Origin of the sequence: Palleronia pelagia (genome assembly GCF_900110115.1) — a bacterium.
Lineage (GTDB): Bacteria > Pseudomonadota > Alphaproteobacteria > Rhodobacterales > Rhodobacteraceae > Palleronia > Palleronia pelagia.
On sequence record NZ_FOCM01000012.1, the window covers coordinates 1 to 51145 of the forward strand.

Below are 51145 nucleotides of genomic sequence, written 5' to 3' on the forward strand. Positions count from 1 at the left end.
CTTCCGGTGACCGTGGCGATAGCCTTTTGCCGGGCCGTCCCCACGACGGTAGCGAAGCCGGCCGAGGAAGCTGGCCAGCTCCTCTTCGAACACGGCTTCGATGGTCGCGCGCACGTTGGCTCGAAGCCGCTCTTCGATCAGATCGAACCCGGCCTCTTCGGCCAGTAGCGCAAAGCTCGCGGTGTCGGTAATCTGGTTCATGGCGTGATCTCCCTGGCGGTTGCCGCCGCCGGTTGGGTGGGTGTCAGTTCACCCGGAGATTACGCCGCCCTCGAATTTCCACCACCTCCGCGACACGACCCCAGCATCTGGCCTCCGCCGGTGCAGGCCGACCCGTCGACGCGAACGGGTTTCCCCAAGGTCCCTGGACCCCCGACCTTCTCGCAGAAGCCATTTCACAGATAGACGCGAACCAATCCGGGATCGAGTTGCGCACGGTGCAGCTCTGGTTTCAGGAAAATGCGAAAGGGATCAGCTGCGCCAATATCCGTTGGCTTGCGAGAATATTCGGTTGCGACGACCCGAAGGCGACGAGCGACTGGCAGACCGTGCTGAGTGTTGCGAGATCACGTTTGACGGCCCTCAGACGGCACCGGCAGGTTTCGGCAGACTCTGACGCTTCAAAGTCGCATGACTCGAAGCACGCGGCGGCCAGCGGGATCGAAAATAGCCTTACGGTCCATCGGGAAGACCGACAGATCAATACGGAGTCGCACAACGGATTTCGCCTGGCACAGACGTGCGAGGCAATCTTCGGACGCCGATCCTTCCTGGACCTACCAGCATCGGTCTTCGCGGGCGCCGTCGTGCTGGGATATGCGTCCTACTTTCTGGGAATTCATAGCGTTACATACACCCGCGAAGACGGTCTGACCAAACAGGTCGGATTTCTTTGGGCTCCCAACTGGACCCTTCTCTTCATGGTCTTCATGCCGCTCTTCTTTGTCTTCGCGGTGGATCTCTTAGCATTCTGGAAGACCAAAGGCCGTTCAATGCTCTTGGCTCTAAACGGCAACGAATTAGAAGACTCGGGCTGGAGCCGCAAAGTCGGAGCGTCGACATTCACATTCTGGACACTTCTCCTCGTTTGTCTGGGCGTCGTCGGCGTTCTACAATGGGTAAGCCTCCGATTGGTACCATTAATAACTATTGATAGTGATAGGGCAACAGACTGGGGTTCTTTGGCGACCACTCGTCCCGATGCCATATCTGTTCCGCAAGCAGCAGCTTTCACTGGTGTCGCGTACCTATATATGTGCCTATCAATGTATCTTCTCTTTGTCGGCCTGATTTTCCTCTATACACTCGCGCAGGATTTTACTGACTTAATTTCCTCATTGGGATCGAAGCGGAGCGCAAGTACTCAGCGAGAGATTGCAGCGATTGTTGAAGGAGTGTTTCAGGGAATTTTTCGTTGTACGGCTTTGGTATTAATGATCGCTATCTTTATGAAACTCCAGAGCTTTTACGTGAAAATAAGTTCCGAGAATATTATAGACTGGCTGATTCAGGACACGAGATCGGTTTTCTTCTCAGACAAGATAAGTGGCGAACGGTATGACAGTACTACAACGCATTACAGCAGCCTTCTCGTCGCACTTGCGGCCTGCGTGGTGTTTCTCAAGGCCCATTATGCTCTGGGTCGTTTTAGCGGATCTAGAAAACAGCTGCGCAAGATGGCGGTGGTCGTAGTTCTGCTTACTACTGGATATCTTTCGATCGGTGCCTTTTCGGGTTTCTCAGCCTTGTTGGGTGTAACTGTATTGCTCTCGATATATGGACTTTTCAATCCTGCTTTCAGCATGCGCCAAACACGCGAGATAGAGGATCGCCGCAATGTATCATAGATTGCTAGATCGGTGGGATGAGCATCGGGTGCAGCGCGGAAATGCGCTGAAGCACAGGAGTGATTTCGCGCTTGACGCGGAACTAGCATGTCCAGGCGCGAGGAAAGTGAGGAGTATAAGGGAATTTTGCGCTCTTGCCGCCATGACTGCGGAGGACCCAACCTTTTTCGACGAACCGGACACGCAGAATTTGGGCGTTAAGTGGAAAGATGGATGGATTGAATTCCCGTCGTCGGTTTCAACTGACACCGAAGAGAACAACGTCGTCTCGGCGAAGGTAACGAAGACTCGAATAAACGAGCACGCGCTTTTGATCTTCCATCATTGGAATGCGGGAGCGCGTTACCGTCAACTTTCAAAATATCTCGCACGGCAAGGAATCACAGTCGTCGAGATCGCCATGCCGTATCACTTTGAACGAAGGCGTCATGGGTCCCTGCATGCGGATTACATGCTCAGCTCAAATCTCGGCCGTACCATCCAGTCCATGCGACAGGCTGTCTTAGACGGTAGAAAGCTCATACGGATTCTGGAAAGCGAAGGATATAAGAGTTTCTCGGTTCTTGGCCTTAGTCTTGGATCTTGGACTGCCGGCCTGGTAGCTGCCCACGAACAGACCGTCGGAAAGGCTGCGCTTGTCCTGACAGCCGGAAGCCTCCCGGACATGGTATGGACCGGTCGCGCCACTCAACACATTCGCGCCAGTCTTGAGAATAAGATCGAACTAGCCGACCTACGACGGGCTTGGGCTCCGATCAGTCTTGCAGCCTGGACACGAAGATTAGCGAGACCGGATCTTGATCTACTCTTGGTGGTGGCGAAAAGGGACACGGTCGTGATACCAGCGCTATCGAAGAAGTTTATAGCAAAGCTGGAGGCCGGAGGAGCAAAGCCGAACGTATTGGAACTCAACTGTGGTCATTACTCACTGTCACTGCCCCCACACATTATCTGGACTGGCTTATCTATTTCGCGTTTTTTGAGTAAGGGCCACTAACCTGTAAAGCGATACGGAACGGGAAGTATACCCAATAGCTCACCTTTTCCAATTTTGAAGGTGAAGGGTTTGACGACAATGAGGCATCACCATCCCTGTCTCGGTAGCCTCGTCGAAGCGAACCTTGGTGTTTTGGTAACGAAGATCGAGACTGGGTCCTCACCGGACAACGCTACACAGCGGACAAGTGGCCGTCTTGATGCCAGCAGTTTCTGCCGCAGTGCCGCTGCCGTGATCAGCGCAACCTGATGTATCAGCTTCAAGCTTCGTCTTTGGCACGGGCCTGCATTCTTTTTCAACCTGTAAGATTGACGATCGGGATCAGCAGGCCAAGCAGTATGGGTTGATGGATCAGGTAGATCGTCAGGCTGTGTCGGCCGAGCCATGCCAAAGATCGCGCCGTGTGTCCGTGCAACGGGCGAGCGTATCGGACCAAGTTTCGCGCGAAAGCGATCCGGGTTCCTGCGATGCCGAACAGCGTCAATCCGATCCACGGGAAAAAGGGAACGAAGTCGTTGCTGGGCGGTGGAGAGGCCGCGAAGCCGGTCCAGGCCAGCCATCGCGGATCGAAGGTTTCCGATGTCCAGAGAAAGCCCAACGCATAGGTCGCGAAGCCAAGCCCCACGATGACGGATGTGGAGAGCCGTGAAACGAGAACGCCGACCACGCTCGCGACCGCGATCGCGTGCAGGATGCCGAAATAGACGAAGTTCTGCGGGAAGATCACGCGTGTTACGACGCTGATGATCACCGCGGCCACAATCAGAACGACGAGACGTCGTAAGAATGCCTGTCGCCGGAAACCGCCCGCTGTTGCGAGCACGAGACTTACACCCACCAGGATCATGAACGTTCCCGCGAGCAAGCGACCGAACAGCAACCAGAGTGGGTGAACGGAGATCCCCGGAGGAATGACACCGAGGAAGGCGAGGTCCCAAACCAGGTGAAAGAGCACGACACCCGCAATCGCGATCCCTCGAACGACATCGACGATGTCGAGACGCGGGATGCTGGTCTTCGGGTCGAGGATTTCCGATGCGGGCAATTCTTGCATGAACAGCTCTAACTTCCACGCACCCATTCGATTGCCGCTCCCATCTGGGCCGGGTCGAAGCTGTGCATCTCGGCTCGGGTCAGGGCGTCGGCCAGTTTCGCGCCCCATTCCATCAAGACGCCTTCGCCAACGATGGCGACGCGGCTGAAGTCGTTCGCATGGGCGGTGTCGATCTTCAGGTCTTCCAGCATCGCAGACGGGCCGTCGTAGCCGTCGAAATCGGTCAGATCGAGAACGAGACCGGGTTTGCCTGGCCTTTCGAGCCGCTCGTGCAGAAGCCCGTGCATTCTCTCCAGGTCGCTTTCGCTGAGCTTACCCCGGCAGGCGATGCCGATGACATTGATGTCCGCCGTCTTGATCTCCGTAAACATGGAATTCTCCTATTTGTCGGACTTGCCGTGACCGTAGAGGTCGGCGTTCTCGTGCGAGCGATTTTCATGCTCGAATTCGAGGCTTGAATGCCCGATGCCGAATTCCTCTTTGAGGCGGTGTTTGATCGCGGCCTTGATGTCTTCGATCCGGTCCCAGCCCCCATCGGTCAGCACCACATGGCAGTCGAGCGCAGCTTCATGTTCCTGCATCTGCCAGAGATGGACGTGGTGGACATCAGCCACGCCATCCACGTCGCGCATCGCATCAATGACCGCCGCGTTGTCCATGTCCGGCGGGCTGCCCAGCATCAGCGTGCGGATCGGGCCACCGATCTCGGTAACGGCGAGATAGAGGATATAGAGCGCGATACCGATCGTGATTGCGGGATCGACCCACCACATGTCGTAGAGCAGGATGAGTGTCCCGGCCACGATGACGGCAACCGAGGCCAGTGCGTCCGACAAGTTGTGCAGAAACAGCGCGCGGATGTTCACGCTGCCCTTCTGCATCGAGTAGGTGAGAACCGCTGTCAGGGTATCAACAACCAATGCCACTCCACCGAGGATCACCACGGTCCAGGCACCGACCTCCGGCGGGTCGATGATCCGCATTCCTCCTTCATAGATGAGATAGAAACCGATGAGGATCAACGTTGTGTAGTTGATAAGCGCGGCGACGATCTCGACCCGGCCGTAGCCGAAGGTCATGCGTTCATCCGCCGGACGCCGCGCGATCTTTCGTGCCACGAAGGCGATGACCAACGACGCCATATCCGAAAAGTTGTGCAACGCGTCGGCGATCAGGGCGAGGCTACCGGACAGGATGCCGCCTACGATCTGCGCGACCGTCAGAATACCGTTGGCCCAGATCGCTATGGAGACGCGGCGGTCGCCGGACTGAGGGTCAAGATGGGCATGGCTGTGGTCGTGCGGCACGAAAGGGCTCCTCGAATCATTCGAAGAGGGATGTAGGGGCTACAGCTACTGTAGGTTCAAGTCCTTTGATCACGTGCCACGCGGCGCCGCCAAAATGACCGTCGCGCCGATCAGGCAAATTGCGGTTCCGGCTAGGTCCCACCTGTCCGGTCGCTGTCCCTCTGCTAGCAACATCCACAGAACGGATGCAGCAATATAAACCCCGCCGTAGGCTGCGAAGGCGCGTCCCGCGACGACGGTTTCGACCTGTGCAAGCAGCCAACCGAAAATTGCAAGCGATAGGATTCCGGGCACCAGCCAGAGCGACGTAGCCCCAAGACGCCACCACGCCCAGATCGCAAAGCAACCGACAATCTCGGCCGATGCGGCCAGGGGATACGCAACAGTTGCGTGCACGTCAGTCGCCGGTTCCCTCGCGAGTCTTCTGACCGACGGGATCGTCGTGGACAGCCTCGTGATGCTCTCCATGCGCATCCTTCAATATCTCAATCCCGCCCCAGGCGGCCACGACAGCGACGGCGACACCGACCGCCAGATCGGGCCAGTTGCTCCCTAGCCAAGCGACGAGCGTACCGGCGATGATAATACCGGCATTTGCCAGAAAGTCGTTCATGGTAAAAATGTTGGCGGCGCGCACGTTGACATCCGGATCGGAGATCCGGCGCAAGAGAACGACGCAGACGAGGTTCACAGCGGCAGCGATCAGCGCCATCACGATCATCACAGGGCCCAGCGGTTCCGATCCTTCGAGGTATCGGCGACCGGCGTCGAACAGAATACCGATGGCGAACAGAATCAGCACACTTCCCGAAACGGTCGCTGCGATCCGCTTCCATCTGGCCGACCGGGACAGCGCGAACAGGCTCAAGGCATAGACGAACGCGTCGGATGTGTTGTCGAGGCCGTTGGCGATCAGCGACGTGGAGTCGCCGAACGCGCCGGTCATGAAGAAGGCCACAGCAATCGCGGCATTCAGCAAGAGCACGATCCACAGGATACGACGTTGACGCGCGTCTTTCGGCTGGATGCTTTCGCTCAACGCGTGTCTCCCTGGCGGCGACGTCCAAACGGATCGACGAACTCATTGTTCCCGTACGGGAGGGCCTAAGCACCGATCTCGTCGTGATCGGTCAGGCACTCCGAATGGTCCCGCAGGACCTCAAGCACCCGACAATCGGCCGTTTGTCCGCCAGCGCATTCGCGCACCATGCGTTTCAACTCGGTGCGCAAGGCCTCGAGACGCGCGATGCGCTGCTCAACCTGACGAAGCTGCCGACGCGCGATTGCGGCAGCGTTCTCGCAGGACCGGTCGGGTTCATCGCTGAGGTCGAGAAGCTCCCTGATAGCTTCGAGCGTGAAGCCCAGCTGACGCGCGTGGCGCACGAAAGCCAACCGGTCGAGTTCGTCCTCCCCGTAGCGACGCTGACCGCCCGCCGTTCGTCCCGGCTCGGGCATCAAGCCGATCTGTTCATAGTAGCGGATCGTCTGGACCTTGGTCCCGGTCTTCTTGGCGAGATTACCAATCGTCAGCATGTCCAACCCCCTCAAAGCTACAGTTTTGGTAGATTTCGAATAGTGGACAGGCAAGCGTTCTTCGCTCCAATCACAGATTTGCGACGAGACGACTTATGCGATGGAAATGGCTTGAACCTCTAGCAGCTGGAGGAGGTATCTCCCGCGTTGACAACGTCCCAGAGAACCCGAGCCGCGTTGAGAATGACGTTTTTGCAGCAATCCCTTTTGACGCTGATAGGTATAGTTGCGCTTGTTTTTCTGTGGCTCCTGCTTCGGGTGGATTACCGCTCAGACACTGCGCGGAAGACCGGAAATGCGATCCAAGCCGAGTTCGAACTTTCGGATCACACCGGAATGGTCCGGACGCAAGATGATTTTGCGGGGCGATGAATGCTGATCTTCTTCGGCTTCACCTATTGCCCGGACGTCTGCCCGACCACGCTGGCGGATATCTCGGACTGGTTGGACGCACTGGGCGGCGATGCCCGACGGCTTGATGTCGTGTTCATCACGGTCGATCCCGACCGCGAGACGGTCGAGATCATGGCGGAATATGTCGACTACTTTCATCCCGCAATCGAGGGATCGACCGGCACCGACGACCAGATCGCCCCTGGGGTTGAAGGTTTCCGCGCAAACTATGAGAAAGTACCGACAGAAGGCGGTGACCACACGTTGAACCACACGGCGAGCGTGTTCTTGTTCGACGTCGAGGGCTGGTTCGTCACGACCATCAACTATCACGAACCGCGGGAATTCGCGGTGCCGAAAATCCGGCGCACGATGAAAAAAGAAACGGAAGAGGCGACATGAAGATCAGATATCTGGCGACAGGACTGTTCGCGGCGGGCGGCATCGCAACGGGCGGCATTCTTCTATTCGACAAACTGGGAAAGGAGCCTGTTCCGCCCTCCCTTCGCAATGCCGCCACCTGGATACCGGAGCCTATGCCTTTGCCCACTTTCTCCAACTCGGACGCAAACGATTTGGATATGGGTAAAAAAGAGGTAGCGCCGACTTTCACTTCTCCAGCTCCTCTTGCCTCCGCGATCGCCGAGACTTCCGCGCCAGTCATCGAGCCGCTTCTGGAGGTCTGGTCGCGCGAAATCGCCTCTGGCGAAACGCTCGATACCGTTCTGGCGGAAGCTGGCCTCGTAGCTTCAGAGCGAGCCGAAATCGCCCTGGCGCTTGCAGCGGAATACGATCTGCGTCGGCTGCGTCCGGGACATGGACTTACTGTCGAGACAGGGCATGACGGGCATTTGCAGCGGGTGGTGCTGGATGTCGACGACGGCGTTCGGATCGAAACCGTCTTCGGTGCGGATGTCGCGACCCGTGTTCTTTCCCCCGAATCCGAGCTGCTGATCCGCGCGGCAGAAACGCGCATCGAGAGCTCCCTCTTCGCGGCGCTCGCTGACGCCGGTATCCCCGCGCGCTTCGCAGTCGATCTGGCGCAAATGCTGGGCGGCACTGTGGACTTTCGGCGTGACCTGTCGGGCGGCGAAATCATGCGCTTGATGTGGCGCGAGGAACGTGTCGAAGGCGGGGTGATCGGGCAACCCGAACTGGATTTTGCTGTGCTCGACCTCGGCGATACGCAATTCGAGATTGTCTGGCCCGAAGACGGCACCGGCCGGGCCACGATCTATCGGGACGGCGAGATGATGCGCGTCTTTGCCCAGCCCGTCGAAGGTGCGCGTCTCAGTTCTGTCTTTGGTCGCCGTGCGCATCCGGTCTATGGCGATACCCGCATGCATACCGGGGTGGACTTCGCCGCGCCGCGCGGCACGCCGATTTCGGCGACCGCGCCCGGACGTATCAGCTTCATCGGGCGACGCGGCGGCTACGGGCGGGTTGTTGAAATCTCGCACGGCTCCGAGACCATGACTCGCTACGCGCATCTCAGCGCGGTTCCAGACGGGCTGGCGGTGGGCGATCGCGTCGCGGCGGGCGATACGATCGGCCGCGTCGGTGCAACCGGTACGGCGACTGGTCCCAACCTCCACTACGAGGTGCGCGTCAATGGGCGGCCGACCGATCCTCTTTCCGACGACCGTCTCGCCGAAGCCGTAGAACACGAAGAGCGGAACGACGATGCGATCATGCGTCTTGGCGCGGCGCGGACTTTGCTTGACGAGCACCTCGCCGGTCTTCTTCCGACGAATCCAAACGAAAGACTCTGACCAATGAAACGATCGATTATGGCCCTGTCATGCGCCCTTGCACTCTTTCCGTTTGCGAAGGTCTCCGCAGAGCAATCGCAGATCGACGTCTACAAGACCAACAGCTGCGGCTGCTGTGTCGCCTGGATGAACCATCTCGACGAAAACGGCTTCGAGACGACCGGGCACGACATGTTCGGTGGAACTCTTGTCCGCTTCAAGCTCGACAACGGCGTTCCTCAGCGGATGGTGTCCTGCCATATGGGCCTGATCGATGGCTACGTGATCGAAGGCCATGTCCCGGCTGCGGACATATCCAGATTGCTTGAGGAACGCCCGGAGGCCGTGGGCCTCGCCGTGCCAAAGATGCCGCTGGGATCTCCGGGCATGGATCAAGGCAGTCGCCGCGATGCCTACGATGTCTTTCTGATCTATGAAGATGGTTCGACAGAGGTTTTTGCCAGCTATCCCGGCAACTGACCAAGGACTAAAGGGAATCCGATTTGGAATCACTGTCTCCGATAGCGCTCGGCTTCTTCGGAAGCCTCGCGGCCGGTTCGCTGACCGCAATCGGCGCAGTACCGGTGCTGTTCGGTCGTATCCCGTCGCGAGCCACGAGGGACCTGTCGCTCGGCTTTGCAGCCGGCGTCATGCTGGCAGCGTCGTTCTTCTCGCTGATCATTCCGGCCCTGGACGCAGCCGAAGGTCAGTTCGAGAACGGTGCCGTGCCAGCCGCCATCGTCTGTGTCGCGATCCTCTTCGGCATGGGCGCCGTCGCTCTGTTGAACGAGAAGCTGCCGCACGAGCACTTCTCGACGGGCCGCGAAGGGCCGGACGCGATCGCCCTGCGGCGTGTGTGGCTGTTCATCTTCGCGATCACGATCCACAACTTCCCCGAAGGCCTCGCCGTCGGGGTCGGCTTCGGTGCCAACGGTCTTTCCGGCGGCCTGCCGCTCGCGCTCGGGATCGGCCTACAGAACGCGCCCGAAGGGCTCGCGGTGGCGGTTTCGCTGCTGGGCGAAGGCTATTCGAAGTGGCGCGCCTGGGGCATCGCTGCTCTGACCGGTATGATCGAGCCTGTCGGCGGGCTTATCGGTGCCGGCATCATCAGCCTGTCGCAACCGCTTTTGCCCTGGGGTCTCGCCTTCGCGGCCGGTGCGATGCTGTACGTCATTAGCCACGAGATCATTCCCGAAACCCACCGGAGCGGAAACCAGAACCGCGCGACGCTTGGCCTGTCGGTCGGGCTGGTTCTCATGCTGTTCCTCGACGTTTGGCTCGGATGAGATCATGACGAATATGAACAGCCCGCGCGCCCTGGGGCTGACCATCGCGACTGCTGCCATCATCGCCGATCAGGCAACGAAGGCAGTTGTCGTCGCGAATGCCGGTGCCTTGGGCACCGGAATCGCCGTTGGCCCAGGCTTCAATCTCGTCTTCGGGCGCAACGACGGCGTGACCTTCGGTATGCTTGGCGGTGTGCCATGGTGGGGCCTCGCGCTTCTCGCACTTGGTATCTGCCTCTGGCTGACCGTCATGTTGTATCGCTCGGACAGCCGGATCGAGGCATTGGCCTATGGGGTGATCATCGGCGGCGCGCTTGGAAACGTCATCGACCGCGTGCGCTTCGGCGGGGTCACTGACTTCCTGGATTTCTACGTAGGGCGGCTGCACTGGCCCGCCTTCAACCTGGCGGATGTCTTTGTGGTCTGCGGCGTCGGGCTGCTGCTTCTGGCATCTGTCCTCGAGCGACGCAAAGACAACTCGAGGGTTGGTCAGGAGTAAATGTCGATAGGCGTTCCATTCCGCACCATGGAGTAGATTTCCTCGATCTGCCGATCCGTCACCGAAATGCAGCCCGCCGTCCAGTCGCGCTTGTCGACCGGATCGATACCGGGACGTGGCCCACCGTGAATGAAGATGTCGCCCCCGGGCGATCTGCCTTCAGCGGCGGCGAAGTCCCGGTCCTGCGCGTTCGGATAGGAGATACCAATCGACAGGTGGAATCGGCTGTCGGGATTGCGCCGGTCGATGACATACGATCCCTCAGGCGTCCGTCCGTCTCCTTCGAACTGCTTGTGACCGATCGGTGCGAAACCCAGTCCGATGGGATAAGTGCGCAGCGCCCCTTCGGCGCCATCGAGAACGAGCAACCGCCTTCCCTTGAAGAGCCGCAGGCGCGTGACTTGTGGGCCATCATAGCTGCGGAACTTGGTCGCACAGGCCGACAGAAGCGTGGCCACAGCGCCAAGCAGCGCAATCCGTCTCGTGAGTCTGATATACTGCATCGATGGATGCCCCGTTTTCGAGGTTCTCTACTTCGTCGGATAAGCCACAAGAATGCGCCCGGATCAATGCCCGTGCGCCAGCGCGCCCTGTGCCATGCGTTCACCCACCGGCTCGCCACCCTCGGGCGGTGACTTGCGCCCGGCGGCGTTCAGCAGACGCAGAGCGTTGGCGACCACCAGCAGCGACACGCCGACATCAGCCGCGATGGCCCCCCACATCGACGCCAGTCCGAAGGCGGTGGCCACGACGAACGCGGCCTTCGTTGCCAGAGAGATGCCGATGTTCTGATGAATGATCGACATGGTGCGGCGCGAATGGCCGATCAACCACGGAACACGGGCGATGTCGTCGGTCATCAGGGCAATGTCGGCCGTCTCTATGGCCGCGTCGGATCCGACCGCCCCCATGGCGATGCCGTAATGCGCCCGCGCCATCGCCGGGGCGTCGTTTACCCCGTCACCGATCATCGCGACCATGTCGTGCCTGGCGACCAGTTCCCCGATGGCCGTGACCTTGTCTTCCGGCAGAAGCTCGGCGCGGACCTCGTCAATCCCGACTTCGGCTGCAACGGCCCGCGCGGTGCGCGCATTGTCGCCCGTCAGCATGACGATGGTGTTCACGCCCTGCGCGTGCAGTGCGGCGATGACGCCCTTGGCCTCCGGCCTGATCCGGTCACGCAATTCCAGAACGCCGACGACTCCGGCATCGTCGCCGACCGCCACGAGCGTGGATCCGCCCGCTTCGATTCGGTTCCGAAGGTCACCGGGGATCGCGTCGCCGAAACCCTTTTCCTCGGCGAAGCGGTCCGAACCCAGCCAGATCGACCGCCCATTGACCTGCCCTTCCAGGCCCCGGCCGGGCACCGTGCGCGTCTCGTCCGCCGCGGTGACGGTCAGTCCGTCCTTTGTGGCACGGTCCAGGATGGCGCGGGCCAGCGGGTGCGAAGAACGCGCCTCCAGCGCGGTGGCAATGGAAAGCAGTTCGGCTTTGCTGGCATTTCCAAGCGGATGGATACCCGCCACCTCCGGCTCGCCCATCGTGATCGTGCCGGTCTTGTCCATCGCCAGCGCCGTCGTCCGTCCCGGTGCCTCGACATAGGCGCCGCCCTTGATCAGAACCCCTGCCCGCGCGGACGCGGTCAGCGACGCGACGATCGATACGGGTGTCGAGATCACCAGCGCGCAGGGGCAGGCAATGACCAGAAGCACCAGCGCATTGTAGAACCAGAAGTCCCAGGCACCGCCAAGAACGAGCGGTGGCAGCAGCGCGATTGCGACCGCCAAGAGCATGACGACAGGCGTGTAGACGCGCGCGAACTTCGCCACCCATTGCTCCACCGGCGCGCGGCGGGCATGGGCGTCGCCGACCATGCGGATGATCTTTGCCAATACCGTATCGGAGGCGAGTTTCGTCGCGCGCACTGTCAGCGTGCCTTCGCCGTTGATCGTGCCCGCATAAACCTCGTCGCCGGGCTCCTTTGCGACCAGCGCGCTTTCGCCGGTGATGGGGGCCTGATCGACCGCGCCGGCACCGTCCGTCACCTCGCCGTCGAGCGCGATGCGGTCACCGCCGCGCACGATGAAACTGTCCCCCACGGCGACTTCCGCCGCCGGAACATCCGCCTCGCTGCCGTCCGCCCGGATCAGCCGTGCCGTGGGCGGCGCCAAATCCAGAAGCGCCGAGACCGCATTGCGCGCCCGCCCGACACTCCAGCTTTCAAGATAGAGCGAGAGCGAGAAGAAGAAGGCCACCGTCGCCGCCTCGAAGAACTCGCCCAGGCCGATTGCGCCCGCGACGGCCACGACCATCAGCAGGTTCATGTCCGGCGAAAGCCGCCGCGCCGAGGACCACGCCTTGGGCGCGACCAGCCAGACACCGAACAGGATCGCGATCCCGAACAGCCCTGCCTCGGTCAGGGGCATCGGGGCATCGCCATGGCCCGAGAATATGCCGACTGCGCCGCCCAGCCCGGTCTCGATCAGGTGCCAAAAGAAGCCAGCGGCCCAGAAGCCGCCGCTGAGCATCGTGAACCATCTTTGACGCGCAAGATGGGCGGCCTGGTCTTCCGAAGCCGTTTCAGCATCCCAAAGACGAGCAGTCATTCCGGTGCTTGCCACCAGTTCCGCGACCCGATCGTCCGTGACGGGTCGGGCGCTGTCCAGAACGGTCATGCGCCCGTTGATGACGTCGAAGGCCAGATGTTCCTTTCCGCCGATCTCGGGTCCGATGGCACGGCTGAGAATCCCGATCTCTTCCGCGCAATCGAGACCGGACACCTGGAAACTGCGTCCTTCCACCGGTGTCGTCGCGGTTGTCGGTATCTCTTTGTCATCGTGAGCATGGCCGCAGCAACTACTAGCCTCTTGCCGACGTGCGGTGACGTGATCGTGAACAGGAGGATCGGAAGGCATTGGCGGACCTGCAAACTTGCGAATTCAGACATGGAGATAGCTCCTACAGCAGCTAGAGCTTCAAGGCCCAATCTCGTTTTTGCGTTGTTCATCGAACAGGGGAATGAAAAAGCTTGTCGCCGAAACGGGAAACGATGGGAAAATGGCCATGCGCGTCAGACTGATAGGCTTTGTGGTGGCAACGCTCGCCCTTGGTGGGTGCTCGACGCTTGACGGCACAGCCCGGGAGACGCGTCAGCAAGAGGCCGTTCAGGCCCAACTAGCTGCCTTGGCGGCACCGGATCAGGATGTTGCAACGGCGCGGCTGAGACCCGAAGACGGGTGCTACTGGTATCGCCATGCCGGGCGTGTCGAGACGACCGAGCTTCCGCTTCGCACACCGGGTGGCCAGCAGATTTGTGCACCCTCCGAAACGTGACCGCCGCTACCGGACGACTCGCAACCGTCTGATCGGACGACTTCCGACGACATTTTGCGCCGGAAGCCGTGGCTTCGCGTCTTCAACTGCGCGGGGATACGCTGTCGTCGGCCGAGTAAAGATACGCGGTCGAACCGAGTTCGACCCTTGGGTAAAGCTGATTGATGTGTGCCATGACCATGCGGACGCACCCTGAACTTGCCCGCGAGCCAATGGACCGCGGATAGGGCGTGCCGTGGATCCGCAGATAGGTATCCCGGTCTCCGACATAGAGATAGAGCGCCCGCGACCCCAAGGCATTGCTCGGACCCGGTTCCATTCCATCTTCGTACTGCGCGTAGACTTCGGGCTCGCGCTCGATCATCGACTGGGTGGGCGTCCAATGCGGCCACTCGACCTTGCGCTTGATCGTGTAGGTGCCCGGCTCGTAGAGATCGCCCCGCCCGATGGCCACCCCATAGCGCATCGCGGTCCCACCTTCCTCGATATGATAGAGATACCGCGCTACCGCGTCGACATGGATGTCGCCCGGTGTCAGTCCGTCATTCGCAACGACCCGCTGTGGCAGGAAGCGCGGATCCAGACCCCACGGATTGGAGGTCGCCGGATCAAAGCCCGGCGGCGTCACCTGCGCGTCCCAGGCGGCCTTTTCCGCTGCCGTCGGCTGGCTGCTGGAAAGCGCGGGGCCGGCTGCCGCGGCCGAAAACAGCGCGGAAGTCGTTATGATGAAATGGCGTCTTGTCAGCATGTTCTGCTTCTCTCTTCAATATCCAGCCCGGTGTCGCCGAAGAATTCGAGATACTTTGCAGTAGGATAGGACCTACACCAGCTAGAGGTTCAATGGTTCACGATCAGAAAATCGTGAGAGGTTTCTGAAACCGCGATCTACCGATTTTCATCGCGGGGCGCGAATGACGGCCAGGTAGACCGAAGCGGAGACGCGAGCGACAGTTTCCGACTGGCCGATGAGAAGTTGGCCAAACTTTCGCTTTTCCTCCTTGAGTCGCGCGGCAGCCTAGGGTCGATGATTGACGATGATGATCTTGGTGCCTCAGAAGCCAGTACATCAGCCTGAAGCCTTTGAATTCATATCGGTCTGGCGGGCCATGCTTTGCAAGATTGGGCAATCGGGCCGATGGTCACCAGCGCATTCGCGTACTAGATGATCGAGCGTCTGACGCATGTCTTGGAGATCCGCGATCTTGTCGTCGATCGCGCGCAAATGATCTTTGGCCAATGCTTTCACGTCTGCACTGGCACGCGTGTCGTCCGCCCAAAGTGCAAGCAGCTTGCGGCAATCCTCGATCGAGAATCCAAGCGCCCGCGCGCGACCGAGAAACGTGAGCTTGTGCGCGTCGCGGGTTCGGAACGCGCGATATCCATTCGTGTCGCGCAGCGGTTTAACCAGACCGATATCTTCGTAATACCTGATCGTCTTGGCGGGCAGTCCCGACACAATCGCAACTTCTCCGATATTCATGCCTTGCCTCCTTTCTGTTTCATTCTGCGGGTTCGGGCACGGTGCCGGGGCCATTCTGCCTGCGGGTGGCCCGGGCGGGAACGGTCTGCATGCGGGTCAGGCGAAGCGCGTTCGACAGGACGAAGACACTGGACAGCGCCATCGCGCCCGCGGCCAGCATCGGCGACAGGAGCATCCCGGTCAGGGGCCACAGGACGCCAGCCGCCACGGGGATCAACGCCGTGTTGTACGCGAAGGCCCAGAACAGGTTCTGGCGGATGTTGCGCATCGTGCGCCGGCTGACATCCACGGCCCGCAGCACGGCGGCCGGGTCGCCCCGCATCAGCACGACATCGGCAGTCTCGATGGCCACATCGGTGCCGGTGCCCAGGGCGATGCCGATATCTGCGGCCGCCAAGGCGGGCGCATCGTTGATGCCGTCGCCGACGAAGGCCACCGGCCCATGGTCCCGAAACTGGTCGATCGCGGCGACCTTGCCATCGGGCATGACTTCGGCCGTCACCAGATCGAACCCGAGATCCCGCGCGATTGCATCCGCCGTGGCGCGCGCGTCGCCGGTCACCAGAGCGACCCGCAGGCCGCGGGCCTTCAGGGTTGCCACGGTTTCCGCGGCTGACGGCTTCACCGGATCGGCAACGCCGATCGTCGCCGCCAGATGTCCGTCTATCGCGACGAAAAGCGGGGTGCGCCCCCCTGCCCCGATGGCAGCCGCGTGCCGGTCCATCGCCGCGGTCGCGATGCCGTCGCGCCGCATCAGACGGGACGCGCCGACCAGAACGGTCCGCCCGTCGACCGTGGCGCGGGCACCGAGACCGGTGATGCTTTCGAAACCGCGCACCCCCGACAGATCCAGACCGCGCAGTTCGGCGGCCCGCACGATGGCCTCGGCGATCGGGTGCTCGGACATCGCTTCCACCGATGCGACCAGCCTCAGGACGTCGTTCTCCTCGAAGCCCTCGCCGACCGACAGATCGGTCAATTCCGGACGGCCTTCGGTCAGGGTGCCGGTCTTGTCGAAGACAATCGTGCGGACCTCCTGAAGCCTCTGCAACGCATCGCCCCGGCGGAACAGCACGCCCAGTTCGGCGGCGCGCCCTGTTCCGACCATGACCGACGTGGGTGTGGCAAGCCCCATGGCGCAGGGGCAGGCGATGATCAGGACCGACACGCCCGCGACCAACGCAAGACCAAGTGCGGGATCGGGGCCGAAGGTCAGCCACGCCGCGACCGTCAGGACCGCGACAGCCAAAACGGCGGGGACGAACCAGCGCACGACGCGGTCAACCGCGGCCTGGATCGGAAGCTTGGCACCCTGCGCGTCCTGCACCATCCGGACGATCCCGGCCAACACCGTGCTCTCGCCCACGGCCGTCGCGCGGAAGGTCAAGGCACCCGTGCCGTTGACGGTGCCCCCGGTCACACGCCCGCCCGCGACTTTCTCGACAGGCAGCGGTTCGCCCGTCAGCATGGATTCGTCCACGAAGGATCGTCCCGAAGCGACCTCGCCATCCGCGGCGATGCGTTCGCCGGGGCGCACGATGATCGTATCGCCGGTGACGACATGGGCGATGGGGATATCCAGCGTCTGTCCCTGTCGTTCGACCCGCGCCGTGCCGGGCCGCAGGGCGATCAGCGACCGGATCGCCGCGCCCGTCCGCCCCTTTGACCTCGCCTCCAGATACCGTCCGGTCAGGATCAGTGTGACGATCACGGCCGCGGCCTCAAAATAGACCGCGACACTGCCGGGCGGCAGTATCGACGGGGCGAAAGTCGCGACTGTCGAATATCCCCACGCCGCCAATGTTCCAAGCGCCACGAGCGAATTCATGTCCGGTGCCGCACGGAGCAGGGCGGGCACACCCTTCGTGATGAAGCGCCGACCGGGCCAAGCCAGGATCAGCGTGACCAGCGCAAACTGCACGATCCAAAGGGTCTGGCGGCCGAATGTCGCGTCGAGGGTGTCGCGGAAGCCGGGAACCAGATGCCCCCCCATTTCAAGCAGGAAAACCGGCAACGTCAAAACGGCGGCGATTATAGTCTGACGCAACAGGGTTCGCGTCTCTTTCGTCGCCCGATCTTCGTGTTCGGTCGACAAGTCACCGCGAACGCGCAGCGCCGTTGGATAGCCTGCCTCCTCCGCCGCCCGGGCGATTTCCTCCGGTGTGGTCGCGCCAGCGAGCCATTCGACCTCCGCCGCATTGGTCGCAAGGTTCACGCGCGCCGCGATCACACCGGATACCGCCGCCAGCGCCCGTTCGACCCTGCCCGTGCAGGACGCGCATGACATGCCCTCGACCTCGAATGTTTCCACCCGTGTTTCCGCCGGATATCCGGCAGACCGAAGGGCTTCGGCAATGTCCCCCAGATCGGCAGCCGCCGGCGCGACCCGAGCGGTTCCGTCGGCAAGGTTCACATTCGCCGAATCGACGCCCGGAACTGATGCAATTGCCCGTTCGGCGCGACCGACGCAGGACGCGCAGCTCAGCCCGGTCAACTGGATCGTACTGAATGTTTGGGCCACGGGCGACGCTCCTTCGTAAGGCATAGGCCAGAGATAGGGCTTCCCCTTACTGGAAGGTCAAGGATGCAAAATCACATTTCCGTCCGCTTGACCCTCCAGCGCTGGAGCGTCCCATATATCCGGCAAGCGAAAGAAAGGACCGACCATGACCATCCTGAACGTTCCCGGCATGAATTGCGGCCATTGCAGGACCGCGGTCGAACAGGCGATCGCATCCGTGGACTCTGCCGCCACGCCGCAAGTTGATCTGGGCAATAAAACGGTATCGCTTGAGAGCCACGCAAGCGATCAGGAAATCGTCGACGCGCTCGCGGCCAAGGGTTACCCGGCGACCGTCGCCGCCTGAGCCCCCCCGGCGTTTCCTATTCCTGACGCGCGGCCTCGACCAGATTTTCGAGCTGTTCCAGCGGCACGAGGCCAGGCACGAGTTCGTCACCGATCACGAAGGACGGCGTTCCGTTGAACCCGAGCGACTGCGCAAGCCGCATGGACGTTTCGATATGCGCGTCGATCTCGGCTGCGTCCATGTCGGCCCGAAGCTTTTCGGTATCCAGCCCGACATCTTCCGCAGCAGCCATGACCGTCGTCTCGTTGGCCCGGCCGGCCAACTCCATCAGGGCCCAATGGAACGGCTCGTAGAGACCCTGCTCGCGTGAAGCGAGCGCCGCGCGCGCCGCGAAGACGGAGCCTTCGCCCAGGATCGGCCATTCGCGGTAGACAACCTTGAGATCTTCGTCGCCTGCGACCAGCGCTTTTACATCCGGCGCGACACGCTTGCAGTAGGGGCAATTGTAGTCGAAAAATTCGACCACCACGGGATCGCCGTCCGGGTTGCCGAGAACGGGGGCGTTGGGGTCGTTCTCCAGAAGATCGCGCTCCTGTTCCAGAACGTCGGCGGCCGCCGATCTTTGCGCCGCGGCTTCGCGCTGTTCCAGAAGCTGGATCGCCTGCATCAATATCTCAGGCCGCTCAAGGATGGCTTCAAGCGCCAGACGCTTGATATCTTCGTCCGAGCGATCTTGCGCAACGGCAGTCATCGGGGTCAGCGCCAAAAGCGCCAGAACGAGCAGTTTCTTCATGGTTCAGTCCTTATGATTCCGAGGCGGTTCTAGCCGATTGTGCATCCCGAACGCGTTCGGGCCAGGTCGATTTGATATAGGCCATTATATCCCAGATCTCCTGATCGCTCAGAATATCGCCGAAGGCCGGCATGCCGCTGTCGAAGTCCTCGATCCCGGCTGCTTTCATCGCCTCTGCCCCGCCCTGTTTGGTGTAGGCGAAGATCATCGCATCGCCGTGGTGCCATGTGTGGCCAGTCTCGTCATGGGGCGGCGCCGGAAGGCGACCGTCGGGTCCGGGCGAACGCCAGTCGGCTTGCCCTTCAAGGTTCGCGCCGTGACAACTCGCGCAATTCTCGGCGTAGAGCTGCGCCCCCGCAACGGGGTCGCCGGTGGCGTTGGGAAGGTCCAGATCGGCCTGCGCAAACAGCAATCCCGCAGCCCCGGTGACCGCCGCCAGACCGGCCGCCATGATGATCCACACCTTCATACGACACGCACCCACTGCATCATTCCCGATGCGGCGTGGCCCAGCATGTGGCAATGGAACAGCCAGTCACCCGGATTGTCGGCGACGAAGGCGATCTCGCGCCGCTCTCTGGCAGCGATCAATAGCGTGTCGCGCATCGGGCCCATCGCGCCATCGCCGAGCACCTCTCTGAAATGCATGCCGTGCAGGTGCATGGCATGGGGAAAGACGGTGTCGTTCTCGATAGGGATGCGGACCGTCTCGCCCATGCTCGCGGTGACGAGCGGTGTGTCGTGCAGCCCGGCCTGCCCGGCCATGGCCCAGAACTGGCCCTGTCCGATCATCTCGCGGAATCCCATCTCGCGACCCTCGACACTCGCGCGCGACAAACGACCCATTGCGCCGCCCTCGATCTTCATCGGGGCCGTCTGCGCCGAGCCGAGCGTGCCCATCGCATGGCCCGGATTCGGGGGAAGAGCGACGGGATCGGGCCGGCGGGTCAGGGACGCCCGTGCGGTCACGGGAAACGCCGCCTGGACCATGCCGCCGTCGTCGTCGAGCCGCACGAGATACGCTTCTCCGCCCTCGGCTGCGGTCACATCGACCAGCAAATCGATCCTTTGCGCAGGCCCCATGACAAGTTCGGAGGTCACCTTTTCCGGCTGCGCGAGCGGCATCCCGTCATAGGCGACGACCCAACCGTCCAGACCCTGAAGCGCCAGCGGGAAAATCCGCGCATTCGCCATGTTGATCAGCCGAAGCCGCAGCCGTTGGTGCTGCTGCACATCCTGCGTGAAATCATGGCGCGCGTTCGTGGTGACAAAGTTTCCGATCCGGCCGCCATGCGACATCTGCATCGGAATGGCGAAGTTGGGTTCGATCTGGGCCGCTTCGTTCAGAAGCCAGTCATCGAGTGCCAGGACCAGATCGGCGTCGATATCCGGCGCGCTTTCGGCCTCCTCGATTATCAGCGGGCCGTGCAATCCACGCCCAACCTGTTCAGGCGACGCCCAATGGGCGTGGTACCAGTAGGTGCCGGCATCGGGCACGTCGAATGCGTAGTCGAAACTTTCGCCCGGCGCGACGGCGGTTTGGGTCAGATCGGGCACGCCGTCCATGCCGTTGGGCACACGGATACCGTGCCAATGGATCGTCGTCGGCTGGTCGAGCCCGTTGACCAGCCGCCGCTCCAGCCGTGCGCCCTGCCCCAACCTTATTTCCGGCCCCGGCGACGCTCCGTCATAGGCCCAGACCGCCGTTTTCGGATAACCGTCCGGGGCGAGCTGGTGTGACACGGGCTTTGGCTCAATGACCTTTGGCGCCGTGGCCGCAATCGCAGGACCGATCAGAGGCAAGCCGGCCGTTGCGACGGCACCACCCAGAAACGCGCGTCTTGTCGCTCTCATCCATCTTGCTCCTCGTTCAGAAGGTAAATCGCCATCGCTTCGCGGTCCGCATCGGTCATGAAGGATGTGCCATAGGTGACCACTTCGCCCATCGACCCGCCGAACGCATCGCCGTCCGGCATGATCCCGGTTTCCAGCGCATAGGCTAGGTCCGACACGCTCCAGCCCCCGTCTTGCAGCGCTTCCGGCGTGATGGCGGGCGACTTGCCTCCGCCGGGCAGCCCGTCATAACCGCGAAACTTCTCGTCCAGCACGCGCGCGCCGGCGATGTTCCTGCCCGTATGGCACGCCCCGCAATGGGTCACGCCTTCCACCAACAAGCGGCCGCGGTTCCACGCCTCGGACCGGCCTTCGACCGGTTTAGTGCGCGGCGGTTCCAGAAACGCCCCGCGCCAAAGCTTCAGGCCCCAGCGCTGATCGAACGGAAATCCCACCTCATGTGCCGGTGCCGGTTCGTCCACCGCTGCCACGGTCTGGAACGCGGCCCAGAGGTCCGCGATGTCCTGATCGGACAGATTGCGGTAAAACGGATAGGGGAAGGCGGGGTAGTATGGCTCGCCGTCCGGAGAGACGCCCTGCCGCAAGGACGCCGCGAAATCCTGCACGGACCAATCTCCGATCCCCGCGTCTTTCGACATCGTCAGGTTCGACGGATAGAATGTGCCGAAATCGGTCTTGAGCGGCGCACCGCCCGCAAGCGGCTTGCCGCCCTCCTCCCAGTTCGTGTGGCAGGCGATGCAGCCCCCGGCGCGCGCCAGATAGGCACCGCGCTGAGGATCACCGGGCTGATCGATCGACGCGACCTCGTTCTTGACGGGCCACGCGATCACAGCGCCCACGCCGATGACGGCCGCTGCGGAAAAGACCGCAGCGGTGATAAGCAATTTCCGCATGATCCTAGTCCTTCTCGAGCCGGAACCGCGTATGGCACGTCGAACAAGTGCGGCTTAGCTCGGAAAACACCTCGTCGGCAGGCATGTCCGCCATCTCGGCCAACGTGGTTTCGGCCGAGCCGCCACCCATCATGCCAGACGCATCGCCACCCATCATGCTGGCCGTGTCTCCGCCCATCATGGACCCCATATCCGCTTGCGCCGCCTCTTCATCGGCCAGACCGTTATCCGCCGCTTTCGAAAGCCCCTGGGCCAAGGTCTCCAGCCGCATCGCGATGCGTTCGAACTCGTCCCAATCCTCCCAGATCGCGTCTTTCACGTAGGATTTCTCGTTCGCGTTATCTTCTGGAAACAGCTCGGTCATCGCGGTGCCCGCATGTTCCTCGAACACGGCGGCGGCCTTCCTGACCGTGTCGGCGTCGTAGTTCTGTTCGCCCTTCATGATCGGCGTGACGGATTTCACCGCATCGCCCATCGCGCTCATGGCCTGCATCCGCTCCAGCACGATGCCGGTCGCACCCGTATGAGCCACTGCGCCGATGCCGATGCTAGTCGCGACCGAAGCCGCCAGAATGGTTTTCAGTTTCATCTCGGAGTTTCCTGTATTTCCTGGATCTTAAGTCTTGTGCTTCAAGACAGGGATCGTGGGACAGGAGGATCGGTCATGGAATACAGAAGCTTGAACAGGGACGGCGACACGCGGCGCTTTTTCGACGATGCCGCGATGTACGCTTGTCCGTGCGACGCCGACGAGAGAACTACCGAGATGTTGCACTCCGGCGCGTCGTGACAGTCATCGGCTCCGATCTGATCTTGGACCTTTGCTGCACCTGGTTCGCCAAGCTCGACGGCACTTTCCGACTGAGCGGCATGCAGCCCGCCTGCCTGCACGGGCGACCCGGCGGACAGGACCGCCAATACAATCACCGACGCGAAAACGAGAAAGAGCGTAGAGATGCGCACTATTGGATCCCGTTCTCACTTTGCATGGCCCGCACATAGGCAACGATCGTGCCCACATCGGCGCGCGTCAGTCCCTCGATCGGTGGCATATTGCCGAAATCCCAATGGTGCGACCTGACGCCATTGGAAACGGCGCGATAGAACGCTTCGTCGCCGTGATGGCTAGGCTCATAGATTTTGTGGACCAAGGGCGGGGCCACGCCGTTCTGTCCCGCCGCGTTCTGACCGTGGCATTGGGCGCAAGCCGCCTCGAACGCGCGCTTTCCCATTTCCTCTTTCTGATCCAGTTCGGTCGGCAAGGAAACGTCCACAATGGGGGCACCCAGCGCCAGTTCCGTCGTATCGGGGGGCGTCATCGAATGACCCGCCATCTGGGATGGTGCAGTCGCCCACCACAGAAGGCCCGCGGCTGCAACGACGATGGCGATCGTGACGGCGATGAGTTTGGTTGGCATTGTATGTCCCGACATTGGAACGGGGCAGCCATTGACCGCCCCGCAAACAAGTGATGTTCCGCCGGCGTCAGATCAAAAGCACCTGAGTGCCCACCTTCGCCATGCCGAAGAGTTCGGCGATATGTTCGTTGAACAATCCTATACAGCCGTTCGAGGACCGCCGCCCGATCTTGCGCGTGTCATTCGTTCCGTGCACCCGGTAATACTGCCAGGACAAATAAAGCGCATGGGTACCAAGCGGGTTGTCGGGTCCGGGCGCCCAGTAATCCGGCCATTCGGGATTACGCTCTTTCATCGACGGCGTGGGCCGCCAGCTTGGGCCTTCGACCTTGCGTATCACTTCCGTCCGACCGAGCCGCGTCAGCTCGTCGGATTCCGGAACGGAACTTGGGTAGACCTTGTGGATCGAACCGTCTTCGGACCAGTAGTTGACGTATCGCCGGACCGTATCGCACAGGATGACGCCATTCCGACGTGTGTCGAAGTAGTCCTGCCAGCCATGCGTGCTGAAGCTGGACGCATTGCGCCGCACGGCCGGGGTTGCCAGAGATTGTGCGGCACTGGCGAGCGGAAGTGCGGATGCACTGGCCGAGGCAAGTCCGATAAGAACCGACCGCCGCGACGGTGGATTACCCTGGTTCATGACTGCTCCTCAATTCATTTTCTTTGCGCTTGCGGCCTTCCAACGCTGGAAGGTCAAACCCTTTCCGATCACGACAGAGTGACCGGTGGCGGCCTAAACCGCTTGACCTTCCCGCACTGGAGTTTGCCAGAATTAACATCGGCGAACAAAGGAGCTCTAAAAATGAACGACCAACCTTCCAGCGGCGGTATCCAGGCGCGCGTCATGAAATGGGGCATGATGGCGTGCTGCGCGATCATGCTCGCGCCGGTCGCATCGTTTCTTCTTGCCGGGGGAACGATCGCGGGGTTGTGGAACAACGCGGGTGTTTTCGCGCCTATCGCCCTGTGTGTTGGTGCGCATCTGGTGATGCATCGCCTGATGGGCAAATCCTGCCACGGCAAGGGTTCTGAACAGGTCAAACAGGCGGAACAGGAGAAAATCGTCGCTGTTCCAGCCCAGGCGCGATCCACCGAAATGGACCGTCTGCGCGGCGCATGACCATGCGAATGATTGTGCTCGCTCCGCTTTTTGTCGGAGCGTGCACAAACGCTTTTTCGAACTGCCCGGATAGGACCGAGTACACGGGCAGGGTCGACTTGCCACCGGGCTGCCGCGTTTCGTCCAAAGCGGAAACCGAATTGGCAACTCTCGTTTGCGCTGATGGCAGAAGCGGGTTTGCGGCGATTGATCAGAATGGAGGTGTTCTGCGATGACTGACACCACTCACCACACGACTCGTCGAGATTTTCTCTACTACGCGACTGCGGGAGCCGGAACTGTCGTCGCTGGGGCTGCCGCATGGCCTCTGATAAATCAGATGAACCCAACGGCCGATGTCCAAGCCCTATCACAGATACGGGTCGATATATAGGGAATCACGGAGGGGGCTCAGCTGACAGTGACATGGCGAGGCAAGCCTGTATTCATCAGAAACAGGACGGCGGCGGAGATCGAGGCGGCTCAACTTGAAGATCCGGCGGCGCTACCGGATCCAAACGCTCGGAACTCCAATCTCGAAGACGGTGCGTTGGCAACCGATGATAATCGCACCATAGGTGAGCGTGGTGACCTCATCGTGATGATCGGCGTCTGCACCCATCTAGGCTGTGTTCCGCTCGGCGAAGCCGGCGACTTCGATGGCTGGTTTTGTCCCTGTCACGGATCGCACTACGACACGTCGGGTCGAATTCGAAAAGGGCCCGCGCCGGAGAACTTGGCAATCCCCAAGACTTCGCTCGGCGATGATATGATCCTGGTGATTGGGTAACCTCTTGATAGCACGTAGAAACCTTTTGCTGGCGGCGGGCGGCGTGGCGCTGGTCGCAGCCTTCCAGAAAGGTCCGGACATTCTGGCGGCGTTCGGGTCCGAATTTGAATTTGAACCCTCCCCGGTCGATGGATTTCGCCAGATTGCCGGTGGAAGTTCATCGACGGGCAGCTTCGATCCGTTCGTCGGTCTGGACCGGGACAAGGTTGCCATCCCGGCGGAATTGGTCGCCACGGTCGAACGCAACCTCTGTTCGACCTTGTTCGAAGATACCGGCACCGGCGATGTCCCGGTCGCGTCCTTTTCGGACTACAACTGCCCCTATTGTCGGATCCTGACCCGAGACCTGGGCAGGATCGCGCAGGAGGGCGGCGTCACCGTGTCGTGGCACGAACTTCCGCTTCTGGGCGAAACTTCGATCGCGGCTGCGAAAGCCGCACTGGCCGCGAAGCGTCAGGGGGCATATACCGAATTTCATGAACGTTTGCTGCGAACAGCGTTCGTCACGACGCCGGAGTTTCTTCAGCTGATCGCGGATGACATAGGCGTCGACTACGAACAGCTTCGACAGGATATCGACAGTCCCGACGTCGAGGACGAACTGAAACGCAGCAAGACACTTGCGCAAATCTTTCGGTTTTCCGCGACACCAGCGATGGTCGTCGGGCGAACCGTGGTGATCGGCGTGGTTGGCGAAGCCAGGCTTCGAAGCCTGATCGAATTGGAACGACAGGAAGGACGCGTGGAAAGATGCTTTGTCTAGGGATCGCGTTTTGAAATGATGGCTCGAAACCTTGTCCGTGCGCTTTCGGTCGCACTGTTTCTGGCGTCTCCGATGCAGGCAGCGACATCGGAAACCGTATCGAGCGGGCCGATCGACGCACAGCTGTTCGTCGCGGAGGACGGCATCGCGCCCGATGCCTCGACCCTGTCGGCAGCCCTCCGCATCGAACTCGAGGAAGGCTGGAAGACTTACTGGCGCTCGCCCGGCGAAGTCGGGATTCCCCCGACCGTGAATTGGGAAGCGTCGAAGAACGTTGCCGAGGTCGAGTTTCTTTGGCCGGCTCCCGAACGGTTCAGGGCCTTCGGGATCGAAAATTTCGGCTACAAGGATGAAGTCGCCTTTCCGCTGCGGATTTCGCTGCAGGAACCGGGCGTGCCGACGCGCCTGGCCGGGACGGTCGATTTGCTGGTCTGTTCCGATATCTGTGTGCCGGAGAGCTTCGATCTCGCGCTGGATATCCCTGCGGGAACCGGCATCGACCGCGTCTCGGCCGAATTGATCGCAGCGGCCAACAACCGCGTCCCGGATGCGGGCGGCGCGGGAATGGGGGACGCGCAAGCGTTTATCGATACGGACGGCCAGACGCTGACCGTCCAGATCCAGTCCGAAGTTCCGTTCAGGACGCCGGATGTATTCGCCGAGCTTGGCAGCTTCACCGCCTTCGGCGCGCCGGATATACGGCTGGGCGACGGCGACCGGACGCTCTGGGCCAGCGTGCCGATACTCGCCCGTCAGGATGACGTCCGTGACATCGCCCTGACCGTCACCGACGGGGACCGCGCAAGTACCATCGTCCCCGATTGGACAGAACGCGCCCCGCCGCCGCCCTTCACAATCGCGACCGCCGCGCCCGGTATCGGAACGCTTGCCTGGATCGCCCTGGTGGCCCTGTTGGGCGGTGCCATATTGAACGTCATGCCCTGCGTCCTGCCGGTCCTGTCGATCAAGGTCGCATCGGCGATGCAGGCACGCGCCCGTGGCGAAGACCATGTGCGACGCGGCTTTCTTGTCTCGGCATCGGGCGTCCTGGCCTTCATGTGGCTGCTGGCGGCCGCCCTTATCGCGCTGAAGGCGGCAGGCTATGCCGTCGGCTGGGGGTTGCAGTTCCAGAACCCGGTCTTCCTGGTGGCGATGATCGTCGTGCTCGTCCTTTTTGCGGCAAATCTCTTTGGCGTGTTCGAGATCTCGCTGCCGCAATCCTGGATGACGCGGCTTGCCCGCGAAGAAGGCCGGTCGGGCCATGCCGGGGATTTCGCGACCGGTGCGTTCGCCGCGATCCTCGCGACCCCCTGCTCCGCCCCGCTGCTGGGCACCGCGGTCGCCTTCTCCTTGGCGGGCCGCGCGCTGGATGTCTTCGTGGTCTTCACCGCGCTGGGTGTCGGACTGGCGCTTCCGTATCTCGCACTCGCGGCACGACCGGGCCTTGTGCGCCGTTTGCCGAAGCCGGGTCCGTGGATGATTGCGCTCAAGGCCGTGCTGGGATCGCTGCTGGCGCTGACCGCGGCATGGCTGCTTTGGGTGCTATCGGGCGTGGCCGGCGTTTCGACGTTCCGTATCGTTGCGGGCGCATCGGTGCTGTTGCTGGTCGTTCTCGCCCTGTCGTCGCGTCTGCCGCGCAATCTGGCCGTCGGCACCGCCCTGGCCGTCGTGGCGGGAACGTTGGCGGTTCCGGTCCTTGTGCCCCAAGACACCGCGCAGGCGTCCATCGCCACGAACTGGGTGCCCTTCGACCGCGCCGAAATCCCGGTTCACGTATCCCGGGGCCATGTGGTCTTTGTGGATGTCACCGCGGATTGGTGCCTGACCTGCAAGGCGAACAAGGCGCTTGTCCTGGACCGCGGCGCGGTGTCCGGGGCGCTGGCCCGTCAGGACGTCATCGCGATGCAGGCCGATTGGACGCGACCGGATCCGGCAATCGGGCGGTATCTGGAGGCCAATGGCCGCTACGGAATACCGTTCAACGCCGTCTACGGGCCGGGGGCGCCCGAAGGGATCGCCCTTCCCGAACTGCTGACCGAAGCCGCCGTGATGGACGCACTGGATACGGCATCCGACCGCATCGTCGCCGAACGCTGAGTCAGCCCCGTGGCCGGAATGGGTTCCGGCCGCTCATGATCTGAAGCAGGAAACTGCCCGAAGCGGTTATCAAAAGAAACCCGTGAAACGCTTCGAGCGCTGCCATGAAGCGCAGATGCCCGGACGGGATGAGATCGCCCCGTCCAAGCGTCGTGTAGTTCACCATCGAGAAATAGAAATAGTCCATGAAGGTCAGATCGGCACCGCGATCGCAGCCGGTCGCGCGAAGATCGCCCAGTTCGAAACCATGCGCTGCAACCCACAGGCCGGACGCATAGACCAGCGCCTCCACAAGGTGGGCGACGGTGAGCGCCGCTACGCCCAGTGCCAGACATCGGCCCGGATGCAGGGCAGGATTGACCGCGTCCGAAACCCTCCGCAAAGCCACGTAGTGGACCGCGGTGTTCATGGATATTAGGACGGCGGAGATCAGAATGGCGTTGAGCATTCAAGCAACTCAATACCACCGCCGAGGGAAGCTCAATATAGGCCGAAATTCTCGGGCTGGGGATGCAGCACGACCCGTGTTCCGATCGGCACGCGATCGTAGAAGTCTACGATCTGGTCGTTGATCAGGCGTGCGCATCCATTGGACACCGCGCGGGCCAGTGTTTCGGGCAGATGCGTTCCGTGGATCCTGAGCAGGGTATCCCCGCGACCGGGTTGGAAAAGATAAAGCGCGCGCGCCCCCAGCGGGTTTTCCAGACCGCCCGGAACGCCGTCACGGTACTGTTCGTAAACTTCGGGCTCCCGGCGCAGCATCCCGGGCGTCGGTGTCCAGCGTGGAAATCGCCGTTTCATGCCGACGTAGAATTCACCTTCCTCATACAAGCCCGGCCGCCCGACGCCGACGGTGTAGCGAATCGCCTGCCCATCCGGCAACGTCCAATAGAGCGCGAATTCCCATGGATAGACGTGGATTTCATCCGGGCGCAGATCCAGATGTTCGATTGAAACCCGCTGCGGAAGATGCTCGTCTGGCACGTCGTAGGTCGGCACAACCGGTTCGGCCTCGACATGCGCGGCGGCAAGTCCCGGCCGCAGGAGCGTCGCGGCAGCCGCACCGCGGATGAAGGTTCTTCTGTCGGTCATGAGCCTATTCATCGACTCGAGTTTCAGTTTCCGAGAGCTTCACGAATGACGATCCGCCGAGGGTCGTCGGGGGAAAGGTTCTCTATTAATTTCTGCGCGCTCTCATACGCCAAGATCGATTCCTCCAGCTCGCCGAGAACGTCATAGGCCCGCCCCAACCTCAGCCAGCCGTCAAGGTCGTCCGGGTTCTCTTCCAGACGCGCCGCCAGCCCATCGACCATCGACCGGATGAAGGCCCCCCGGTCCTCCTCGCTCAGTTCGGAGGCGGCGGCGATGTCGTCTTGGCTTGGCCCGCGCATCGTCGGCGCGTAGTCGGCCAGGGAAATCCGGTCGGCACCGATCTGGTCACCCAGATAATTCGCCCGCACCACGAAGCTTTCCATCCAGGGCTGGAAGCCGTTCGCCGCATTCAACCTGCTCAGCAAAAGATCGCGCGCCTCCTGCCGCGCCCCCGCTTGTTCCAGCGCCACGGTCTTGTAGTAGGTCGCTGCCGGATTGCCCGGGTCGAGCGCCGCCGCTCGGTCGATCGCGGTTTCCGCCTCCGGGGTGACAATGCCGCCCTCGGCCTCGATCAGAGCTTCGGAATAAAGCGAAAAGGTGGCCGATGTGGCATCCGATCGATCCAAGAGGCGCGCGTAGGCCGATGCGGCCCGGTCCGGTTGGCCAAGCCGGGAATAGACGCCTGCCAGAAGCAACCAGCCCTCGGTCGGGCCGCCATCCGGATCACTTTCCAGTCGTTCGCGCAATCGTTCGGCAAGTTCCGCGATCTCGGCGGCATCCGCGCGTTCGCCGGCGCGATCGGCCAGTGTGAGGCTCGGCACCTGTGGCGTGCCGGTGACTGCGTAGAGCGCGGCACCGAAAAGCGGTATCGCGACCGCCGCGGCCAAAACGGCCGCCCGCCCCGACCCTGTTGCCATCGGACCGCGGTCCGGGCTGCGCGACAGGGCAAGCATCCGGCGCTTGATCTCCACCTCGGCAGATTGCGCCTCGGTGTCCGAGATCAATTCACGTTCGCGATCCCGACTCACCTCGGCAAGCTGGTCGGTCAGAATCGCCATCGCGCTTTTTTCGCGACTGACGTCGTTGCTCGGCCCGCGCAGCGACGGAAACGCGACAGCGGCTCCGGCGAGGATCGCGAGAAGTATCAGGAAGACCCAGATCATTGCCCGTCCCCCTGACGCGACAGGAAAGCATCCAGTTCCACGGTTTCTTCTTCGGACAAGGCATCGCCAGTCCGCTGTCGCCGCCCGCGCAGTGCCACGGTCACGCCGATCGCTCCCCCCAGGAAGATAACCGCCGGCGCCAGCCACAATGCATAGGTGGTCGGTTTCCAGGGAGGGCGGAAAAGAACGAAATCGCCGTAACGGGCGACGATGTAATCCAGAACCTCCTGATCCGTGTCTCCGGCGACAAGCCGTTCACGCACCAGAAGCCTCAGGTCCCGCGCGACACCCGCATTCGAGCTGTCGATGGATTCGTTCTGGCACACGACGCAACGCAACTCGGCCGAAAGACCGCGCGCTCGCGCCTCAAGCGCGGGGTCGTCGAGTATCTCGTCGGGTTCGACAGCGGCCGCGACGGTGGCGACGACCGCAAACAGGACGGCGCAGATCAGATGCCTCATGATGCCGCTCCGGCTGCCGCTGCCAACGCGGACCTGACCCTGGCCAGATCGTCAGCCGCCACGATCGGACCGACATGACGATAAACGACAGTGCCCGCCGTATCGATCACAAACGTTTCCGGGACGCCGGAAACGCCCCATTCGATCCCGGCCCGTCCCGACAGGTCCGACCCGATACGGTCGTAGGGGTTGCCAAGATCGCGCAGCCATTGGGCCGCATCCTCGGGCTTGTCCTTGTAGTTCAGACCCATGAGGGGGACCCCTTCTTCCTGAACCAGCCGCGTCAGGACCGCGTGTTCGGCCCGGCAAGGCACGCACCAGGATGCGAACACGTTGACGAGTGCCGGTCTTTCCAGGTTCGACAGATCGGCCCTGGAAAGACCGGGAACACCCGCGCCCTCGACCGGCGGCAAGTCGAATTCCGGGGCGGGCTGGGACAGCAGCACCGTTGGAACGGCACCGGGGTCGCGGTCGGGGTCGAGCCCCCAGAAAAAAGCCGCGCCGATGACCAAGGCGACCACGACAGGCAATGCGATCAGAAAACGGGCCATCCGATCATTCCGCCGGAGTGGCGCCGACCGGCGGCGTCGCGACCGTACGTCGCGGCGCACCGACCCGCAGGCGGCGGTCCGACAGGGACAGGATACCGCCCACGACCAACATTACGGTCCCGAGCCAGATGAACCCGACAAGCGGTTCGTAGAGGATGCGCAAGGTCCATTTTCCGGCCGCAAGCGATTTCTCATCCGACGGGGCGCTGATCGACGCATATAGATCACCCGCGACCGTCGAACGGATGGCCGCTTCGGTCGTTTGCGAATTCGCGACCGGATAGCTTCGCCGCTCGGGGCGCAGAACCGTGACAGGTTCTCCGTCGCGCGTGACGATCAGCGTGCCGGTGTCAGAGATATAGTTCGGCCCCCGCAGACGCTCGACCCCCTCAAAGCGGATATCGAAGCCCGCAATGGCGACTTCCGTGCCGGGTTCGCCGAACTTGATGACCTCTTCCTTCCAGGCGCTGGAGCCGGTGAAGCCGATGATGCAGACGGCCAATCCGGCATGGGCCAGCGTCATGCCATGCGCGGCGCGGGGAAGTCCCTTGGCGCGCCGCCAGCTGTCGGCCAGGGGCACCGCGCCCAGCTTTATTCTAAGGGACCATTCGCGAAGCGTGGCGAACAGAAGCCAGACGGCCGCCGCTATCGCCAGAACAGCGAGGGCGGGGCCGCCGGTATCAACGTACCACGCCCCCAAGGCCGCCAGCGCCGTCAGACCGGCAACCCACTTCAGCCGCGACAGCACGCCGGGCAGGTCTGCGCGTTTCCACGACAGAAGAGGTCCGACCGCCATGATCGCGACAAGCGGCAGCATGATCGGAATGAAGCTTGCATTGAAGAAGGGCGGCCCGACCGAGATTTTCTCGTCCGCGATCGCCTCGACGAAGAGCGGATAGAGCGTGCCGAACAGAACCACGGCTGTCGCGGTCGCCAGAAGCAGGTTGTTGATGAGAAGCCCGCCCTCGCGGCTGATCGGGGCGAACAGCCCGCCGGCCTCGAGCTTGGGCGCGCGCGCCGCATAGAGGGTCAGCGACCCGACGATCGTGATGCCAAGCAGGCCGAGGATGTACAGGCCGCGCTCGGGGTCGACAGCGAAGGCGTGCACGCTGGTGAGCAGTCCGGACCGGACGATAAAAGTGCCCAGCAGAGACAGCGAGAATGTCAGGATCGCCAGCAGGATCGTCCAGCTTTTGAACGCATCCCGCTTCTCGGTCACGATCGCGGAGTGCAGCAGGGCCGTGCCGAGAAGCCAGGGCATGAAACTGACATTCTCAACCGGATCCCAGAACCACCAGCCGCCCCAGCCAAGTTCGTAATACGCCCACCAGGAGCCCAGGGCGATGCCCGCGGTCAGGCTGGTCCAGGCCGCAAGCGTCCAGGGCCGGACCCAGCGCGCCCATGCCGGGTCGACGCGCCCTTCGATCAGGGCGGCAACCGCGAAGCTGAAGACGATCGAAAATCCGACATAGCCGATGTAGAGAAGCGGCGGATGCAGCGCGAGACCGAAATCCTGCAGCAGCGGGTTCAGATCCTGGCCGTCCATCGGTGGCGGAAAGACGCGTTCGAACGGGTTCGACGTGAACAGAAGGAACGTAAGGAACCCGACGCTGATCCAGGCCTGAACGCTCAGCGTCCGGGCTTTCAAACCATCGGGCACGTTGCGCCCCAGCGTCGCGACCCCTGCCCCGAACACCGCAAGAATCAGGACCCAGAGCACCAGTGACCCCTCGTGACTGCCCCAGGTGCCCGCAACCTTGAAGAGCATGGGCTTCAGGGAATGCGAGTTCTCCACCACGTTCCGGACGGTAAAGTCGCTGACGACGAAGGACCGCATGAGCGCCAAGAATGCGACGCCAACCAACCCTACCTGCACGACGGACGTGGTCACGGCGCTTTGCATCCAGAGCGCGTTGTTCCGTGCGGCGCCCATGATCGGAAGGACCGACTGTACCACGGCCGCCATCAATGCGAGGATCAGCGCGAAATGTCCGAGTTCGGGAATCATGATCTCACCTCTTTTCGGGGCTGCCTGCCGGGTTCCGCTGCGGGAAGGTCAAGTCAGCTTGTATGCACAAGGACGTTGAACAGAATGACAAGTCTGTGACTGATCCGATCCTTGAGCTTCCGATACTGGAAGCACCACGTCCCATATCGGAATTTGCAATGAGGAACTACCATGCAAAATTTGCTGATCTTCGCAGCGACAACAGCTTTGACCGCCGGAGTAGCGACCGCGGATGTCTTCATTCCCGAGGGAGACGCGGATTCGATCCTGCATCTTACCGATGATGGAACGGTCGTCGCGCGCGTTGATGGAGTTAGGAATGTTCACGGCCTTGCGGTGGCCCCCGACTTGAACCTTCTGATCGCAGGCAGCTTGTCGGCGGCTCCGAAAGGAACCGGGCTACCGGTATTGGAATCCTCTCACTCGATCGGAATGGGGTCCATGTCCGACAGCGGCGAAAATGCGGAAATGACGATGGATGGTGATGAAAAGATGACCGATGCCGAACACGACGCGCATCATGGTCCGACCAACGGCGCCGCCGTGTCCGGCGACACCAGCATCGTCACGATCCTCGACAAGGACACCCACGCACCGGTCCGCAAGGTACCGGTGGCGGGCATCGTTCATCATGTCGCCGTCGACCCGTCCGAGACCTACGCGCTTGTCACGCACCCGTCTCTGGGCGGCGTTTCGATCATCGATATTGCGGAGGGCGTCGCGGCAGGACCAATCGCGACCGGACCGAACCCGGAATATGCGGTCGCCGACCCACGGACCGGTCGGTTCTTCGTGTCCAACGCCGGAAATGCGACGATCAGCGAGGTCGATCCGGCCAAGGGCTTTGTCGCCCGCAACATCCCGTTGGAGACCGGACCAAAACATCTGCAACTGCTGCCCGAAGAACGTCTTCTTGTTGCGGCCGAAGCGGATGCCGGTTTCGTCAGCCTGATCGACGCGGATAGCGGCCAAATTGTCGAAAGATACGAGATCGGCGGAGATCTTCATGGTGTTCAGGCCGACAGTTCCGCGATCTACGCAAGTGCGCTCGGTCAGGATCAAGTTGTCAGGATCGACCGGGCGACCGGCGCGCGTACGGCGGTGCAGATGGATGGTCCCTACCACATGGCCTTGACAGATGACGGACTGATGGTCAGCCGCAACGAAGACGCGAGCGTGCGTCTGCTGGACCCAAATACGTTGGAAACAATATCGACAACGCAAACGAACGGCATCGCCCATCAGATCGTTGTCGAGCCGTCGATCTGACGATGCATACCGCATGACATCTGCCAGGACTATTCGTTTCGGGGCCTTTTTGGCGCTCGCCCTGGCGGGTGTCGCGGTGGTCGTCTTCTGGGACGCGCCCGTGATCGCCGACCTCCGCAGCCTTGCCGAACGCGAGAATATCGAAAGGTTGGTCGCCCGCGCCGGAGCTTGGGGCCCTGCCGTGATTGTCCTGGCGATGATCGTGGCGGTCGTCGCGTCGCCGATCCCCAGCGCGCCGATCGCCATGGCGGCGGGTGCCGCATACGGTCACGTCTACGGCACCATGCTGGTCGTTGCGGGGGCCGAAACCGGTGCCCTGATCGCGTTTGCACTGGCCCGCTTCCTCGGCCGGGAAACGATCCGGCGCTGGCTTGGCGACGGCGTCGAACGCGGCCTTGTCGGGTCGCAAAACGCATTGACGCTGGCGGTCTTTCTCAGCCGTCTCATGCCCTTCGTTTCGTTCGATATCGTCAGCTATGCCGCGGGCCTCAGCGCGATCCATTTCTGGCGCTTCGCCGTCGCGACCCTGGCCGGGATCGTGCCCGCCAGTTTCGTCCTGTCGCATCTGGGCACGGCGGCGATGAGCGGCGGCGATCCGATGGCCTGGGTCATCGCGGCCCTTGGGCTGGTGACGGGCCTTCCCCTGATCTGGGCAGTTCTCCGGCGCAGACGGGGCTAAGGCTGCCGGCCTGTCGCGCGTGGCGATATTTTGTTCGGCGAATAAGTATCCGTCCGCATACCAAGAACAGCTTTGTCAATTCACAGGTTCACCCGTGCCCCACGATCCCGACACGATGTCTCTGCTCATTTCCATCGGTCACTGGCTGATCGGCGCGTTCTCGTTTCCCATCGCGGCGCTCGTCGTTTAGCAGGCGCAGCGGCGCGACGCGGCGGTTCCCGGGATCGGCATCCCGCTCCTTCTTTTGGCGGCGGGGGCGACGCTTGCACTTTACATCGTCTTTCAAGCCGGCGTCGACGATGCCCTTCTGATGCTGCACTGGGCTCTGCGCTAGCCGCAACAGCTTCATCACTTTGCGTTCGCGACATTGATTGCCGCCACGGGCGCGGGCGAATGGAAAGCGGGGCCTCGAGGGGGCCGTGCAACCCTGGTCTGGCCCATTGGCTACATAATTCTGGGAGCCACGTTCATCGTCCATGAACAGATCGGCAGCAACGCTCACGCCAAATGGCTTTATCATATGGCTCTGGGGGTGATGATCATAATGGCGGGAGCGCTGCGACTTGCGCAGCGTCGCGGATGGCTTCCTTGGCGGCGCGCCGGACTGGGGTTTGCGGCTTTGCTGTGCCCGATCGGTATCGTGCTGATTTCATATCGCGAAACCATGTCGCTGTAAGCGACACTTTGCATCTCTCGAAACCGTGACACGATGGGCATTTGAGCTTCCAGTGCTGGAAGGCCCATTTGCCCTTCCATGACCAATTGGCACGAGAGTCGTATGGTCACCGCCGCGATCCGCGATGTGTTCGATGCCGTCGATGGCAACGGCGGCCCTCTCTGCTCCGCCCGGTTCTTCCCCGGATCCAGTCCGACACACCCGCAACCGCCCACTCGATCTCAAATCCACTGAACGAAAGACGCAATCCATGAAAAAAGCCCTTCTCATCGCATCCTTCAGCATTCTCGCGGCCACGACCGCCACCGCCGAAACGGCCATGACGGTATTCAAGGATCCCAATTGCGGATGCTGCACAGCCTGGGCGGATCACATGCAGGACGCCGGATTCGACATCACGATCCGGGAGCTTGAATACGACGCGATGCGCGCACACAAGGCGTCCGTCGGTGTTCCTGAGGACGCCGTGGCCTGCCATACCGCGATGATCGGCGACTTCGTGATCGAAGGCCATGTTCCTGCCGAAGACATCAGGCACGTGCTGGCCAATTACCCGGATGCAAGCGGTGTCGCCGTCCCGGGCATGCCCATGGGATCACCGGGCATGGGTCAGATGACGCCCGATACCGTGTTCGATGTGGTCCTTCTGCGGGATGGCGATATCGGTCAGGTGGTGACGTCGTATCCCACGGACGGGAACTGATCTGGTAGCCGCGATCCCTGAAGGACGCCGTTTCGCGGTGTCCCGCGCCGCACACTTGGCGCTTCGGGCTTACCGTTGACCACCTGCGCACGCGGGGCCGCCCCCGATCCGCGGCGATCCTGCGGGTCGGCTTGACCGGACCGGTCAGGCCGCCTGGCCCGGATCGCGCGACCAAACCTTCCAGCGATGGAACCTTTTTCCAGCGTTTTCCAAGCTTTTGCGGGAACTTTCGCACGCCCGCAGGTTTGACGGGTAAATCGACAGGGTATGCCGCGACATGCAGACGGTCATCGTGATACTCGGATGGACAGCCCTCGCGGTCCTGTTGGCGCGCGCGATGCAACCCGTCGCGGACAGCACCGCGCCGCAGGCGATGCCTTTTCTGGGCGGGGGGACGCCCGACACCCATGCCTGGCAACGCTATCACTTCCGCCCCTATTCCATGGCCCTTCTGTTCGTCGCCTTCGAAATGGAGATGATGTTCATGTATCCATGGGCTGTGGTCTTCGTCTCCGAAGGGATCAAGGCGCTGGCCGAGATGGGCATGTTCTTGGCGATCCTGTCTGTGGGCATCCTTTATGGTTGGCGCGAAGGGATCTTCCGATGGCAATGACTCGTCTTGCCCGTTGGGCGGCGCGGTCGCCCGCGCCCGTCTTCGCCGCCATCGGCCCCGGTCGGCAGGCCGAAACCGAGCGTCTGCTTGCCCGGCCCGGCCTGCGCCGGGCCGCGACCCCGCGCGATGCGGCGATCCTGCTGGTCGCCGGCGATCTGCCGGGCGACACGGCAGAGGCGCTGTCCCATGTGCACGACCAGCTTCCCCATCCGCGGGCCACGCTGCGGTGGCAGGCGGATGCCCCAGATGCCATCGCGGCGCGGATCGAAACGGCATGGCGCGATATTTGCGCGGGCGAACGGGACGAAGACGATCATCTGCCGGACGAGCCGCCGAACGCGTGGAAGGGCATCGGCCCCCACGGTCAGGGCGGCAAGGGGATGATGGGCGGCACGCCCTACGGGCGGCCCATGGCCATGACCGGCACGGACATTCGCGACGGGCTGCGACTCGACCGGTACACGGCGCGGTTCGGTCCGTTCCTGCCGATGCTGCCGCCGGGGCTGGTGCTTCAGGTGACGCTGCAAGGGGACGTGATCTGCGACCTTGACGTGCAAGCACCACCCCTCGCCCAGGCGGCAGATGCCGATGCGCCCGATCTCTGCGCGGCGCGGATGCTGCGGCTGCTGGGTCTGGACCGCGCCGCCCACCGCGTGATGCACGGGCAATCCGCCCGCGCGCTGTGGCTGCGGGGCGCGGTGCCGAAACGGATCGGCAGGATCGACGGCACCTCCGCACGCGACCGACTGATCGCCTGGCTGGCGGGCGACACGGTGTCGGTCGCGCCCCCCGATCTGCCCGCGCTGTTGCACGGTGCCGAATGGGCCGAGGCCATGCTGATCCTCGCGTCCCTGCCCCCATCGGCACTCATCCGTGCCGCGCGCGGCGTGGAGGCTGCATGACGGCGCTTCTGACCCTCGCGGTCCTTGCGACCTTGCTCGGCGGGACGCTGTTCGCCGTCGCCCTCGACCGTGCCTATCTGCCGCTCCTCGCGCTCTTCACTCGCCAGCGGGTCGAGACCGAGGCTCCCGACCGCCTGAACCGCGATCTGGCCCCCGCCTGGTATCTGGCGCTGGCCGCCATCGGCATCGCCGTCGTCCCCTTCGCGCCGGATCTGGCGCTGATCGACAGCCCGGTGGGCATCGTGATCTGGGGCAGTTGCGAAGCCCTGATCGTCGTCACCGTCTTCCTGCACGGCTGGTCGCCCAACGCGCCCTTTCCGCTGATCGGGGCCTATCGCTATGCCGCCATCGGGCTGCCGGTGATGCTGCCCTCGATGTTCGTGCTGATCGCCGCCGCCCTGCCCGCCGAAAGCCTGTCGCTGGTCGCCATCGTCGACAGCCAGCGCGAGGTCTGGAACGTGATCCGCCAGCCGCTGGGCCTGCCGCTGTTCATGGTGGTTGCCCTGGCGATGACCCTGCGCGGCCCGATGGATTACGCCGACGCCGCCGATATCGCGACGGGCACATCGGCCGAAGACAGCGGCGCCGGTCGCGCCGTCTGGCAGATCGCGCGGCTGGCGATGCTGGTTTCGGTCTCGGCCATCGCCGCGACGGTGTTTCTGGGCGGCCCGCTAGGACCGGTGCTGCCCGGACCGGTCTGGCTGTGGCTGAAGACGGGCGCGCTGATGGCGCTGACCGTCTGGATCGGCAACCGCGTGGCGCGGACGACCCCCAGCCGGATGCTAACGATCCTGTGGGTCGTGCTGCTTCCGCTGTCCTTCCTCCACCTTCTGATTTCGGGACTGATCGAGCTATGACAGACCTCATGATCGCCCTGCTCGTCGCCTTCGCCGTCTGGACCGGCTGGCGTGTGTTCCGCGTCGACAGCATGGTGCGCGCCTCCTTCGCGCTGATGCTGTCCTTCGTCGCGGTGGGCGCAATCGGCGTGCTGCTGTCGGCGCCCTATATCGGTGTGGCGACCGTGTTCATGATGGCTGTCGAAATGATGGTCATGGCGATCTTCATGGTCATGTTCATGATGAACCCCGCGGGCCTCAATCCGATGGTCATGGTCCACCAGCACCGCCTGTCCATCGGCGCCGGTCTTGTCGCGTTCTTCGGCCTGTCTGCCGCCGTGCTGCTTTCGCCGTTGCCGTCGAACCCGGTCGCCCCTGGCACCGACGTCGTCGCACAACTCGGTCACGAACTTCTCGGCCCCTCCATGCTGATCTTCGAAACCGCGGGCGTCACGCTTCTGGCCACGATGGTGGGCGCGGTCATCCTGTCGTCGCGACAGGGCCGTTTCGGATCGGCCGACGAAGGATCGCGTCCGCCGGGACTGACCGAGGGCGGCGATCCCGCAGGCCGCCAACCCGAGGGCGGCGGCGGGCACGGCCACCACCATCACGGGGGCCATTGATGACACTGACACTTGTTCTTCTCGGGGCCGCCGCGCTGATCGGCATCGGTCTTTACGGCGCGCTCAGCCAGCAAAGCTTCGTCATGCTGATGATGGGGCTGGAATTGATGCTGAACGGTGCGCTTCTGGCGATCATCGGCTTCTGGTCCCTGTCCCTGGGCGGCATGCCCGAAGGCCAGCTGCTGGCGATCATCGTGATGGCGGTGATGGCCGTGGAAATGGCAATCGGCTTTGCCCTGATCGTGGCCGTCTATCGCAAGCGGCAGGCTGACATGACAGAAAGCATCGGAACGCTGAGGCAATGATCTGGGCGCTGGCATATCTGCCGGTTCTGGCCGGTCTGGCGATCTGGGCCATCGGCGGCACGCGGGCGCGGCTGGCGACGCTGGGGGCCGGGGCGGCAGCCGCGACGCTGGCCCTGGCGCTCATTTCTGGCGACCAGACAGGACGCTTCGTCTGGTCTGAGTTGCTCGTGCTACAGGCCGCCCTGCCCCCGCTGGCCCATGCCACGGCCCTCCTCGTGCCCGCGATCCTGCTGCCGATCACGCTTTACGCCGCATCGCACGAAGACGGTCGCGGCCTGCCCCGGCTCATCGGGTTGATGCTGGTCTTCACCGGCGGCATGGAACTGGTCATCATTGCCGCCGACCTGGTGACGCTGCTGATCGGGTGGGAAATCGTCGGCGCCTGTTCCTGGGCCCTGATCGGCCACAAGTGGCGGCAGCAGGAACCGGGCCTGTCGGCCAATTTCGCCTTCGTCCTGGCCCGCACGGGGGATCTGGGTCTTTTCATCGCGCTGATGGCGACCGTCACCGCGACGGGCAGCGCCAGCTATGGGGCGCTTGGCACGCTCTACGGCTGGCCGCTGACGCTGGCGGCGTTCGGGCTGCTTCTCGCGGCGGTGTCGAAGGCCGGTCAGGTGCCGTTCGCGCCATGGCTGTTCCGCGCCATGGACGGACCGACTTCGGTATCCGCTTTGCTGCATTCAGCAACGATGGTGGCCGCGGGGGCCTATATCCTCGCACGCCTGCATCCCCAGCTTTCGGCCGCGCCCGGCTTCGGCCCGGCGGCGATGGTGATCGGACTTGCCACCGCGATCCTCGGCGGCGTCGTGGCCCTGCGCCAGACCCACGCAAAGAAGCTTCTGGCCGGATCGACCTCGGCGCAGATGGGCCTGATGATCGCCACAATCGGCGCGGGCTTTCCGGGCGTCGCGGTGCTGCACCTGATCGTCCACGCCGCGACTAAGGCCGCGCTGTTCTGTGCCGCGGGCGTTGCCCACCGCGTCACCGACACGTTCGATCTGCGCCGGATGGGTCTGGCGCGCGCCCTGCCCGCCACCACGGCCCTGACCGTCATCGCCGCCCTGTCGCTGGCCGCCGTGCCGCCCCTGTCCGGCGGCTGGAGCAAGGAAGAAATGGTCAAGGCCCTGGAACATGCGGGGCCGTTCTGGGCCGCCGCGATCATCCTCGCGGGCGGGTTGAGCGCCGCCTACGCCACCCGCTTCGCCATCGCCGCCTTCGGGCCGGGCGAAGATCGGGATAGCACGGTCAAACGGGGCGAGCTGGCCGGGCTCGCCCTGCTGTCCGGTGCCGTGCTGGCGCTTTCGGCGCTGTGGTGGCCGCCCGTCCACGACGTTGTCGCCGCCCGGATCGGTGCGGACTTGCCCGAAGGGTCCCGCCTCGGACTTCTCGCGTCGCTTGCCGCCGTGGCGTTCGGTATCCTCGCGGGCCTACGCGCCGCGCGGTCCGATACCGAAGCCCCGGCGATGGAATGGCTGGGTCTGCCCGCGCTTTACGAACATGGCCTCATCCGGCCATTCCATGCTCTCGCGATCATGGCCGCGCGGGCGGATGACCGGGTTATTGACTTGATTCCGCGCGGCGCGGCGACCGTGGCGATATTCCTTGCCGACGGCCTGTCGCGCGCCGATGACGATACGCTGGACGGGCTCGCGCCGGGCGCGGCCGGGGCGGCGATGTCGACCGGCGGACAGATCTGGCGCGGCGCTGTCGGGACCGCGGTGCGCGCGACGTCCGGCCTTGCAGCGCTGGGTGCCGGTCTCGGCGAGCGGCTGAGCGACCTTATCCCCACCGGCAGCGGACGCATCGCGGGCATGGCGGGCGCGGACCTGCGACGGCTGCAGACCGGGCTCGCGCATCACTACTACACCATTCTCGTGGCGGGCTTCGCGTTGGCCGTGGCGCTACTGATTTTCGGAGGCTGAACCCGTGTTGACACTTGCCATTCTGATCCCGCTGCTGGCGTCTCTGATCCTTGCCTTCGTGCCGATCGGCGAGGTTGCATCGCGCTGGACCGCCACCGGAGCCGCCGCACTGTCGCTTGTGGCTCTGGTGATCGTCTGGGCGGGCGGCGGCGACGGCTTTCGCGCCGTGGCCGAAGTGCCGTGGATCCCGACCCTCGGGATCGCCTGGCGCGTGGGCGTCGACGGCATGTCGCTGGGGCTGGCGCTGATGAGCGCGCTGATCTTCGTCGCCGCGACCGCCTGGCCGCTGAAGCTGCACGATGCGCGCGCCTACTACGCCTGGATGGCGTTCCTTGCGGGCGTGTCCATCGGTCTCTTCGTCACGCTCGACCTGATCGTCTTTTACGTGTTCTTCGATCTCAGCCTTGTCGGCATGTATTTCCTCATCGGTCGCTGGGGCCATGGCGACGCGCAGCATGCGGCGCTCAAATTCTTCGTCTATACGCTCGCGGGCTCGCTGCTGATCCTGATCGGGATCATCGTGCTGGCGCTGAACATGCCGACACTGACCTTCGACATGCGCGCGATGATCGACAGCCCGCCGCTGGCCGCCGCGGGGATGGTGCCCGGTCTGGTGTTCCTCGCCTTCGTCATCGGCTTCGGGATCAAGACGCCGGTTTTCCCGGTCCATACCTGGCTGCCGCCCGCCCATGTCAACGCGCCGGGGCCCGCCTCGGCCATCCTGGCGGGCGTGCTGCTGAAGATGGGCACCTACGGGCTGATCCGCATCCCGCTGCAGATGATGCCCGACACCTTCGCCCGCTGGGCCCTGCCGCTGGCGATCGTCGGCGTAATCTCGATCCTCTGGGGCAGCATCGTCGCCTTCGCCCAAGACAACCTGAAGCGTCGCATCGCCTACACCTCGGTCAACCACATGGGCTACACCGTTCTGGGCATCGCGGTGGCGGGATCCGCGCTGGGGTCCGAGACCGCACGCCAGCTGGCCATGACCGGCGCGGTGGTCGAGATGATCGCCCACGGCCTGATCACGGGCGCATTGTTCCTGATCGCGGGCGCAGTCTGGCAGCGGACCGGGGATTACCACCTGCCCAATTTCGGCGGGTTGGCGGGCCCCGCCCCGCGGCTGACGGGTGCGGCCACGCTGGCGGCCTTTGCGTCGCTGGGCCTGCCGGGTCTGGCCGGTTTCGTGGCCGAGCTGCACATCTTCCTCGGTGCCTTCGGCGTCTATCCCTGGCTGGCGGCCATCGGTCTTCTGGGTATCCTGATCACCGCCGCGCTGTTCCTGCGGATGCTGCGGCAGATGTTCTTCGGCGACCTGCCGAAAGAACGCGCGGGTTTCACCGATCTCGACCGGACCGAAACGGCGCTTTTGGCGGGCTTACTGGTCCTTGTCGTGCTGATCGGCGTCTGGCCCACGTGGCTGTTGTCGCTCATCGACGCCGCTTCCCTTATTCCGGCCCCCGGCGCAGGGGGCTGACATGCCCATCGGCGATCTCGCCCCGGAACTGACGGTCCTGTTGACCGCCGTTGCCGTGCTTCTGCTGGCGATGGTCCTGCCGCAGCGCCGCCACGGCTGGTGCGCCCTGCTGGCGGCGGCGGGGCTGGCCCTGTCCATGGCTCTCGCATGGGCACAGGCCGACGCGCACCGTCTGACCTTTTCGGGCACCTTCGCTTTGGACGGTGCCACGACATGGGCGCGGTTCGCCATACCCGGATTGACGATCCTTTGCGTCGGCCTCGCACCGCGCTGGTTCGCCACCGACCGCCGACACGGCGAATTCTACGCGATGCTTCTGTTCTCCACCCTTGGCGCGATGGCGATGGCCGGGGCGGCGGATCTGATGCAATTGGTGATGGGCGTGCTGCTGTCGTCGGTCACGGGATACGTTCTGGCCGCCTATCACCGCGACTGGGCGATCTCGCTGGAAGCGGGAATGAAGTATTTCCTGGTCGGCGCATTGGCCAACGCGCTTCTGGTGATCGGCGTGGTCTTCGTGATGGGCATGGCGGGCAGCACCGATTACCGCGACCTCGCCGGCGCGATCCCGGACAATCCCGTCGCGCTTGCGGGCCTGACCCTCGTGCTGATGGGCCTGTTCTTCAAGCTGGGTGCCGTGCCCGCCCATACCTGGGTGCCGGACGTCGCCGAAGGCGCGCCCGCCCCTGCGGCCGCGTTCCTGACCGTGATCCCCAAGCTTGCCGCGGCCGTGGCGCTCTACCGCTTGGTCGCGCTGACCCCCGAAACGCAAGCCCTGCCGCTGCTTGTCGCGCTGGTGGCTGCCGCGACGATGACGGTCGGCAACCTTTGCGCGCTGTGGCAGGACGATGTACGCCGCCTTGTCGGGTGGTCGTCGATCAGCCAGACGGGCTACGCGCTGATGGCCGTCGCCGTGGCGGGCGCGGTCCCGGACGCCCTGCCCGCGCTCCTGGCTTTCATGAGCGTCTATGGCATCGCCAACCTGCTCGCCTTCGCGGCCATCGTCGAATTGCGGGGACGCACTGCCATCGCGGACTACCGTGGTTTGATCAGAAAGCACCCCGGCCCGGCAATCGCCCTGACACTTGCCTTCCTGTCCTTCGTCGGCATCCCGCCGCTTGCCGGATTCCTGGGGAAGTTCGCGTTGTTCGTGGCCACGCTCGAAGCGGGTCTGGCCTGGCTCGTCGTTGTAGCCGTCGCCAACACAATCCTTTCGCTGTTCTACTACCTGCGTGTCATCGGGCCCGCGGTGTTTTCCCGACCCGAAGGCGCGATGGCGACGCTGGGCGGCACGGCGCGCGCCACGTTCTGGGCCCTGTTCGCGCTGCTTCTGGCCACCACATTCCTCTGGTCCCCCGTCTGGTCCGCCCTGCCCCGCGCCCTGCTGCCGTGAACGCGACCTTGCCGCACCGCACCGAACGGGTCAGACGTCCGGGGGCCGCTCCTCGTCCCCCGCATCCGCGCAGTAGATTCGGTAAAGCGCGTCGATCAGATCGTGCAGGCGCGGATCGGCGATGCGGTAGAAGATGCTTTGGCTTTCGCGCCGCGTCGCGACCATGCCCGCCGCGCGAAGGCGGGCAAGGTGCTGGCTGAGCGCCGATTGGCTAAGCGCAAGCTGGCCCTGCAGCGCGCCCACCGATCGCTCGCCCTCCAACAGGTGGCACAGAACCATCAGACGGTTGGCATTCGACAACAGCGCCAGCTGCTCGGCCACGTCCGCCGCGCGCGCCTGCAGGACCGGCAGCGGCGGACGGTTCTTCATATTATTAGAGTTGACTAATTTAGTCATGACTTACATATATCACGGCGTAGGTCAGATATCCATACAGCAATCGAAAGGATCGTGGATGGAACCGGTCGTCGCAACGCCCTTCACACCGTGGCTGTCGCTTTTCGGTGGCATCCTGATCGGCCTTGCCGCGGTCATGGTCATGGGTCTGTTCGGCAAGATCGCCGGGATCACCGGCATATCGAAGGGCCTGACATCGGCGGTGGCCGGCACCGGCGGGCCTGCGGATCGCGGCTGGCGGTTCGCGGTTCTGCTGGGATTGATCGCGGCCCCGCTGGCCGTGCTCCTGGCGACGGGATCCTTACCGCAGCAGACCGTGCCAATTAACCTCTGGGGCATGGCGCTGGCCGGTCTTCTGGTCGGGTTCGGCACGGCCTTCGGGTCGGGTTGCACGTCCGGGCACGGGGTCTGCGGTCTGGCGCGTCTATCGCCGCGGTCTGCGGCGGCTGTCGCCACCTTCCTCGTCGCGGCCGTCGCGACGACCACCTTCATCCGCCACGCCATCTAGGGAGACCCGTCATGCGCAACGCCATGGGCTTCGTCGCGGGTCTGATCTTCGGGATCGGGCTGATCGTGTCGGGCATGTCCGACCCGGCGAAGGTGCTGAACTTCCTGGACATATTGGGGCCGTGGGATCCCAGCCTCGCCTTCGTGATGGGCGGCGCGTCGGTGACGGCCTTCCTGGGCTATCGTCTGGTCTGGCGTCGCGACGCGCCCGTGCTGGGTAAAACGTTCGACCTGCCGACAGGCACGACCATCGACGCGCCGCTGCTGACCGGCGCCGCGATCTTCGGTGCGGGATGGGGCTTGGGCGGCTTCTGCCCCGGTCCCGCCTGGACATCGCTGGCGATGGGGGCACCTGGCACGCTGGTGTTCCTGCCCGCGATGCTGGTCGGGATCGTGCTGGCCGATCTCGGCAAATCCGCGACCCGTCTCGCAAGCAAAGGAGCGTGATCCATGTCCGAACTGAACGACCCCATCGTCCGCCTTTCGGCCTCAACCGGTCCCGACAGCCCCGATGTCTGGGGGATCTACGAGCCCGATACCGGCTCGATCCAGTATATCTGCGCCGACCCGGCGACGAAGAAGGCGGTCCTGATCGACGTGGTACTGAACTTCGACCCCGCGAGCTTCGCGCTGAGCGAGCGCAGCATGGAGCAGGTGCTGGGCCTGGTCGAAAAGCATGACCTGCACGTCGAATGGGTGCTCGACACCCACCCCCATGCCGACCACGTGATGGCCTCGGCGCGGCTGAAGGAGCGCATCGGCGCTCCCAACGCTATTGGTGAAAAGGTGCGCGAGATCGCAGACCTCTGGCGCGACTATTACAACACGCCCGAGGCCTTCGATCCGGACCGCGATTTCGACCGGCTTTTCGAGGATGGCGACACGTTCCGCGTCGGCGATCTGGAGCTGCGCGTGACGCTGTCGCCGGACCACACACTGGGCTCGATCACCTATCTCTGCGGCGATGCGGCCTTCGTGCATGACACGCTGATGCAGCCCGACAGCGGCACGGCACGCGCCGACTTTCCCGGTGGCTCGGCCGACGACCTCTGGTATTCGCTACAAGACATTCTGTCCCTGCCGAAGGAGACGCGGCTGGTCGTCGGCCACGATTACGGGGCCGAAGGGCGCGACACGCCGGAATGGGAGGCCACGGTCGCCGAGCACAAGGCCCGAAACGTCCATGTCAAGGACGGCACCGACAAGCGCGACTATATCGAGAAGCGCGAGGCGCGGGACACCACGCTGGCCCTGCCCGACCGGATGCTGGCGGCATTGCAGATCAACCTGCGCGCCGGGCGGCTGCCCGAGGCCGAGAACGACGGTGCGCACTATCTCAAGATTCCGCTCAATAAGTTCTGAAAGGCGAAAAATATGGCAAAATCCCTGAAAGCCCTCGTGGCAGAGGCCCGGTCGCGCGTCGATGCGATCAGCCCTACGGACGCGCATAAAGCAGCGCGGGACGGCGACGTGATCCTCGACGTGCGCGAACCGGTCGAACTGGACAGCGACGGTGCCATCGCGGGCGCGATCCACATCCCCCGCGGCCTAGCCGAAGCGCAGGCCGACCCCGACACCGGCAAGGCCAACGATGCCCTGACCGCCAAACGCGGCGGCGGTGGCCGGGTCCACGTCCTGTGCGCCTCGGGCGCCCGCGCGGCGCTTGCGGCCGACAGCCTGCGACAGATGGGCTACGAGGCCACGGTGATCGAAGGCGGGCTTGAGGGCTGGAAAAAGGCGGACCTGCCGCTGAAGGACTAGCAGGGAATGCCGTGTCATCGAAGGCATCTGTCCCCTTCCCGCCCTCTCGAACCAAAACGCTGCCGACGCAAGTCTTCCCATGACGGAGCACTTCCAATGAAACGCCGCCAATTCCTGTCTCTCACCACCGCCGCGCTGGCTGCGCCCACCTTATTCGTCCGGCGCGCAAATGCGGCGGAACCAGGCGCGCCGCTTCCTGTGCCGGAGGTCATGGATGTTGGCCCCGGATCGGGAAACAACCTTGAAGCGATCAGAAGCACCCGCGAGTTTGTCGCTGGCGTCAGGTCGGACACTCTGGGATATTCGCAAGACTATCTGGGGCCGCTCTTGCGATTTCGACGCGGACAAACTGCCAATATCGACGTGACGAACCGCATCGACGCGCCGATCACAGCCCACTGGCACGGTATGCACGTGCCGGGTCATCTGGATGGCGGACCGCAACTCGCCTTCGGTCCGGGCGAGACCTGGTCGCCGGAACTGCCAATCGACCACCCTGCGGCGACCCTCTTCTACCACAGCCACGTGCACGGCCGCACGGCGGATCAGGTCTATCGCGGCCTTGCCGGACTGATCGTCATCGACGATCCCGATATCGACGATCCGTTGCCGCGCGATTACGGCGTCAACGATTTCCCGCTGATCGTGCAGGATCGCAGCTTCGACGGCGCGGGCCGGATGACCTACGACATCGGAATGATGGACCTGATGCAGGGCTTTCACGGGACCGAGATTCTGGTGAATGGGGCGATCCGCCCGAAGCTGACCGTCCCTGCGGGTTTGGTGCGCCTGCGTCTCGTGAACGGATCGAACGCGCGGATGTATAATTTCAGCTTCACGGATGGGCGGACTTTTCACCAGGTCGCCAGCGATGGCGGCCTGCTGACCGCACCCATCTCCATGACCGGCCTGCGTCTGGCCGCCGCCGAACGAGCCGAGATCGTGGTGGATTTCTCGGATCGCGCCGCGGTACGGCTGGTCTCTACCCGAGGCGGATCGGGCATGATGGGCGGTGGCATGATGGGCAACAGTGGCATGATGGGTGGCAACGGCGGCATGATGGGCGGCGGTGCCGAAGGTTCGCCGCTCGAAATTCTGTCCTTCGAAATCGCCGATGCCCGCAACCCCGGTCCCGCGCGCCTTCCCGAAGCCTTGCCCGCACCCGTCGTCGATCTGGGCGAACCCGTGCGTCGCCGCGACTTCACGTTGAACATGCATGCCGGGAACATGATGGGCAGCATGTTGAACAACCTGATCGGGCGCGACGGACAGATCATGGGGATCAACGACGAGTCCTACGACATGGGACGCATCGACCTTCAGGTGCCGCACGGCGAAACCGAGCTTTGGCGCATCAATGCGGACATGGCGATGCACCCGTTCCACGTGCACGGAACATCCTTCCAGGTCGTCACACAAAACGGGCGGTCCGTCGATCCGGTGCGGATCGGGTGGAAAGATGTGGTGCATGTCGAGGGCCCGACCGAGATCCTGCTGCGGTTCGACAAGCGCGCGGCGGCCGATGCGCCGTTTATGTATCATTGCCACATCCTGGAACACGAGGATGCCGGCATGATGGGTCAGTTCACGGTTCTATGACGTCTGACCCGGTTTCACATCGAAACCACCGATTTTCCATCTGGTTGGAAAGAACAACTCCAAGGAAGAAAGGTACGATACTATGAATATGGCGCTGTTGCATGAAGCGTCTGAAGGTCAGAGAACCCCTTTCCCCGCCCGATTTCAGCCAACTGGCTGCGTGACGGGAGTGCCGAGGGCCGTAAAGCGGTTGAGGATGGCGATGCGGACTTGGAGTTCGGCGGTCTGACGACCGAAGTCGCGGGCGGCGAGTTTCTGACCGAGGAGCTTCATGCAGTTCATCTTAGTCTCGACGCGGCTGCGCCGATGGTAGCCGCTCCAGCGTCGCCAGATCGTGCGGCCGAGCCGCTCGATAGCCCGCAGTGCTTCGTTCCGTGCTCCTGCGCCGGGGCTGTCCTTCTTTCAGGGCTTGGCGTTGCGGCGCGGTGGGATGATCGCATTGGCGCCCCGGCCGGCGATGGCATCGCGGCAGGCCCGCCCGTCATATGCGCCGTCGGCGGTGACGAAGTCGATCGGCTCGCCCTCGTGGGTATGATCGAGCAGGCTCGGCAGCATAGGCGCGTCGCCCACCCCGCTGCCGGTGACTTCGACCGCTCGGACCTCGAGCGTCGCCTCGTCGACAGCCAAGTAAACTTTGCGCCAGACGCGCCGCTTGGCCTCACCATGCTTGCGTGCGTGCCATTCCCCTTCGCCCCGGGCCTTGATGCCCGTGCTGTCCACAAGCAGGTGCAACGGCCCGCCTGAGCCCCGGTAGGGCAGCTGCACGGCCAGCGTCTTCTGGCGTCGGCAGAGCGTCGAGAAGTCCGGCACTGACCAGTCGAGGCCCGCAAGCCGCAGCAGGCTCGCCACGAAGCCCGTGGTCTGGCGAAGCGGCAAGCCGAACAGAACCTTCACCGTCAAACACGCCTGGACCGCGGCGTCGCTGTAGATCGGCTGCGCGCCGCGCTTGCCTGAGGGTGCCACGTACCAGGGCGCCGACGGGTCGAACCAGACCCTCAGCGAGTCGCGCTCACGCAGCGAGGCATTGTAGGCAGACCAGTTCAGAGTGCGGCAGCGGGTGGGCGCAGGGCTGGACATGCCGCCCAGCTATGCCTCTGGACTCGTGATGTGAGTCCCGGGCAGCCTTCGTGCAACAAGGTCCCTAGTGATCCATTATCGATGATCTATTCGCTGACGGTCTTAGCCCGCCGAGAAACCAATCAACCCTGTCCATTGTTTGAGCCACCACTTAGAGCTTGCAATATGGTCGGATGTCCCACCGGCGCTCATACACCCAATCATACATCCTTTTCCCAGCGCCGATCATGCCGGTAGCCCGGGCCTCACCTGACGTGGGAAAACCTGAACATCCAGTGCGCACTAGACGTAGCAACCCATTGACAAGTTGAAACAATCCGTCAAGTCCATCAGTGGGACTTTTTCCTCAGAATGCTGCGGAAAACTATGAGAACTTTGAGTGTCCCACTTCGCCCTAACCTTCTGTTTCTTCGTCCTTACTCCCGCCCCCTACGGGCTGCCACATCCCTCAGATAAGCAACCGAAAAGTATCGGATAAATTCTCAGGACTTCTCCTGTCCCATCATTCGTCCCATCATCGGGATTGGAACCGTACGGGGCATTTCGCCCAGCGGCCGACGCTCTAATGCTTACTCCATGGTTGTGCAGGAGTGAATCAGACGCACTCGCGCCAATCACTGACGCTGTCGGGTAGTTGGGCGACGCCCAATCCTGACCTGGTGCAAACTTGGATGCCCCAGCAGGCGGATGGTCGAACTGGACAACACCACGCCCGTCCCTGAGGCCTATGCGGCCGATCACGCTAGATCCTATTCGGCTGTTCTCTTTGACCAGTACCGGGCACTTGTCTCTGAGCTGATCCGCCGACGCATGGGGTCGTGTCTCGAATGCTGTGGAAATTCCCTGGCAGCGTGTTCCGGGCATGTGAAGGTTCGGCCTCTCAGGCGGCGAGGTCAAGGGACATGGGTCCGAGGGGCTGAGAGAGGGTCTCCCATCCGTCGACCTTGCGCATCTGGATCTGGCCGGAGGCGAGCAGCGCCCACAGCAGCATGGGCACGGTCTCTGCGCATGGCAGCACGGTCTGCGTCTTGATGCGGCGCCGAAATTCGCCGTTCAGCCGTTCGATGGCGTTGGTCGTGCGCGCGGATTTCCATTGCGTCGGATCGAGCCGTGTGAAGGTGAATAGCCGGTCGCC

Annotated in this window: 56 protein-coding genes and 4 pseudogenes; 30 read left to right on the forward strand and 30 right to left on the reverse strand. The window is 63.1% G+C overall.

Features of this window, described 5'->3' with window-relative positions:
• Positions 1–201: pseudogene (locus BMX96_RS17785) on the reverse strand (IS256 family transposase); the annotation flags it as partial.
• 32 nt (positions 202–233) lie between these two features.
• Between BMX96_RS17785 and BMX96_RS19425 the strand changes: the two are divergent.
• Together BMX96_RS19425 and BMX96_RS17790 are read left to right on the forward strand one after the other, a co-directional pair.
• Positions 234–1847: an RcgA family putative transporter gene (locus BMX96_RS19425; RefSeq protein WP_407944684.1), complete on the forward strand. Its 1614-nt coding sequence runs from the start codon at positions 234–236 to the stop codon at positions 1845–1847.
• Positions 1837–2844, forward strand: a complete 1008-nt coding sequence (locus BMX96_RS17790; RefSeq protein ID WP_091846708.1) for an alpha/beta hydrolase — start codon at positions 1837–1839, stop codon at positions 2842–2844. Before BMX96_RS19425 ends, BMX96_RS17790 begins: the two co-directional genes overlap by 11 nt.
• A 295-nt stretch (positions 2845–3139) precedes the next feature.
• Here the strand turns inward: BMX96_RS17790 and BMX96_RS17795 are convergent, their stop codons facing one another.
• The 6 genes from BMX96_RS17795 to BMX96_RS17820 all read right to left on the reverse strand — a co-directional run bounded on the left by BMX96_RS17795 (position 3140) and on the right by BMX96_RS17820 (position 6738).
• Positions 3140–3925 carry a heparan-alpha-glucosaminide N-acetyltransferase gene (locus BMX96_RS17795; protein WP_214606871.1) on the reverse strand — a complete coding sequence of 262 codons (786 nt, stop codon included), beginning with the start codon at positions 3923–3925 and terminating at the stop codon, positions 3140–3142.
• Positions 3907–4269: a SpoIIAA family protein gene (locus BMX96_RS17800; RefSeq protein WP_091846709.1), complete on the reverse strand. Its 363-nt coding sequence runs from the start codon at positions 4267–4269 to the stop codon at positions 3907–3909. The genes BMX96_RS17795 and BMX96_RS17800 overlap by 19 nt, the downstream gene beginning before the upstream one ends.
• A gap of 9 nt (positions 4270–4278) precedes the next feature.
• Positions 4279–5205: a cation diffusion facilitator family transporter gene (locus BMX96_RS17805; protein WP_091846710.1), complete on the reverse strand. Its 927-nt coding sequence runs from the start codon at positions 5203–5205 to the stop codon at positions 4279–4281.
• Positions 5206–5274: 69 nt separating this feature from the next.
• Positions 5275–5601 carry a YnfA family protein gene (locus tag BMX96_RS17810; protein WP_091846711.1) on the reverse strand — a complete coding sequence of 109 codons (327 nt, stop codon included), beginning with the start codon at positions 5599–5601 and terminating at the stop codon, positions 5275–5277.
• Between the two features lies 1 nt (position 5602).
• Positions 5603–6244 (reverse strand): cation efflux transmembrane domain-containing protein, encoded by a 642-nt coding sequence (locus tag BMX96_RS17815; RefSeq protein WP_269085891.1) that lies wholly within the window; start codon positions 6242–6244, stop codon positions 5603–5605.
• A gap of 65 nt (positions 6245–6309) precedes the next feature.
• Positions 6310–6738 carry a MerR family transcriptional regulator gene (locus BMX96_RS17820; RefSeq protein WP_091846712.1) on the reverse strand — a complete coding sequence of 143 codons (429 nt, stop codon included), beginning with the start codon at positions 6736–6738 and terminating at the stop codon, positions 6310–6312.
• A gap of 336 nt (positions 6739–7074) precedes the next feature.
• Between BMX96_RS17820 and BMX96_RS17830 the strand changes: the two are divergent.
• The 5 genes and pseudogenes from BMX96_RS17830 (at position 7075) to lspA (ending at position 10667) form a co-directional block, all read left to right on the forward strand.
• Positions 7075–7533, forward strand: a pseudogene (locus BMX96_RS17830) (SCO family protein).
• Positions 7530–8903 (forward strand): M23 family metallopeptidase, encoded by a 1374-nt coding sequence (locus tag BMX96_RS17835; protein ID WP_091846715.1) that lies wholly within the window; start codon positions 7530–7532, stop codon positions 8901–8903. The pseudogene BMX96_RS17830 and the gene BMX96_RS17835 overlap by 4 nt, the downstream one beginning before the upstream one ends.
• A gap of 3 nt (positions 8904–8906) precedes the next feature.
• Positions 8907–9362, forward strand: a complete 456-nt coding sequence (locus BMX96_RS17840) for a DUF411 domain-containing protein (RefSeq protein ID WP_091846716.1) — start codon at positions 8907–8909, stop codon at positions 9360–9362.
• Positions 9363–9385: 23 nt separating this feature from the next.
• Positions 9386–10168, forward strand: a complete 783-nt coding sequence (locus BMX96_RS17845; RefSeq protein ID WP_091846717.1) for a ZIP family metal transporter — start codon at positions 9386–9388, stop codon at positions 10166–10168.
• 4 nt (positions 10169–10172) lie between these two features.
• The gene (gene lspA, locus BMX96_RS17850) at positions 10173–10667 is read left to right on the forward strand and encodes a signal peptidase II (protein WP_236737128.1); all 495 of its coding nucleotides are present in this window, start codon (positions 10173–10175) and stop codon (positions 10665–10667) included.
• Here lspA and BMX96_RS17855 read toward each other — a convergent pair.
• Positions 10658–11170, reverse strand: a complete 513-nt coding sequence (locus BMX96_RS17855; protein WP_091846718.1) for a L,D-transpeptidase family protein — start codon at positions 11168–11170, stop codon at positions 10658–10660. The two genes, lspA and BMX96_RS17855, sit on opposite strands and share 10 nt — an antisense overlap.
• 63 nt (positions 11171–11233) lie before the next feature.
• Positions 11234–13582, reverse strand: coding sequence for a heavy metal translocating P-type ATPase (locus tag BMX96_RS17860; protein ID WP_091846719.1), 2349 nt, complete (start codon positions 13580–13582; stop codon positions 11234–11236).
• 103 nt (positions 13583–13685) lie between these two features.
• On the opposite strand from BMX96_RS17860, the gene BMX96_RS17865 reads away from it, so the two are divergent.
• Positions 13686–14000: a hypothetical protein gene (locus BMX96_RS17865; RefSeq protein ID WP_236737129.1), complete on the forward strand. Its 315-nt coding sequence runs from the start codon at positions 13686–13688 to the stop codon at positions 13998–14000.
• 82 nt (positions 14001–14082) lie between these two features.
• Here the strand turns inward: BMX96_RS17865 and BMX96_RS17870 are convergent, their stop codons facing one another.
• The 3 genes from BMX96_RS17870 to BMX96_RS17880 form a co-directional block, all read right to left on the reverse strand.
• Positions 14083–14748 (reverse strand): L,D-transpeptidase, encoded by a 666-nt coding sequence (locus tag BMX96_RS17870; protein WP_091846720.1) that lies wholly within the window; start codon positions 14746–14748, stop codon positions 14083–14085.
• Between the two features lie 318 nt (positions 14749–15066).
• Positions 15067–15480 carry a Cu(I)-responsive transcriptional regulator gene (cueR, locus tag BMX96_RS17875; protein WP_091846721.1) on the reverse strand — a complete coding sequence of 138 codons (414 nt, stop codon included), beginning with the start codon at positions 15478–15480 and terminating at the stop codon, positions 15067–15069.
• Positions 15481–15499: 19 nt separating this feature from the next.
• Complete coding sequence (locus tag BMX96_RS17880) at positions 15500–18025, reverse strand: heavy metal translocating P-type ATPase (protein WP_091846722.1); 2526 nt, start codon at positions 18023–18025, stop codon at positions 15500–15502.
• Between the two features lie 121 nt (positions 18026–18146).
• Here BMX96_RS17880 and BMX96_RS17885 point away from each other — a divergent pair, with 121 nt between their 5' ends.
• Positions 18147–18347 carry a heavy-metal-associated domain-containing protein gene (locus tag BMX96_RS17885; RefSeq protein WP_091846723.1) on the forward strand — a complete coding sequence of 67 codons (201 nt, stop codon included), beginning with the start codon at positions 18147–18149 and terminating at the stop codon, positions 18345–18347.
• Positions 18348–18363: 16 nt separating this feature from the next.
• On the opposite strand, the gene BMX96_RS17890 is transcribed toward BMX96_RS17885, so the two are convergent.
• The 8 genes from BMX96_RS17890 to BMX96_RS17920 form a co-directional block, all read right to left on the reverse strand.
• A complete protein-coding gene (locus tag BMX96_RS17890; RefSeq protein ID WP_456238459.1) occupies positions 18364–19053 on the reverse strand; it encodes a DsbA family protein in 690 nt (229 codons plus the stop codon).
• 37 nt (positions 19054–19090) lie between these two features.
• Entirely contained in the window at positions 19091–19549 is a 459-nt protein-coding gene (locus BMX96_RS17895) for a c-type cytochrome (protein WP_091846725.1), read from the reverse strand.
• Positions 19546–20883 carry a multicopper oxidase family protein gene (locus BMX96_RS17900; protein ID WP_330220657.1) on the reverse strand — a complete coding sequence of 446 codons (1338 nt, stop codon included), beginning with the start codon at positions 20881–20883 and terminating at the stop codon, positions 19546–19548. The genes BMX96_RS17895 and BMX96_RS17900 overlap by 4 nt, the downstream gene beginning before the upstream one ends.
• 47 nt (positions 20884–20930) lie before the next feature.
• Entirely contained in the window at positions 20931–21827 is an 897-nt protein-coding gene (locus tag BMX96_RS17905) for a c-type cytochrome (RefSeq protein WP_091846727.1), read from the reverse strand.
• A 4-nt stretch (positions 21828–21831) separates the two neighbouring features.
• Complete coding sequence (locus tag BMX96_RS17910) at positions 21832–22416, reverse strand: c-type cytochrome (protein WP_091846728.1); 585 nt, start codon at positions 22414–22416, stop codon at positions 21832–21834.
• Between the two features lie 41 nt (positions 22417–22457).
• A complete protein-coding gene (locus BMX96_RS19430) occupies positions 22458–22790 on the reverse strand; it encodes a hypothetical protein (protein ID WP_108892406.1) in 333 nt (110 codons plus the stop codon).
• Positions 22790–23245, reverse strand: a complete 456-nt coding sequence (locus tag BMX96_RS17915) for a c-type cytochrome (RefSeq protein WP_091846729.1) — start codon at positions 23243–23245, stop codon at positions 22790–22792. The genes BMX96_RS19430 and BMX96_RS17915 overlap by 1 nt, the downstream gene beginning before the upstream one ends.
• A 67-nt stretch (positions 23246–23312) precedes the next feature.
• Entirely contained in the window at positions 23313–23888 is a 576-nt protein-coding gene (locus tag BMX96_RS17920; protein ID WP_091846730.1) for a L,D-transpeptidase, read from the reverse strand.
• Between the two features lie 162 nt (positions 23889–24050).
• Here BMX96_RS17920 and BMX96_RS17925 point away from each other — a divergent pair, with 162 nt between their 5' ends.
• The 4 genes and pseudogenes from BMX96_RS17925 to BMX96_RS17940 all read left to right on the forward strand — a co-directional run bounded on the left by BMX96_RS17925 (position 24051) and on the right by BMX96_RS17940 (position 27997).
• Positions 24051–24368 (forward strand): DUF2933 domain-containing protein, encoded by a 318-nt coding sequence (locus BMX96_RS17925; RefSeq protein ID WP_091846731.1) that lies wholly within the window; start codon positions 24051–24053, stop codon positions 24366–24368.
• A 211-nt stretch (positions 24369–24579) separates the two neighbouring features.
• Positions 24580–25137: pseudogene (gene petA / locus BMX96_RS17930) on the forward strand (ubiquinol-cytochrome c reductase iron-sulfur subunit).
• 43 nt (positions 25138–25180) lie between these two features.
• Positions 25181–25900 (forward strand): DsbA family protein, encoded by a 720-nt coding sequence (locus BMX96_RS17935; RefSeq protein ID WP_175481786.1) that lies wholly within the window; start codon positions 25181–25183, stop codon positions 25898–25900.
• Between the two features lie 72 nt (positions 25901–25972).
• Entirely contained in the window at positions 25973–27997 is a 2025-nt protein-coding gene (locus BMX96_RS17940; protein WP_236737130.1) for a protein-disulfide reductase DsbD family protein, read from the forward strand.
• 1 nt (position 27998) lies between these two features.
• Here the strand turns inward: BMX96_RS17940 and BMX96_RS17945 are convergent, their stop codons facing one another.
• Genes BMX96_RS17945 through BMX96_RS17970 form a run of 6 tightly spaced genes read right to left on the reverse strand, consistent with a single transcriptional unit; the run spans position 27999 to position 33272 of the window.
• Positions 27999–28445 carry a potassium channel family protein gene (locus tag BMX96_RS17945; protein ID WP_091846734.1) on the reverse strand — a complete coding sequence of 149 codons (447 nt, stop codon included), beginning with the start codon at positions 28443–28445 and terminating at the stop codon, positions 27999–28001.
• Positions 28446–28477: 32 nt separating this feature from the next.
• Positions 28478–29089, reverse strand: coding sequence for a L,D-transpeptidase (locus BMX96_RS17950; RefSeq protein WP_091846735.1), 612 nt, complete (start codon positions 29087–29089; stop codon positions 28478–28480).
• Between the two features lie 23 nt (positions 29090–29112).
• Positions 29113–30252 carry a c-type cytochrome biogenesis protein CcmI gene (gene ccmI, locus BMX96_RS17955; RefSeq protein WP_091846736.1) on the reverse strand — a complete coding sequence of 380 codons (1140 nt, stop codon included), beginning with the start codon at positions 30250–30252 and terminating at the stop codon, positions 29113–29115.
• On the reverse strand, positions 30249–30713 hold the full coding sequence (locus tag BMX96_RS17960; protein WP_091846737.1) for a cytochrome c-type biogenesis protein: 465 nt from the start codon (positions 30711–30713) through the stop codon (positions 30249–30251). Before BMX96_RS17960 ends, ccmI begins: the two co-directional genes overlap by 4 nt.
• A complete protein-coding gene (locus BMX96_RS17965) occupies positions 30710–31264 on the reverse strand; it encodes a DsbE family thiol:disulfide interchange protein (protein ID WP_091846738.1) in 555 nt (184 codons plus the stop codon). Before BMX96_RS17965 ends, BMX96_RS17960 begins: the two co-directional genes overlap by 4 nt.
• Positions 31265–31268: 4 nt before the next feature.
• Positions 31269–33272 (reverse strand): heme lyase CcmF/NrfE family subunit, encoded by a 2004-nt coding sequence (locus BMX96_RS17970; RefSeq protein WP_091846739.1) that lies wholly within the window; start codon positions 33270–33272, stop codon positions 31269–31271.
• Positions 33273–33443: 171 nt separating this feature from the next.
• Between BMX96_RS17970 and BMX96_RS17975 the strand changes: the two genes are divergently transcribed.
• Together BMX96_RS17975 and BMX96_RS17980 are read left to right on the forward strand one after the other, a co-directional pair.
• Positions 33444–34541 carry a YncE family protein gene (locus tag BMX96_RS17975; RefSeq protein WP_139210142.1) on the forward strand — a complete coding sequence of 366 codons (1098 nt, stop codon included), beginning with the start codon at positions 33444–33446 and terminating at the stop codon, positions 34539–34541.
• Between the two features lie 13 nt (positions 34542–34554).
• Positions 34555–35220 carry a TVP38/TMEM64 family protein gene (locus tag BMX96_RS17980; protein WP_091846741.1) on the forward strand — a complete coding sequence of 222 codons (666 nt, stop codon included), beginning with the start codon at positions 34555–34557 and terminating at the stop codon, positions 35218–35220.
• An 88-nt stretch (positions 35221–35308) separates the two neighbouring features.
• On the opposite strand, the gene BMX96_RS19435 is transcribed toward BMX96_RS17980, so the two are convergent.
• Entirely contained in the window at positions 35309–35569 is a 261-nt protein-coding gene (locus BMX96_RS19435; RefSeq protein ID WP_108892418.1) for a hypothetical protein, read from the reverse strand.
• An 18-nt stretch (positions 35570–35587) separates the two neighbouring features.
• Here BMX96_RS19435 and BMX96_RS19440 point away from each other — a divergent pair, with 18 nt between their 5' ends.
• The 10 genes from BMX96_RS19440 to BMX96_RS18025 all read left to right on the forward strand — a co-directional run bounded on the left by BMX96_RS19440 (position 35588) and on the right by BMX96_RS18025 (position 44670).
• Entirely contained in the window at positions 35588–35896 is a 309-nt protein-coding gene (locus BMX96_RS19440) for a hypothetical protein (RefSeq protein WP_139210143.1), read from the forward strand.
• A gap of 133 nt (positions 35897–36029) precedes the next feature.
• Positions 36030–36599: a DUF411 domain-containing protein gene (locus BMX96_RS17985; RefSeq protein ID WP_236737131.1), complete on the forward strand. Its 570-nt coding sequence runs from the start codon at positions 36030–36032 to the stop codon at positions 36597–36599.
• Positions 36600–36876: 277 nt separating this feature from the next.
• A complete protein-coding gene (locus tag BMX96_RS17990; protein WP_091846743.1) occupies positions 36877–37212 on the forward strand; it encodes an NADH-quinone oxidoreductase subunit A in 336 nt (111 codons plus the stop codon).
• A complete protein-coding gene (locus BMX96_RS17995; RefSeq protein WP_108892419.1) occupies positions 37203–38114 on the forward strand; it encodes a hypothetical protein in 912 nt (303 codons plus the stop codon). Before BMX96_RS17990 ends, BMX96_RS17995 begins: the two co-directional genes overlap by 10 nt.
• Complete coding sequence (locus BMX96_RS18000) at positions 38111–38971, forward strand: complex I subunit 1 family protein (protein ID WP_091846745.1); 861 nt, start codon at positions 38111–38113, stop codon at positions 38969–38971. The genes BMX96_RS17995 and BMX96_RS18000 overlap by 4 nt, the downstream gene beginning before the upstream one ends.
• Positions 38968–39573, forward strand: a complete 606-nt coding sequence (locus BMX96_RS18005; protein WP_091846746.1) for an NADH-quinone oxidoreductase subunit J family protein — start codon at positions 38968–38970, stop codon at positions 39571–39573. Before BMX96_RS18000 ends, BMX96_RS18005 begins: the two co-directional genes overlap by 4 nt.
• Positions 39573–39878 (forward strand): NADH-quinone oxidoreductase subunit NuoK, encoded by a 306-nt coding sequence (gene nuoK, locus BMX96_RS18010; RefSeq protein WP_091846747.1) that lies wholly within the window; start codon positions 39573–39575, stop codon positions 39876–39878. Before BMX96_RS18005 ends, nuoK begins: the two co-directional genes overlap by 1 nt.
• Positions 39875–41800 (forward strand): NADH-quinone oxidoreductase subunit 5 family protein, encoded by a 1926-nt coding sequence (locus BMX96_RS18015; protein WP_091846748.1) that lies wholly within the window; start codon positions 39875–39877, stop codon positions 41798–41800. The genes nuoK and BMX96_RS18015 overlap by 4 nt, the downstream gene beginning before the upstream one ends.
• A 4-nt stretch (positions 41801–41804) precedes the next feature.
• On the forward strand, positions 41805–43277 hold the full coding sequence (locus BMX96_RS18020; protein ID WP_091846749.1) for a complex I subunit 4 family protein: 1473 nt from the start codon (positions 41805–41807) through the stop codon (positions 43275–43277).
• A gap of 1 nt (position 43278) precedes the next feature.
• Entirely contained in the window at positions 43279–44670 is a 1392-nt protein-coding gene (locus BMX96_RS18025; protein WP_091846750.1) for an NADH-quinone oxidoreductase subunit N, read from the forward strand.
• Positions 44671–44700: 30 nt separating this feature from the next.
• Here the strand turns inward: BMX96_RS18025 and BMX96_RS18030 are convergent, their stop codons facing one another.
• Positions 44701–45039: an ArsR/SmtB family transcription factor gene (locus BMX96_RS18030; RefSeq protein ID WP_091846751.1), complete on the reverse strand. Its 339-nt coding sequence runs from the start codon at positions 45037–45039 to the stop codon at positions 44701–44703.
• A 25-nt stretch (positions 45040–45064) separates the two neighbouring features.
• Between BMX96_RS18030 and BMX96_RS18035 the strand changes: the two genes are divergently transcribed.
• The 5 genes from BMX96_RS18035 to BMX96_RS18055 all read left to right on the forward strand — a co-directional run bounded on the left by BMX96_RS18035 (position 45065) and on the right by BMX96_RS18055 (position 48933).
• The gene (locus tag BMX96_RS18035; protein WP_139210144.1) at positions 45065–45574 is read left to right on the forward strand and encodes a YeeE/YedE family protein; all 510 of its coding nucleotides are present in this window, start codon (positions 45065–45067) and stop codon (positions 45572–45574) included.
• A gap of 11 nt (positions 45575–45585) precedes the next feature.
• Positions 45586–46020 carry a DUF6691 family protein gene (locus BMX96_RS18040; protein WP_091846753.1) on the forward strand — a complete coding sequence of 145 codons (435 nt, stop codon included), beginning with the start codon at positions 45586–45588 and terminating at the stop codon, positions 46018–46020.
• A gap of 3 nt (positions 46021–46023) precedes the next feature.
• Complete coding sequence (locus tag BMX96_RS18045) at positions 46024–46935, forward strand: MBL fold metallo-hydrolase (protein WP_091846754.1); 912 nt, start codon at positions 46024–46026, stop codon at positions 46933–46935.
• Between the two features lie 12 nt (positions 46936–46947).
• Positions 46948–47334 (forward strand): rhodanese-like domain-containing protein, encoded by a 387-nt coding sequence (locus BMX96_RS18050; protein WP_091846755.1) that lies wholly within the window; start codon positions 46948–46950, stop codon positions 47332–47334.
• Positions 47335–47430: 96 nt separating this feature from the next.
• On the forward strand, positions 47431–48933 hold the full coding sequence (locus tag BMX96_RS18055; protein ID WP_139210145.1) for a multicopper oxidase family protein: 1503 nt from the start codon (positions 47431–47433) through the stop codon (positions 48931–48933).
• Positions 48934–49077: 144 nt separating this feature from the next.
• Here BMX96_RS18055 and BMX96_RS18060 read toward each other — a convergent pair.
• Together BMX96_RS18060 and BMX96_RS18065 are read right to left on the reverse strand one after the other, a co-directional pair.
• A pseudogene (locus BMX96_RS18060) lies at positions 49078–50010 on the reverse strand (IS5 family transposase).
• Between the two features lie 880 nt (positions 50011–50890).
• Positions 50891–51145: transposase (locus BMX96_RS18065; RefSeq protein WP_175481787.1), on the reverse strand; the 255-nt coding region annotated here is incomplete at its 5' end.

Bases quoted from the DNA above. Each gene is read 5' to 3' on its own strand.
- BMX96_RS17790 (WP_091846708.1), top strand. From the start codon at position 1,837: ATGTATCATAGATTGCTAGATCGGTGGGATGAGCATCGGGTGCAGCGC.
- BMX96_RS17795 (WP_214606871.1), bottom strand. From the start codon at position 3,925: ATGGGTGCGTGGAAGTTAGAGCTGTTCATGCAAGAATTGCCCGCATCG.
- BMX96_RS17800 (WP_091846709.1), bottom strand. From the start codon at position 4,269: ATGTTTACGGAGATCAAGACGGCGGACATCAATGTCATCGGCATCGCC.
- BMX96_RS17820 (WP_091846712.1), bottom strand. From the start codon at position 6,738: ATGCTGACGATTGGTAATCTCGCCAAGAAGACCGGGACCAAGGTCCAG.
- BMX96_RS17835 (WP_091846715.1), top strand. From the start codon at position 7,530: ATGAAGATCAGATATCTGGCGACAGGACTGTTCGCGGCGGGCGGCATC.
- BMX96_RS17840 (WP_091846716.1), top strand. From the start codon at position 8,907: ATGAAACGATCGATTATGGCCCTGTCATGCGCCCTTGCACTCTTTCCG.
- lspA (WP_236737128.1), top strand. From the start codon at position 10,173: ATGACGAATATGAACAGCCCGCGCGCCCTGGGGCTGACCATCGCGACT.
- BMX96_RS17855 (WP_091846718.1), bottom strand. From the start codon at position 11,170: ATGCAGTATATCAGACTCACGAGACGGATTGCGCTGCTTGGCGCTGTG.
- BMX96_RS17860 (WP_091846719.1), bottom strand. From the start codon at position 13,582: ATGCCTTCCGATCCTCCTGTTCACGATCACGTCACCGCACGTCGGCAA.
- BMX96_RS17865 (WP_236737129.1), top strand. From the start codon at position 13,686: ATGAAAAAGCTTGTCGCCGAAACGGGAAACGATGGGAAAATGGCCATG.
- BMX96_RS17870 (WP_091846720.1), bottom strand. From the start codon at position 14,748: ATGCTGACAAGACGCCATTTCATCATAACGACTTCCGCGCTGTTTTCG.
- cueR (WP_091846721.1), bottom strand. From the start codon at position 15,480: ATGAATATCGGAGAAGTTGCGATTGTGTCGGGACTGCCCGCCAAGACG.
- BMX96_RS17880 (WP_091846722.1), bottom strand. From the start codon at position 18,025: ATGCCTTACGAAGGAGCGTCGCCCGTGGCCCAAACATTCAGTACGATC.
- BMX96_RS17885 (WP_091846723.1), top strand. From the start codon at position 18,147: ATGACCATCCTGAACGTTCCCGGCATGAATTGCGGCCATTGCAGGACC.
- BMX96_RS17895 (WP_091846725.1), bottom strand. From the start codon at position 19,549: ATGAAGGTGTGGATCATCATGGCGGCCGGTCTGGCGGCGGTCACCGGG.
- BMX96_RS17905 (WP_091846727.1), bottom strand. From the start codon at position 21,827: ATGCGGAAATTGCTTATCACCGCTGCGGTCTTTTCCGCAGCGGCCGTC.
- BMX96_RS17910 (WP_091846728.1), bottom strand. From the start codon at position 22,416: ATGAAACTGAAAACCATTCTGGCGGCTTCGGTCGCGACTAGCATCGGC.
- BMX96_RS17915 (WP_091846729.1), bottom strand. From the start codon at position 23,245: ATGCCAACCAAACTCATCGCCGTCACGATCGCCATCGTCGTTGCAGCC.
- BMX96_RS17920 (WP_091846730.1), bottom strand. From the start codon at position 23,888: ATGAACCAGGGTAATCCACCGTCGCGGCGGTCGGTTCTTATCGGACTT.
- BMX96_RS17925 (WP_091846731.1), top strand. From the start codon at position 24,051: ATGAACGACCAACCTTCCAGCGGCGGTATCCAGGCGCGCGTCATGAAA.
- BMX96_RS17940 (WP_236737130.1), top strand. From the start codon at position 25,973: ATGCAGGCAGCGACATCGGAAACCGTATCGAGCGGGCCGATCGACGCA.
- BMX96_RS17945 (WP_091846734.1), bottom strand. From the start codon at position 28,445: ATGCTCAACGCCATTCTGATCTCCGCCGTCCTAATATCCATGAACACC.
- BMX96_RS17950 (WP_091846735.1), bottom strand. From the start codon at position 29,089: ATGACCGACAGAAGAACCTTCATCCGCGGTGCGGCTGCCGCGACGCTC.
- ccmI (WP_091846736.1), bottom strand. From the start codon at position 30,252: ATGATCTGGGTCTTCCTGATACTTCTCGCGATCCTCGCCGGAGCCGCT.
- BMX96_RS17960 (WP_091846737.1), bottom strand. From the start codon at position 30,713: ATGAGGCATCTGATCTGCGCCGTCCTGTTTGCGGTCGTCGCCACCGTC.
- BMX96_RS17965 (WP_091846738.1), bottom strand. From the start codon at position 31,264: ATGGCCCGTTTTCTGATCGCATTGCCTGTCGTGGTCGCCTTGGTCATC.
- BMX96_RS17970 (WP_091846739.1), bottom strand. From the start codon at position 33,272: ATGATTCCCGAACTCGGACATTTCGCGCTGATCCTCGCATTGATGGCG.
- BMX96_RS17975 (WP_139210142.1), top strand. From the start codon at position 33,444: ATGCAAAATTTGCTGATCTTCGCAGCGACAACAGCTTTGACCGCCGGA.
- BMX96_RS17980 (WP_091846741.1), top strand. From the start codon at position 34,555: ATGACATCTGCCAGGACTATTCGTTTCGGGGCCTTTTTGGCGCTCGCC.
- BMX96_RS19435 (WP_108892418.1), bottom strand. From the start codon at position 35,569: ATGAAGCTGTTGCGGCTAGCGCAGAGCCCAGTGCAGCATCAGAAGGGC.
- BMX96_RS17985 (WP_236737131.1), top strand. From the start codon at position 36,030: ATGCCGTCGATGGCAACGGCGGCCCTCTCTGCTCCGCCCGGTTCTTCC.
- BMX96_RS17990 (WP_091846743.1), top strand. From the start codon at position 36,877: ATGCAGACGGTCATCGTGATACTCGGATGGACAGCCCTCGCGGTCCTG.
- BMX96_RS17995 (WP_108892419.1), top strand. From the start codon at position 37,203: ATGGCAATGACTCGTCTTGCCCGTTGGGCGGCGCGGTCGCCCGCGCCC.
- BMX96_RS18000 (WP_091846745.1), top strand. From the start codon at position 38,111: ATGACGGCGCTTCTGACCCTCGCGGTCCTTGCGACCTTGCTCGGCGGG.
- BMX96_RS18005 (WP_091846746.1), top strand. From the start codon at position 38,968: ATGACAGACCTCATGATCGCCCTGCTCGTCGCCTTCGCCGTCTGGACC.
- nuoK (WP_091846747.1), top strand. From the start codon at position 39,573: ATGACACTGACACTTGTTCTTCTCGGGGCCGCCGCGCTGATCGGCATC.
- BMX96_RS18015 (WP_091846748.1), top strand. From the start codon at position 39,875: ATGATCTGGGCGCTGGCATATCTGCCGGTTCTGGCCGGTCTGGCGATC.
- BMX96_RS18025 (WP_091846750.1), top strand. From the start codon at position 43,279: ATGCCCATCGGCGATCTCGCCCCGGAACTGACGGTCCTGTTGACCGCC.
- BMX96_RS18030 (WP_091846751.1), bottom strand. From the start codon at position 45,039: ATGAAGAACCGTCCGCCGCTGCCGGTCCTGCAGGCGCGCGCGGCGGAC.
- BMX96_RS18035 (WP_139210144.1), top strand. From the start codon at position 45,065: ATGACTTACATATATCACGGCGTAGGTCAGATATCCATACAGCAATCG.
- BMX96_RS18040 (WP_091846753.1), top strand. From the start codon at position 45,586: ATGCGCAACGCCATGGGCTTCGTCGCGGGTCTGATCTTCGGGATCGGG.
- BMX96_RS18045 (WP_091846754.1), top strand. From the start codon at position 46,024: ATGTCCGAACTGAACGACCCCATCGTCCGCCTTTCGGCCTCAACCGGT.
- BMX96_RS18050 (WP_091846755.1), top strand. From the start codon at position 46,948: ATGGCAAAATCCCTGAAAGCCCTCGTGGCAGAGGCCCGGTCGCGCGTC.
- BMX96_RS18055 (WP_139210145.1), top strand. From the start codon at position 47,431: ATGAAACGCCGCCAATTCCTGTCTCTCACCACCGCCGCGCTGGCTGCG.